The 53,976-nt window shown below is 71.8% G+C and carries 56 protein-coding genes (1 of these 56 only partly in view); 29 read left to right on the top strand and 27 right to left on the bottom strand.

What is annotated here, in order from left to right; all coding sequences use genetic code 11:
• On the top strand, positions 1 to 362 hold the final stretch of the coding sequence (locus MKK55_RS24855) for a molybdopterin-dependent oxidoreductase (protein ID WP_243938167.1). It extends 757 nt beyond the left edge of the window; the window shows 362 of its 1,119 coding nt (coding positions 758–1,119); its start codon lies off the left edge, out of view; it ends in the stop codon at positions 360 to 362.
• 233 nt (positions 363 to 595) lie between these two features.
• Here the strand turns inward: MKK55_RS24855 and MKK55_RS24850 are convergent, their stop codons facing one another.
• Together MKK55_RS24850 and MKK55_RS24845 are read right to left on the bottom strand one after the other, a co-directional pair.
• Entirely contained in the window at positions 596 to 1,327 is a 732-nt protein-coding gene (locus MKK55_RS24850; protein WP_243938165.1) for a Crp/Fnr family transcriptional regulator, read from the bottom strand.
• 231 nt (positions 1,328 to 1,558) lie between these two features.
• Positions 1,559 to 1,768, bottom strand: a complete 210-nt coding sequence (locus MKK55_RS24845) for a hypothetical protein (protein ID WP_243937249.1) — start codon at positions 1,766 to 1,768, stop codon at positions 1,559 to 1,561.
• Positions 1,769 to 1,994: 226 nt separating this feature from the next.
• On the opposite strand from MKK55_RS24845, the gene MKK55_RS24840 reads away from it, so the two are divergent.
• Both MKK55_RS24840 and MKK55_RS24835 read left to right on the top strand, forming a co-directional pair.
• Entirely contained in the window at positions 1,995 to 2,144 is a 150-nt protein-coding gene (locus MKK55_RS24840) for a hypothetical protein (RefSeq protein ID WP_187275514.1), read from the top strand.
• Positions 2,145 to 2,355: 211 nt separating this feature from the next.
• Positions 2,356 to 3,639, top strand: a complete 1,284-nt coding sequence (locus MKK55_RS24835) for an ArgE/DapE family deacylase (RefSeq protein ID WP_243938162.1) — start codon at positions 2,356 to 2,358, stop codon at positions 3,637 to 3,639.
• 10 nt (positions 3,640 to 3,649) lie between these two features.
• Here MKK55_RS24835 and MKK55_RS24830 read toward each other — a convergent pair whose 3' ends face one another.
• From MKK55_RS24830 to MKK55_RS24815, 4 genes are all read right to left on the bottom strand, one after another.
• On the bottom strand, positions 3,650 to 5,329 hold the full coding sequence (locus tag MKK55_RS24830; RefSeq protein ID WP_243938159.1) for a methyl-accepting chemotaxis protein: 1,680 nt from the start codon (positions 5,327 to 5,329) through the stop codon (positions 3,650 to 3,652).
• 183 nt (positions 5,330 to 5,512) lie between these two features.
• The gene (locus tag MKK55_RS24825; protein WP_243938157.1) at positions 5,513 to 6,574 is read right to left on the bottom strand and encodes an SDR family oxidoreductase; all 1,062 of its coding nucleotides are present in this window, start codon (positions 6,572 to 6,574) and stop codon (positions 5,513 to 5,515) included.
• Positions 6,575 to 6,728: 154 nt separating this feature from the next.
• Entirely contained in the window at positions 6,729 to 8,066 is a 1,338-nt protein-coding gene (locus tag MKK55_RS24820; protein WP_409566124.1) for an aspartate aminotransferase family protein, read from the bottom strand.
• 181 nt (positions 8,067 to 8,247) lie between these two features.
• Complete coding sequence (locus MKK55_RS24815) at positions 8,248 to 8,760, bottom strand: hypothetical protein (protein ID WP_243938155.1); 513 nt, start codon at positions 8,758 to 8,760, stop codon at positions 8,248 to 8,250.
• Between the two features lie 307 nt (positions 8,761 to 9,067).
• On the opposite strand from MKK55_RS24815, the gene catC reads away from it, so the two are divergent.
• Positions 9,068 to 9,343 carry a muconolactone Delta-isomerase gene (catC, locus tag MKK55_RS24810; protein WP_243938153.1) on the top strand — a complete coding sequence of 92 codons (276 nt, stop codon included), beginning with the start codon at positions 9,068 to 9,070 and terminating at the stop codon, positions 9,341 to 9,343.
• Positions 9,344 to 9,391: 48 nt separating this feature from the next.
• Here the strand turns inward: catC and MKK55_RS24805 are convergent, their stop codons facing one another.
• Positions 9,392 to 10,621 carry an ABC transporter substrate-binding protein gene (locus MKK55_RS24805; protein ID WP_409566123.1) on the bottom strand — a complete coding sequence of 410 codons (1,230 nt, stop codon included), beginning with the start codon at positions 10,619 to 10,621 and terminating at the stop codon, positions 9,392 to 9,394.
• A gap of 298 nt (positions 10,622 to 10,919) precedes the next feature.
• Between MKK55_RS24805 and MKK55_RS24800 the strand changes: the two genes are divergently transcribed.
• Positions 10,920 to 11,228, top strand: a complete 309-nt coding sequence (locus MKK55_RS24800) for a YciI family protein (RefSeq protein WP_243938151.1) — start codon at positions 10,920 to 10,922, stop codon at positions 11,226 to 11,228.
• A gap of 13 nt (positions 11,229 to 11,241) precedes the next feature.
• Here the strand turns inward: MKK55_RS24800 and MKK55_RS24795 are convergent, their stop codons facing one another.
• From MKK55_RS24795 to msrA, 5 genes are all read right to left on the bottom strand, one after another.
• A complete protein-coding gene (locus MKK55_RS24795) occupies positions 11,242 to 12,111 on the bottom strand; it encodes an amidohydrolase family protein (protein WP_243938149.1) in 870 nt (289 codons plus the stop codon).
• A 181-nt stretch (positions 12,112 to 12,292) separates the two neighbouring features.
• Positions 12,293 to 13,600: an MFS transporter gene (locus MKK55_RS24790; protein ID WP_243938147.1), complete on the bottom strand. Its 1,308-nt coding sequence runs from the start codon at positions 13,598 to 13,600 to the stop codon at positions 12,293 to 12,295.
• A 142-nt stretch (positions 13,601 to 13,742) separates the two neighbouring features.
• A complete protein-coding gene (locus tag MKK55_RS24785; RefSeq protein ID WP_243938145.1) occupies positions 13,743 to 14,102 on the bottom strand; it encodes a helix-turn-helix domain-containing protein in 360 nt (119 codons plus the stop codon).
• Complete coding sequence (locus MKK55_RS24780; protein ID WP_147843770.1) at positions 14,099 to 14,380, bottom strand: DUF6516 family protein; 282 nt, start codon at positions 14,378 to 14,380, stop codon at positions 14,099 to 14,101. Before MKK55_RS24780 ends, MKK55_RS24785 begins: the two co-directional genes overlap by 4 nt.
• Positions 14,381 to 14,469: 89 nt before the next feature.
• Positions 14,470 to 15,210, bottom strand: coding sequence for a peptide-methionine (S)-S-oxide reductase MsrA (gene msrA / locus MKK55_RS24775; RefSeq protein WP_243938224.1), 741 nt, complete (start codon positions 15,208 to 15,210; stop codon positions 14,470 to 14,472).
• 292 nt (positions 15,211 to 15,502) lie between these two features.
• On the opposite strand from msrA, the gene MKK55_RS24770 reads away from it, so the two are divergent.
• From MKK55_RS24770 to MKK55_RS24760, 3 genes are all read left to right on the top strand, one after another.
• Positions 15,503 to 15,823: a helix-turn-helix transcriptional regulator gene (locus MKK55_RS24770; RefSeq protein WP_147729654.1), complete on the top strand. Its 321-nt coding sequence runs from the start codon at positions 15,503 to 15,505 to the stop codon at positions 15,821 to 15,823.
• On the top strand, positions 15,807 to 17,045 hold the full coding sequence (locus MKK55_RS24765) for a type II toxin-antitoxin system HipA family toxin (RefSeq protein WP_243938143.1): 1,239 nt from the start codon (positions 15,807 to 15,809) through the stop codon (positions 17,043 to 17,045). The genes MKK55_RS24770 and MKK55_RS24765 overlap by 17 nt, the downstream gene beginning before the upstream one ends.
• A 274-nt stretch (positions 17,046 to 17,319) precedes the next feature.
• Entirely contained in the window at positions 17,320 to 19,302 is a 1,983-nt protein-coding gene (locus MKK55_RS24760) for a potassium transporter Kup (protein WP_409566122.1), read from the top strand.
• Positions 19,303 to 19,318: 16 nt separating this feature from the next.
• Here MKK55_RS24760 and MKK55_RS24755 read toward each other — a convergent pair whose 3' ends face one another.
• Both MKK55_RS24755 and MKK55_RS24750 read right to left on the bottom strand, forming a co-directional pair.
• Entirely contained in the window at positions 19,319 to 20,032 is a 714-nt protein-coding gene (locus MKK55_RS24755) for a response regulator (protein ID WP_147729183.1), read from the bottom strand.
• Entirely contained in the window at positions 20,032 to 20,544 is a 513-nt protein-coding gene (locus tag MKK55_RS24750) for a MarR family winged helix-turn-helix transcriptional regulator (protein ID WP_147859478.1), read from the bottom strand. Before MKK55_RS24750 ends, MKK55_RS24755 begins: the two co-directional genes overlap by 1 nt.
• Before the next feature lie 250 nt (positions 20,545 to 20,794).
• On the opposite strand from MKK55_RS24750, the gene MKK55_RS24745 reads away from it, so the two are divergent.
• From MKK55_RS24745 to MKK55_RS24735, 3 genes are all read left to right on the top strand, one after another.
• Positions 20,795 to 21,682: a branched-chain amino acid aminotransferase gene (locus MKK55_RS24745; RefSeq protein ID WP_147728600.1), complete on the top strand. Its 888-nt coding sequence runs from the start codon at positions 20,795 to 20,797 to the stop codon at positions 21,680 to 21,682.
• A 110-nt stretch (positions 21,683 to 21,792) separates the two neighbouring features.
• Complete coding sequence (locus MKK55_RS24740) at positions 21,793 to 22,077, top strand: DUF3072 domain-containing protein (RefSeq protein ID WP_243931820.1); 285 nt, start codon at positions 21,793 to 21,795, stop codon at positions 22,075 to 22,077.
• Between the two features lie 221 nt (positions 22,078 to 22,298).
• Complete coding sequence (locus MKK55_RS24735; protein ID WP_243938141.1) at positions 22,299 to 22,508, top strand: Flp family type IVb pilin; 210 nt, start codon at positions 22,299 to 22,301, stop codon at positions 22,506 to 22,508.
• Positions 22,509 to 22,514: 6 nt separating this feature from the next.
• On the opposite strand, the gene MKK55_RS24730 is transcribed toward MKK55_RS24735, so the two are convergent.
• From MKK55_RS24730 to MKK55_RS24720, 3 genes are all read right to left on the bottom strand, one after another.
• A complete protein-coding gene (locus tag MKK55_RS24730; RefSeq protein ID WP_243938139.1) occupies positions 22,515 to 23,309 on the bottom strand; it encodes a DUF937 domain-containing protein in 795 nt (264 codons plus the stop codon).
• A gap of 201 nt (positions 23,310 to 23,510) precedes the next feature.
• Positions 23,511 to 24,857 (bottom strand): MATE family efflux transporter, encoded by a 1,347-nt coding sequence (locus tag MKK55_RS24725; protein ID WP_243931850.1) that lies wholly within the window; start codon positions 24,855 to 24,857, stop codon positions 23,511 to 23,513.
• A 214-nt stretch (positions 24,858 to 25,071) separates the two neighbouring features.
• The gene (locus MKK55_RS24720) at positions 25,072 to 27,084 is read right to left on the bottom strand and encodes a monovalent cation:proton antiporter-2 (CPA2) family protein (protein ID WP_147859476.1); all 2,013 of its coding nucleotides are present in this window, start codon (positions 27,082 to 27,084) and stop codon (positions 25,072 to 25,074) included.
• A 257-nt stretch (positions 27,085 to 27,341) separates the two neighbouring features.
• On the opposite strand from MKK55_RS24720, the gene MKK55_RS24715 reads away from it, so the two are divergent.
• The 6 genes from MKK55_RS24715 (at position 27,342) to rnhA (ending at position 32,638) form a co-directional block, all read left to right on the top strand.
• On the top strand, positions 27,342 to 29,030 hold the full coding sequence (locus MKK55_RS24715; RefSeq protein ID WP_243938137.1) for a methyl-accepting chemotaxis protein: 1,689 nt from the start codon (positions 27,342 to 27,344) through the stop codon (positions 29,028 to 29,030).
• A 211-nt stretch (positions 29,031 to 29,241) separates the two neighbouring features.
• A complete protein-coding gene (locus MKK55_RS24710) occupies positions 29,242 to 29,451 on the top strand; it encodes a type II toxin-antitoxin system HicA family toxin (RefSeq protein ID WP_243938135.1) in 210 nt (69 codons plus the stop codon).
• A 56-nt stretch (positions 29,452 to 29,507) separates the two neighbouring features.
• Positions 29,508 to 29,915 (top strand): type II toxin-antitoxin system HicB family antitoxin, encoded by a 408-nt coding sequence (locus MKK55_RS24705; RefSeq protein WP_243938133.1) that lies wholly within the window; start codon positions 29,508 to 29,510, stop codon positions 29,913 to 29,915.
• Between the two features lie 165 nt (positions 29,916 to 30,080).
• Complete coding sequence (gene ispH, locus MKK55_RS24700; protein WP_243931827.1) at positions 30,081 to 31,091, top strand: 4-hydroxy-3-methylbut-2-enyl diphosphate reductase; 1,011 nt, start codon at positions 30,081 to 30,083, stop codon at positions 31,089 to 31,091.
• 114 nt (positions 31,092 to 31,205) lie between these two features.
• A complete protein-coding gene (locus MKK55_RS24695) occupies positions 31,206 to 32,171 on the top strand; it encodes a homoserine kinase (RefSeq protein WP_243938131.1) in 966 nt (321 codons plus the stop codon).
• Entirely contained in the window at positions 32,168 to 32,638 is a 471-nt protein-coding gene (gene rnhA, locus MKK55_RS24690; RefSeq protein ID WP_147728442.1) for a ribonuclease HI, read from the top strand. Before MKK55_RS24695 ends, rnhA begins: the two co-directional genes overlap by 4 nt.
• A 20-nt stretch (positions 32,639 to 32,658) precedes the next feature.
• Here the strand turns inward: rnhA and MKK55_RS24685 are convergent, their stop codons facing one another.
• Positions 32,659 to 33,300 (bottom strand): DedA family protein, encoded by a 642-nt coding sequence (locus MKK55_RS24685; RefSeq protein WP_243938129.1) that lies wholly within the window; start codon positions 33,298 to 33,300, stop codon positions 32,659 to 32,661.
• A gap of 109 nt (positions 33,301 to 33,409) precedes the next feature.
• The gene (locus MKK55_RS24680) at positions 33,410 to 33,892 is read right to left on the bottom strand and encodes a peroxiredoxin (protein ID WP_147728447.1); all 483 of its coding nucleotides are present in this window, start codon (positions 33,890 to 33,892) and stop codon (positions 33,410 to 33,412) included.
• Positions 33,893 to 34,371: 479 nt separating this feature from the next.
• Between MKK55_RS24680 and MKK55_RS24675 the strand changes: the two genes are divergently transcribed.
• Both MKK55_RS24675 and MKK55_RS24670 read left to right on the top strand, forming a co-directional pair.
• On the top strand, positions 34,372 to 34,644 hold the full coding sequence (locus MKK55_RS24675; protein ID WP_243938127.1) for a hypothetical protein: 273 nt from the start codon (positions 34,372 to 34,374) through the stop codon (positions 34,642 to 34,644).
• 64 nt (positions 34,645 to 34,708) lie between these two features.
• Positions 34,709 to 35,326, top strand: coding sequence for a YqgE/AlgH family protein (locus MKK55_RS24670; protein WP_243938125.1), 618 nt, complete (start codon positions 34,709 to 34,711; stop codon positions 35,324 to 35,326).
• A 79-nt stretch (positions 35,327 to 35,405) separates the two neighbouring features.
• Here MKK55_RS24670 and MKK55_RS24665 read toward each other — a convergent pair whose 3' ends face one another.
• The 4 genes from MKK55_RS24665 to MKK55_RS24650 form a co-directional block, all read right to left on the bottom strand.
• Entirely contained in the window at positions 35,406 to 36,038 is a 633-nt protein-coding gene (locus tag MKK55_RS24665; RefSeq protein WP_243938123.1) for a TadE/TadG family type IV pilus assembly protein, read from the bottom strand.
• Positions 36,039 to 36,054: 16 nt separating this feature from the next.
• Positions 36,055 to 36,723 (bottom strand): TadE/TadG family type IV pilus assembly protein, encoded by a 669-nt coding sequence (locus MKK55_RS24660; RefSeq protein ID WP_243938121.1) that lies wholly within the window; start codon positions 36,721 to 36,723, stop codon positions 36,055 to 36,057.
• Between the two features lie 11 nt (positions 36,724 to 36,734).
• Complete coding sequence (locus tag MKK55_RS24655; protein ID WP_147729039.1) at positions 36,735 to 37,826, bottom strand: pilus assembly protein TadG-related protein; 1,092 nt, start codon at positions 37,824 to 37,826, stop codon at positions 36,735 to 36,737.
• Positions 37,827 to 38,134: 308 nt separating this feature from the next.
• Positions 38,135 to 38,839 (bottom strand): GntR family transcriptional regulator, encoded by a 705-nt coding sequence (locus tag MKK55_RS24650; RefSeq protein ID WP_243938119.1) that lies wholly within the window; start codon positions 38,837 to 38,839, stop codon positions 38,135 to 38,137.
• Between the two features lie 156 nt (positions 38,840 to 38,995).
• Between MKK55_RS24650 and MKK55_RS24645 the strand changes: the two genes are divergently transcribed.
• The 4 genes from MKK55_RS24645 (at position 38,996) to MKK55_RS24630 (ending at position 43,720) form a co-directional block, all read left to right on the top strand.
• A complete protein-coding gene (locus tag MKK55_RS24645) occupies positions 38,996 to 40,294 on the top strand; it encodes an MFS transporter (RefSeq protein WP_243938117.1) in 1,299 nt (432 codons plus the stop codon).
• A 42-nt stretch (positions 40,295 to 40,336) separates the two neighbouring features.
• Complete coding sequence (locus MKK55_RS24640; RefSeq protein WP_147727964.1) at positions 40,337 to 41,413, top strand: tartrate dehydrogenase; 1,077 nt, start codon at positions 40,337 to 40,339, stop codon at positions 41,411 to 41,413.
• 209 nt (positions 41,414 to 41,622) lie between these two features.
• Positions 41,623 to 42,900, top strand: a complete 1,278-nt coding sequence (locus MKK55_RS24635) for a polyhydroxyalkanoate depolymerase (RefSeq protein ID WP_243938219.1) — start codon at positions 41,623 to 41,625, stop codon at positions 42,898 to 42,900.
• Positions 42,901 to 42,985: 85 nt separating this feature from the next.
• The gene (locus tag MKK55_RS24630; protein ID WP_147727963.1) at positions 42,986 to 43,720 is read left to right on the top strand and encodes a M48 family metallopeptidase; all 735 of its coding nucleotides are present in this window, start codon (positions 42,986 to 42,988) and stop codon (positions 43,718 to 43,720) included.
• Positions 43,721 to 43,927: 207 nt separating this feature from the next.
• Here the strand turns inward: MKK55_RS24630 and MKK55_RS24625 are convergent, their stop codons facing one another.
• Positions 43,928 to 44,302, bottom strand: a complete 375-nt coding sequence (locus tag MKK55_RS24625) for a hypothetical protein (RefSeq protein ID WP_147727962.1) — start codon at positions 44,300 to 44,302, stop codon at positions 43,928 to 43,930.
• Between the two features lie 276 nt (positions 44,303 to 44,578).
• On the opposite strand from MKK55_RS24625, the gene MKK55_RS24620 reads away from it, so the two are divergent.
• The 4 genes from MKK55_RS24620 to MKK55_RS24605 all read left to right on the top strand — a co-directional run bounded on the left by MKK55_RS24620 (position 44,579) and on the right by MKK55_RS24605 (position 49,560).
• Positions 44,579 to 45,115, top strand: coding sequence for an invasion associated locus B family protein (locus tag MKK55_RS24620; protein WP_243938115.1), 537 nt, complete (start codon positions 44,579 to 44,581; stop codon positions 45,113 to 45,115).
• A gap of 17 nt (positions 45,116 to 45,132) precedes the next feature.
• Positions 45,133 to 45,786: a hypothetical protein gene (locus MKK55_RS24615; protein ID WP_147859469.1), complete on the top strand. Its 654-nt coding sequence runs from the start codon at positions 45,133 to 45,135 to the stop codon at positions 45,784 to 45,786.
• 190 nt (positions 45,787 to 45,976) lie between these two features.
• Positions 45,977 to 47,809 (top strand): glycosyltransferase family 2 protein, encoded by a 1,833-nt coding sequence (locus MKK55_RS24610; protein ID WP_243938217.1) that lies wholly within the window; start codon positions 45,977 to 45,979, stop codon positions 47,807 to 47,809.
• Between the two features lie 2 nt (positions 47,810 to 47,811).
• Entirely contained in the window at positions 47,812 to 49,560 is a 1,749-nt protein-coding gene (locus tag MKK55_RS24605; protein WP_243938114.1) for a glycosyltransferase family 2 protein, read from the top strand.
• Here MKK55_RS24605 and purC read toward each other — a convergent pair.
• Positions 49,508 to 50,302: a phosphoribosylaminoimidazolesuccinocarboxamide synthase gene (gene purC / locus MKK55_RS24600; RefSeq protein ID WP_147728905.1), complete on the bottom strand. Its 795-nt coding sequence runs from the start codon at positions 50,300 to 50,302 to the stop codon at positions 49,508 to 49,510. The genes MKK55_RS24605 and purC overlap by 53 nt on opposite strands.
• Before the next feature lie 329 nt (positions 50,303 to 50,631).
• Positions 50,632 to 51,360: an endonuclease III gene (gene nth, locus MKK55_RS24595; protein WP_147728906.1), complete on the bottom strand. Its 729-nt coding sequence runs from the start codon at positions 51,358 to 51,360 to the stop codon at positions 50,632 to 50,634.
• Between the two features lie 20 nt (positions 51,361 to 51,380).
• Between nth and MKK55_RS24590 the strand changes: the two genes are divergently transcribed.
• A complete protein-coding gene (locus MKK55_RS24590; RefSeq protein ID WP_147728907.1) occupies positions 51,381 to 51,902 on the top strand; it encodes a DUF2244 domain-containing protein in 522 nt (173 codons plus the stop codon).
• A gap of 75 nt (positions 51,903 to 51,977) precedes the next feature.
• Complete coding sequence (locus MKK55_RS24585) at positions 51,978 to 53,468, top strand: amidase (RefSeq protein ID WP_243938112.1); 1,491 nt, start codon at positions 51,978 to 51,980, stop codon at positions 53,466 to 53,468.
• A gap of 10 nt (positions 53,469 to 53,478) precedes the next feature.
• On the opposite strand, the gene MKK55_RS24580 is transcribed toward MKK55_RS24585, so the two are convergent.
• Complete coding sequence (locus MKK55_RS24580; RefSeq protein WP_147729926.1) at positions 53,479 to 53,721, bottom strand: hypothetical protein; 243 nt, start codon at positions 53,719 to 53,721, stop codon at positions 53,479 to 53,481.
• Positions 53,722 to 53,976 lie beyond the last annotated feature (255 nt).

Below are 53,976 nucleotides of genomic sequence, written 5' to 3'. Positions count from 1 at the left end.
CGAAGCGCGGCGCCGCCCTCCGCGCCGGTCGCACCAGGGTTCGCGGCTACGCGGTGAGCGGCGACCGGGCCATCGTGCGCGTCGACGTCTCCGGCAACGGCGGCCGGTCCTGGCGGCAGGCCGACCTGGAGCACGCGGCCGCCGCGCCGTTCGCCTGGACGTTCTGGGCGGTGGAGCTCGATCTGCCGCCGGGCGAGCACGAGCTCGCGGTCCGCGCCTGGGACGCCGCCGGCCAGACGCAGCCGGCGCTGCCGGACGACACCTGGAACCACAAGGGCTACCTCTGCGCCTGCTGGCACCGCGTGCGGGTGAGCGTCACCGCAGCGCGCATCGATGGCGCGATCCCCGCGGCGCACGATTGATACCGGGTCTCATGGGTCAGGACCCATGAGGTCCGGCGGACGACCGCCGCCCCGCAGTCGCGGGGGCCAAGGCTCGATGCGTCACGCTCGGCGAGGCTTGGCATGAGGCGGGTCGCGAGCCCGCGGGCGGGCGACGGCCGCTCCCGAGGCGTCCGCCCCGCGGGCATCCACCGGCGGCAAGTCCCCTCCGCGGCTCGGTGTCGGCCCGACCCGTGACGCGGTCGTGGCGCGGACTACCGCGCCTCCGGAGCGTCGCTTCCCTCGATCAGCCGGGCGTACTCGGTCTCGGCCAAGCCGTAGCCGTCCCCCGCCACATCGAGCAGACGCTCGCGGTCGATGATCTGGACGTGGCCCCGGCGCTTGCCGACGAGGCCGTCCTTCTCGAGAACCTTCATCGCCATCGTCACGCCGGGCCGTTCGACGCCCAGCATCAGCGACATGAACTCCTGCGTGACCGTGATGTCGTCGCCCTCGCCGCGATCGTGGCACATCAGCAGCCAACGGGCGAGGCGGGTCGGCGTACCGCCGCGGGCGTTCGCGAACGCGGTCTGCGCGGTCTGGATGGTTTGGGTCTGGATGTATCGGTGCAGGAGGCTCCGTAGGGCGGGGCGTCGCTCCACTTCGGCGCGCAGGTCGGGCACATCGACCGTCAAGACGTGCCCGGCCGCCTGCACGAAGTGGGTGAACGGGCTGCGGTCGTCGTCGAGCAGGACCGGGGCGGCCCCGACCAAGCCTTCGCGGCCGAGCAGCCCAATCTCGATGCGGCCGCTGGGCGCATCGGAGGTGACGGAGACAATGCCCGCCTCCACGAAGTGGACGCTCGTGATCTGCGTGTTGGCCGAGATGAGCACGCGCCGGAGCGGGATCGCCTCGGGATGCAGCGCAGGCGCCAGGGCGGCGAAGTCCTCCGGAGGCAACGCGCGCAGGAGGCGGTTGCGCAGGGCGGGCTGCTGGAGATCTGCCACGTGTGCTCTCGCGTTGCGGGCAAGAGCACACGCTGTCCCTCAATCGTCAGCGCCCTGAAACGAGCCGACCACCGAGAATACATGGTGCGCGATACATAGATCAGCAATCGCTCCGAGCCGTACCATGGACATCAATCAGGTGGAATTCCCGGATAAATCGTCATATTTTTACTTATCAAGCGTGATTTGATTCTCCATCCAAGGGAGGGGTGCCGAGCAATCCGCGTGATCTTACTGCTTCTCCGCCCGCAGCATTTCGCGGGCGAACGCGAACACCGCGTCGCGCCCTTTCGGCGATTTGATCGCCAGCCAAGTCTGGATGAGCAGCGAGGCATCCTTCGGGTAGCCGGCGTTGGACTGCTCGAAGAATGAGTCTGGGGAGCAGCCGAGCATCAGCGCGAGCTGAGCGAGCGTCTCGGAACCGCTGACTTCAGGGGCCATGTCGGTCCCCTTAGGTGTCGGCATATCCATCCTATTCCCTCGTGTATCCGTCTCTAGCTCGACAGGAATGCATCTTAGCATTGCAGAGGGGGTAGTAAAATCGTAAATAATGTACAAAAATAGAGACAGGCACAGCTCTGTAAAAATTTTACATTTTATCTTCCCGTGCAGGAAGGAAATGCTTGTGGATCACACGCCTGATCTGAATGCGGTCGCCGACGCGGTCATGGCCGCGCATGCCGTCATCGACGAGCACGGCACGCACGAGATGAAGACGATGAGTCGGACGCTCCTGTTCACGGTCGGCAAGGCGATCGCCCAGCGCAGCCGGCCTGCGCGCGAACCGCAAGATCTCCGAGGCGACGAGGTCGGGTGACCTCGGGGCGAATCGCGGCGTCGGAACGAGGCGATGTCCCGATCGCGTTCCGCATTCGATGGGGCGACGCGTGCGATCCGGCCCAGGGCTTCCGGTCGTCTCGCCGGCGACCGCTGCGCGAAGGCATGCCGCGCCGGCCTTCGCCTAGGCCGGCGCGCGCGGGCGCGGTAGGCTCGCGGCGTTCCGCCGTCGCGAGCCCTGAGGACCCCGCATGCGCCTCGATCCTGCCCTGGCCGCCCGCATCGCGGCTTCCGTCGCGGACGGGTTCGCCGACCAGGTCGCCCACACCCAGGCGCTGGTGCGGTTCGGCTCGACCCGCGGCGCCGAGCACGCGATCCAGGATTTCGTGTTCCGCGGCTTCCGCGCGCGCGGCTACGCCACCGAGCGGTTCGGCATCGACGCCGCCGCGGTCGAGGCCCATCCCGGCGGCGCCAAGGTCGCGGCCGGGCATTCCGAGGCGCCGGTGGTGGTCGGCATCCACCGGCCGCGGGACGAACGCGGGCGCTCGCTGATCCTCCAGGCCCATGTCGACGTGGTGCCCCCCGGGCCGCTCGATCTGTGGACGCACCCGCCCTTCGATCCGGTGATCGCCGGCGACTGGATGTACGGGCGCGGCGCCGCCGACATGAAGGCGGGGCACGCGGCCAACCTATTCGCCCTCGACGCCCTGCGCCGCATCGGCCTGCAGCCGGCCGCCACCGTGACGATCCAGTCGGTGGTCGAGGAGGAATCCACCGGCAACGGCGCGCTCGCGGCGCACCTGCGCGGCTACCGCGCCGACGCGGTGCTGATCCCCGAGCCGATGGACGAGGCCCTGGTGCGGGCCAACACCGGCGTGCTGTGGTTCACGGTCGAGGTGCGCGGGCGCCCGGTGCACGTGCGCGAGATGGGGGCCGGCGCCAACGCCATCGACGCGACCTACCGGGTGATCGGCGCCCTGCGCGCGGTCGAGGCGCGCTGGAACGCCGACCGGGCCGGCCGGCCGCACTTCGCCGAGGCCGAGCACCCGATCAACCTCAATATCGGCCGGATCGAGGGCGGCGACTGGATCTCCTCGGTGCCGGCCTGGTGCCGCATCGGCTGCCGGATCGCGCTCTATCCCGGCCTCCGCGCGGCCGACGCCGCCGCCGAGATCGAGGCGGCGGTCGGCGCCTTCGCCCGCACCGACCCGTTCCTGTCGGGCACGCCGCCGCGGGTGAGCTTCGACGGCTTCTTCGCCGAGGGCTACGTGCTGGAGCCGGGCTCGGACGCCGAGAACGTGCTCGCCGCCGCCCACTGCGCGGCGGTCGGGACGGCGCTCACGAGCGTCATGTCGCCCTGCTACCTCGATACCCGGGTGCACGCCCTCTACGAGCGGGTGCCGGCCTTGTGCTACGGCCCGCGGAGCGAGAACATCCACGGCTTCGACGAGCGCGTCAGCCTCGCCTCGGTCCGGCGCATCACCACGGCGATGGCGCTGTTCGTGGCCGAATGGTGCGGGACCGAGCCGGCCTGATCCCGCCCGGTCAGGCGGCGCGCACGGTGGCGAGGAAGCGCCCGACCTCGGCGGCGAGGTGCTCGGACTGGCGCGACAGCTCGGACGCCGCGCCGAGCACCTGGGTCGCGGCCGCCCCGGTCTCCTCGGCGGCGCCGGCGACGCCGGTGATGTTGCTGGTCACCTCGGCCGTGCCCATCGCCGCCTGGCCGACGTTGCGCACGATCTCCTGGGTCGCCGCGCCCTGCTCCTCGACCGCCGCCGCGATCGCGGTGGCCACCGCGTTGATCTCGCGGATGCGCCCGGTCATCCCGCCGATCGAGGCGACCGCCTGACCGGTCGAGGCCTGGATCTGCGCGATCTGGCCCGAGATCTCGCTCGTCGCCTTGGCGGTCTGCTCGGCCAGGGCCTTCACCTCGGAGGCGACCACGGCAAAACCCTTGCCGGCCGCGCCGGCGCGGGCCGCCTCGATGGTGGCGTTCAGGGCCAGCAGGTTGGTCTGGCCGGCGATGTCCGAGATCAGCCCGACCACGGCGCCGATCCGCGACACCGCCGCGCTCAGCTCCTGCACCCGGGCGCCGGTCTGGTCGGCCTCGCGCACGGCCAGATGCGCGAGCTCGGCCGAGCCGCCGACCTGCCGGCCGATCTCGGCCACCGAGGAGCCGAGCTCCTCGGCGGCCGCCGCCACCGTGTTGACGTTGGTGCCGGCCTCCTCGGCCGCGGCCGCGACCGTGGTGGACTGGCCGGCCGTCTCGGTCGCCGTCGCGGTCAGGGTCTGGGCGGTGGCCTGCAGCTCGGTCGCCGAGGACGACACCATGCCGATGATCCCGCCGACCGCCGCCTCGAAGTCGTCGGCCATCTGGCGCATGCCGGCCTTGCGCTGCGCCTCGGCCGCCAGCCGCGCCTGCGCCGTGTCGGCCTCGAGCTTGCGGGTGCGGATCTGGTTGTCCTTGAACACCTGCACCGCCGCCGCCATGGCGCCGATCTCGCTGCGCTCGCCGGTATGCGGCACGGCGATCGCGGTGTCGCCCGTCGCCACCGTGTCCATCACCCGGGCCATCCGCTGCACCGGCACGGAGATCGTGAACACCGACATCCATCCGACCGCCAACGCCGTCGCCGCGACGAGGCCGAGGCCGACGGCGATGGCGAAGCGCGCCTGCTCGCCGAGCGCCGTGGCGCTCTCGGCGCTCGCCCGGCCGGCGGCGTCGTTGAAGGCGAGGTCGGCCTTCAGCGCGGCGCGCGCGGCGTTGAGCGCGGGGAGCATGCCGTCGAGGAGGTGCGCGCTCGCGCCCTTCGCGTCGCCCGCCTGCAGCCGCCGCAGGAATTCCTCGCCCATCGCCGAGTAGGCCGGCACGGTTGCCTTCACCGCCTCCCACAGCGCCTCCTCGCCGGGGCTGACGAAGCCGGCATAGTCCTTCAGGTCCGCGTCCAGCTCGGCCATGCTGGCGCGCAGCCGCGGCAGCGATTGCGGCCGCCGCTCGTCGCTGGAGACGAGGTAGGCGAGCTGCCGGCTGCGCAGCGCCTCGAAGTTGGTGGCGAGCCGCCCGAGGATGCGGGTGGACGGCAGCGCATTGCCCGCGAGCGCGTCGGTCACGGTGCTGAGGGCGTGCAGGCGCGCATAGCAGAAGCCGCCGAGCCCGGCCGTCAGCAGGAACAGCACCAGCACCGCGCCGACCAGGCGCGCACGGATCGAGAAATGGGCCAGCATCGCGGAATCCTTCGTCGCAAGGCTCCGTGATTGTCGATCCCGGTTAAGATCACCCTATAAGGACCGGACGGTCCTCGGATGCGCAAGATTTCCCCTTGGCGCGACCTTGCCGGTCTACGCCGCCGGGGCGAGGCATCGGCCGGCTCGATGCGGGATCGCGCCGGCCGTCCCGTCAGGCGCGGCTCACGGGATCAGCCGGTCGGCCCGCAGGCGGGCGAACAGGTCGAAGAATGCGTCGTCGGTCGGCTGGTAGGCGAGGAACCCGAGCCGACGGCTCTTGCTCATGTCGGTGACCACCTCGATCGGCCGGCCGAGGTCGGCGTCGGTGTGCCAGGGCGAGGCGAGCTTGGCGAGGTCGGGCTCGGCGAGGCCGTGGCGCGAAGCGATCTCGGCCCAGACCGGGCCGTCCTCGGCCATCTGCGCCTCGAGCGGCCGCACCGTGCCGTCGAACGGCTCGGGCGTCAGCCCGAACCAGGCCGCGATCCGGCCCCACATCCAGCTCCAGCGGAAGACGTCGCCGTCGACGACGTTGAAGTCCTGGTTGGCCGCGTCGGCGCTGGTCGAGGCCCAGAGCAGGTGGCGGGCGAGCAGCCGCGCGTCGGTCATGTCGGTCAGCCCGCTCCACTGCATGCCGGAGCCTGGGAAGCGGAACGGCCGGCCGGTCTCGCGGCACAGGGTGGCGTAGGCGGCCAGCGTCGTGCCCATGTTCATGGCGTTGCCGACCGCCTTGCCGATGATCGTGTGCGGGCGGTGGACGCTCCAACGGAAGCCGTCGCGGGCGGCGGCCGAGAATACCGCATCCTCCTGGGCGTAGTAGAAGTTCTCGACGTCGAGCCGGCCCTGGTCCTCGCGGAACGGGGTCTGCGGCACCGAGCCCTTCCCGTAGGCCTCGAACGGGCCGAGATAGTGCTTCAGGCCGGTGACCAGGGCGACGTGCCGGAGCGAGGCAGCCGGCCGCAGCGCGTCGAGCAGGTTCTCCACCATCGCGCCGTTGACGCGGATCATCTCGGCCTCGGTGTCGCGGCGCATCCAGGTCGCGAGCACCACGTGGCTCGGCTTGAGGCCCGCAAGCGCCCGCCGGAGGGAGGCCGGATCCTGCAGGTCGGCGGCGACGGGCACGACGCCGTCCTGCGCCACGGGCTTGCGCGCCAGCCCCGCCACCGCCCAGCCCTCGGCGGAGAACCGCTCGGCGGCCGCGCTCCCGACGATGCCGCTGGCGCCCACGATCAGAACCGAACCCGTCATGCATGACCCTCGCTGCCGAAGGCGCGCGGCCTTCGTATGCGGGTTCAACCAGCGGGCGTGCGTTGCGTTGCAGCGAAGACGCCTCTTCCCTTCCCCCTCTGCGGGGGAGGGGAGGTGCCCGCATCGCCCGGATTGCGGAACCGGGCCCCCGGCCTCACGCCACCCGGTCGATCGCGTCGCCCAGCACCTGCGCGATCTCGCCGATCTGGCCGTGCTCCAGGATCAGCGGCGGCGAGAGCGCGACGATGTCGCCGGTGACGCGGATCAGCAGGCCGCGCGCGAAGCAGTCAACGAACACGTCGTAGGCCCGCTTGCCGGGTTCGCCGGGGCGCGGTTCCAACTCGATCCCGGCGATCAGGCCGATGGTGCGGATGTCGACGACGCGGGCGCGCCCGCGCAGGTCGTGCATCGCCGCGGCCCAGTCGTCGGCGAGGTCCGCCGCCCGGGTGAGCAGGCCCTCGTCGCGGTAGATGTCGAGGGTCGCCAGCCCGGCCGCGCAGGCGACCGGGTGCCCGGAATAGGTGTAGCCGTGGAACAGCTCGATGCCGTCCGGGCCGTTCATCAGCGCGTCGTGGACGTGGCGGCCGGCGAAGACCGCGCCCATCGGGATGGTGCCGTTGGTCAGCCCCTTGGCGGTGCAGACGAGGTCGGGCGTCACCCCGAAGAAGTCGGCGGCGAAGGGCGCGCCCAGCCGCCCGAAGCCGGAGATCACCTCGTCGAAGATCAGCAGGATGCCGTGCGCGTCGCAGATCGCGCGCAGGCGCTCGAGGTAGCCCTTCGGCGGCACCAGCACGCCGGTCGAGCCCGCCACCGGCTCGACGATGCAGGCGGCGATGGTCTCGGCGCCGTGCAGCGCCACGAGGCGCTCGAGGTCGTCGGCGAGCTCGGCCCCGTGCTCGGGCAGGCCCTTGGTGAAGGCGTTGCGGGCCGGGTCGTGGGTGTGGCGCAGGTGGTCGGTGCCCGGCAGCGTCGGGAAGGCCCGGCGGTTCGAGACGATGCCGCCGACCGAGATGCCGCCGAAGCCGACGCCGTGATAGCCGCGCTCGCGCCCGATCAGCCGGGTGCGGGTGCCCTGGCCGACCGCCCGCTGGTAGGCGAGCGCGATCTTGAGCGCGGTGTCGACCGATTCCGAGCCCGAGCCGGTGAAGAACACCCGGTCGAGCGCGGCGCCGGCCGGCCCAGGCGCGATCTCGGCCAGGCGCTCGGCGAATTCGAACGCGATCGGGTGGCCCATCTGGAAGGTCGGGGCGAAGTCCATCGTCGCGAGCTGGCGCTCGACCGCGCTCGCGATCCCGCGGCGGCCGTGCCCGGCGTTGCAGCACCACAGGCCCGCCGTCCCGTCGAGCACCTGGCGGCCGTCGTCGGTGGTGTAGTGCATCCCGTCGGCGGCCACGAACATCCGCGGCGCCGCCTTGAACTGGCGGTTGGCCGTGAACGGCATCCAGAACGCCTCCAGCGAGGGCGCGTTCTTCCGTGCGTTCAGGTCGGACATGAGGGCTCCTCGGCTCGCGATCGTGCCGGCAGGGGACCCGGTTTCGCGCGCCGCAACAACCCCCTTTCGCGCAAGCCGGGCGCCTCCGGCATGTGCCCGGCAACGGCCGCCCGGCGTGGGCGGCGGTCGAGGGCGCCGTGATCGTACCGGCTTCCGCGCCTTCGGGTGGGCGTGGTCTGCGTCAGACGCGGCGCCATCCCGGCTGGCTCGGATCGACGAGGCGATAGTTGACCGGAGCTTGGCCGCAGATCGCGATCACCGCCGGTTCCGTCCCGGGGCGGATCACGCCGTCGTAGTGCGGCGTGCCCGCGACCCGACGCACGAAGCTACCGGCCGGAACGGGAACGCAGGAGGCGGGATCGAAGTCGGGGCCGCTGTTGCACCACCAGATGCCGGACACCACCATGCAGAACCGGTCGGTCGTGTAGGTGTGCGGAGCGCTCATGTAGCCGGGCCACCACCGCACGAGCGTGTAGTAGAAGCCGGTTCCGTTGCTGTCGCCGGTGAGGGCGCAGCGGTCCGAGCAATGGTCGGGATAGGTCGGCGTCGGGGTCCAGACCAGCTGGTTCGGCAAGCGGATGATGGTCTGTTCCGGGTCGAGCGGTGAGGCGGCGGCCTGGCCGAACGCGAGGGGCAGAGCACCGAGCAGCGAGGCCGTCAGCACGTCGCGCCGGTTCGAGGTGGGAGCAGTCATGGGCGTCTTCCTCGCGGGTGATGGTGGCTGGGCGTCTCGATGGCGCCCATGTCCGCGGTCTTCATTCCATCGATTCGCGGCGCCGCAAAGCCGCGCCGGACGCTGGCGACAGCTCCGGCACGGCACGGGGCGCGGCCATCGCCGGGACTTGTGCGAAGGAAACCCGACGCAGGCTCCGATGCGAGGGACGCCGGCTCCACGGATGAGAATTCGACGGTGGCGAGACTCGCAGCGATCCTGGCCGGCACTGCATTCGGCGCTCGCGGCGGAAGGCCGCGTTCCCGAACAGGACATCGAGGAGGAAGCGATGCTGTATCACGTCAGGATGGACGTCCATCCGCCCACGCAGCTGCCGCCGGCCGAGTTCGACCGGTTGAAGGCCGAGGAGAAGGCGCAGGCGCGGGCGCTCCAGGAATCGGGCCGGTGGGTGCACCTCTGGCGCATCGCCGGGCAGTACGCCAACATCAGCGTGTTCGACGTGGCCGACCACGACGAGCTGCACGCGATCCTCTCCGGCCTGCCGCTGTACCCGTTCATGAGCGTGACGGTGACGCCGCTGGCCCGGCACCCGTCGGCCTTGTGAGCGGGGAGCCCCTTCCCTCTCCCCTCTGCGGGAGAGGGAAGGCTGGGGTCATGGGTTCGTCACCAGCCTGCAGGTGCTCTGCGCCAGCGGCTGGAAGGCCTCGTCGCCGGGGATGGTCTTGAGGATCGTGTAGAAGTCCCACGGGCCCTTCGACTCGGCCGGGGTCTTCACCCGCGCCAGGTACATGTCGTGGACCATGCGGCCGTCGGGGCGCAGCTTGGCGTTGCGCGCGAAGGCGTCCTCGATCGGCAGCGCACGCATCTTGGCCATCACCGCGAGGCCGTCGTCGGTGCCCGCCGCCTCGGCCGCCTTGAGGTAGTGCAGCACCGCCGAGTAGTCGCCGGCCTGGACCATGGTCGGCATCCGCCCGCCCATGCGTTCGCCGAAGCGCTTCGCGAAGGCGCGGGTGCGGTCGTCGAGGTCCCAGTAGAAGCCCGTCGTCAGGATCATGCCCTGTGCCGCCTTCAGGCCGACCGAGTTGACGTCGGTGAGGAAGATGTTGAGGCCGCCGAGCGACTGGCCGCCCTCGGCGATGCCGAACTCGGCGGCCTGCTTGATGGTGTTGATCGTGTCGGCGCCGGCATTGGCCATGCCGATGATCCGGGCGCCCGAGGCCTGCGCCTGGATCAGGTAGGACGAGAAGTCGGCGTTCGGGAACGGGTGCTTGACCGAGCCGAGCACCGTGCCGCCCTTGGCCCGCACCACGCGGGTGACCTGGGCCTCGAGGTCCTGCCCGAAGGTGTAGTCGGCGGTGATGAAGAACCAGGTGTTCTTCGGGTCGTCGGCCAGCGCCGCGGCGGTGCCGGCGGCGAGCGCGTGGGTGTCCCAGGACCAGTGGGCGCCGGTGGCCGAGCAGGCGGCGTTGGTCAGCGCCATCGAGCCGGCGCCGGAATTGATGTCGACCTTGCCCTTGGCGCGGGCGACCTCGCGCACGGCGAGCCCCGCCACCGACGAGTTCGTGTCGAAGATCGCGTCCACCCCCTCCGTGTCGAACCAGCGGCGGGCGATGGTCGAGGCGATGTCGGCCTTGTTCTGGTGGTCGGCGAAGATCAGCTCGACCTTGCGGCCGCCGATCGCCCTGCCGAAATCCTCGATCGCGAGCTGCGCCGCCGTCACCGAGCCCTTGCCGGCGAGGTCCGAGTAGCCGCCGGACATGTCGGTCAGCACGCCGATCCTGATGCCGCCGTCGGCGTATTGGGCGGAGGCCGGCGTGGCCGCGAGCAGCACGGCCGTGGACAGCGCTGCAGCGAGCGCGGATGCGGGAATGGTCCTTGCCACGATCGTCCTCCCGGGGGCTTGTGGTCGCGAACCCGATCCGCGTGCCCGCCCGCGGATTCGGCGATCCGGCCTCGCCCGGTTGGCGGTTTTTCCCCGCGTCCGGAGGCAGGCCGGCGCCGTGCGCGAGGCCTCGCGCGCGGCCGGCTTCACCTATAGAGGCGTCCCGGTGCGCGATCGCGCCCGGCCGGGGCGAACCGGTGAGAACCGCCCGCGGGTGTCAGGAAGCCCGGGCGCGCCATCGCCTGTGCCGCGCTACACAAATGATCGCCGCCATCCGCAGCCCGCCCCCGGAGCCGCCATGCCGTTCATCATCGAGACCTTCGACAAGCCCGGCCACGAGCACCTGCGCCGCGGGGCGAGGGCCGAGCACCTCGCCTTCCTGGAGGCCCAGGCCGCGCGGCTGCTCGCCTGCGGCGCGAAACTGTCCGACGACGGGTCGGATGCGGGCGGCGGCCTCTACCTCGTCGACGTGGAGACGCGGGCGGAGGCCGAGCGCTTCATCGCCGAGGACCCGTTCGCGAAGGCCGGCCTGTTCGAGCGGGTCGCGATCCAGCGCTGGCGCAAGGCCTATCTCGACGGTCGGAGCTACCTGAAGCCCCAGGCCTAGCCGAAGCCCAGGCCTAGCCGAAGCCGTAGAGCGCGCGCGGGTTCTCGACGAAGAGCCTTCGGCGCCTGGCCTCGTCCGGCACCCAGTCGGCGATCAGGTCGAGGAGCGTCGCGAGCTTCGGCGGCCCGTCCCTGGCGGCGACGTGCGGCCAGTCGGAGCCCCATAGGCAGCGCTCGGGTGCGGCGTCGTTCAGCGCCCGGGCGAAGGGGATGGTGTCGGCGAAGGGCGCGCCCGCCACCGAGGTGCGGAACGCGCCCGAGAGCTTCACCCAGGCGCCGTCGCGCACCAGCGCCACGAGGGTGGAAAAGCCCGGGTCCGAAAGGCCCGCCGCGGTCGGCATGTGGCCCATGTGGTCGACGACGAAGGGCACCGGCAGCCGCGAGAGGCGCTGGGCCAGCGGCGGCAGGCTGCGGGCGTCGATCAGGAATTGCAGGTGCCAGCCCATCTCGCGGGCGAGCGCGCCGTAGGCCTCGACCGCCGCGAAATCGATGCCGCCGCCGTAGAGCACGTTGAGGCGCAGGCCGACGATGCCGGCGTCCTTCATCGCGCGGAGGTCGCGCTCGGGCAGCCCGAGGGGGATCACGGCGATGCCGCGCAGGCGCTCGGCGTTCGCGGCCAGCGTCTCCAGCAGCAGCCGGTTGTCGGTGCCGTGGACGCTGACCTGGACCAGCACGCCGTGGGCCATGCCGGTGGCGTCGAGCATCGCCAGGTAGGCCTGCGCCGGCGCCGCCGGCGGGGTGTAGCTGCGATTCTCCACGAACGGATGGGCCGGCGGCCGGCCGATCACGTGGGCATGGCTGTCGACCGCCCCCGCCGGCACCGCGTAGCGCGTCGGGCCGGCGGGATGCGGATCGGGGGCGGGGCAATCGCGGATCGGGGTCATGGCGTCCTCTCCTCCGAACTCGACGCAGTCTTTCCCTCCCCCCTGAGCGGGGGAGGGTGGCTCGCGCAGCGGGTCGGGAGAGGGGAGCGCGTTGTCCGGAGAGGTCGCTCCCCTCTCCCGACCCTCGCTGACGCGAGGCCCACCCTCCCCCGCTTAAGGGGGGAGGGACAAACCCGTCCCCCTACCCGTCGGCGTGCAGCACCTTCCCCCGCGTCTCCGGCAGGGCGAAGGCGGCGAGAAAGAACACGCCGTAGGCGCCCGCGGCGAAGACCGCGATCGCCGAGGCGAGGCCGATCGATTTCGAGAGCTCGCCCACCAGGAACGGGAACAGCGCGCCGAGGCCCCGCCCGAAATTGTAGCAGAAGCCCTGGCCCGAGCCGCGCAGCCGCGTCGGGTAGAGCTCGGTGAGGAAGGCGCCCATCCCCGAGAAGTAGCCCGAGGCGAAGAAGCCGAGCGGGAAGCCCAGCACCCACAGCACCGCGTTCGAGAGCGGCAGCTGGGTGTAGGCGACGATGACCAGGATCGCGCCGATCGAGAAGATCAGGAACAGCGGGCGCCGCCCGAGCCGGTCGGCGAGCCAGGCGCCGACGAGGTAGCCGGCAAACGAGCCCACGATCAGCGCCGAGAGGTAGCCGGTGGAGGAGACGATCGACAGGCCGCGCTCGGTGGTGAGGTAGCGCGGCAGCCAGGTGGTGATGGCGTAGTAGCCGCCCTGGCAGCCGGCGGCGGCGAGCGAGGCCAGGATCGTGGTGCGCAGCAGCGGGCCGGCGAAGATCTCCCAGAGCTTGGGCTCCTCGCCGGCCGCGCGCGCCCTGGCGCGGGTCTCGGCGGCGACCTTCGGCTCCGCGACGTAGCGGCGGAGGTAGAACACCAGCAGCGCCGGCAGCGCGCCGATCGCGAACATCCAGCGCCACGCGCTCTCGGGCGGGAGATAGGAGAACAGCACCGCCTGCGACAGCACCGCCATCCCCCAGCCGATCGCCCAGCCGGACTGCACCGAGCCGACGGCCCGGCCGCGATACTGCGCCCGGATGGTCTCGCCCATCAGCACCGCGCCGGCCGCCCACTCGCCGCCGAAGCCGAGGCCGAGCAGCGCGCGGGCGACGAGCAGCTGCTCGAAGTTCTGCACGAAGGCGCAGACCAGCGAGAAGACCGAGAACCAGAGGATGGTGATCTGCAGCGTCAGCACGCGGCCGATGCGGTCGGCGACGAAGCCGGCGAGCCACCCGCCGAGCGCGGAGGCCAGCAGCGTGACGGTGGCGGCGAGGCCGGCCGTGCCCGGATCGACCCTCCACAGGCTGATGATCGTGCCGATCACCAGCGGGTAGATCATGAAGTCCATGCCGTCGAGCGCCCAGCCGGCGGCGCAGGCCCAGAAGGTGCGCCGCTCGGGGGTGGTCATGCTCCGGTAGAACGCCCCGAGGCTGGCATCCTCGATCGGCACGACGTCGAGGGGGTTTGGGGCTCCGGGTCCCGACGTCACAGCCATGATCCGGTCCCCTTTCGCCGACCCGGCGATCCTGGCGCGGATCGGAGCGGCAGGACAAGGGCGCCGGCGGCACGGGAGGGGGGAAGGGCGCAGGATTGTCGCGGTGCGCGGGGGCGGCCCTCAGGGACCGGCTCGCCCGCGCTCAGGCGGCGGCGCCGACGTCGAACTCGAAATGGATCCGGTCGTAGGGGAAGGTCACGCCCGCGTCCGACCGGTCGACGACGCCGGCCTCCGCCAGCGTCACCACGTCCCGATGCACCGCCTGGACGTCGCGACCGACCCGCCGGGCGACTTCGCGGATGGCGAGCGGTCCCTGGCCCGCCATCGCCTTGACGATCGCCAGGCGCGACGGCGCGAGGACGCGATGCAACGCATCGTAGCTGGCAAAGTAGATCGTCGGCGCAGCGGCTGCGGCGTGCCCGGCCATGGCATCGGCGGCCGCCTCGAGGAAGCGGGTCCTCGCATCCGCCACGGATCCGATGCCGACCGTCAGAATGCTCATCCCAGGATCCTTCTCATGTCGGCCTCGAAGGCGTCGAAGAGGGCTTCCAGGCTCGTGAAGGCGAACCGGTCCTCCCGCGATCCGATAGGGCGGTGATCGCCCTTGCCGCGCTCGTTGTCGTAGCGAAGCACGCACGCGCCGTTCACGACGAGGGCGAGCCGGTACTTGAAGGCATGCAGGCTGCCCGGGACCGGGGCTGGGACATGCCAGAGCGTCACCTCGAAGAAGGCGGTGTCGCTGAGGACGGTGCGGGATTTCTCGATCAGCACCGCCGTCATGGTGCCATCCCTAGCGGCCCGGCACGGGTGTTGTCAATGATGACAACACCCGTGCCGGGCCGGTGGCCGATTCGGCCCGTGAGACGTCCTCAGGCCGGCGGGCGGCCGCCGACCAGCACCGGCTCCGGCGCGGTGCGCTCGGGGAACAGCGCCTGCAGGTCGCGCAGCTTCGGCGCGTCGTTGGCGGCGATGTAGGGGTGGTTCGGGTGGCTCGCCATGAAGTCCTGGTGGTAGCCTTCCGCCGGGTAGAAGGTCGCGCCCGGCTCGATCCGCGTGGCGATCGGCTTCGCGTAGGCGTGCGCGGCGTCGAGCTGGGCGATGTAGGCCTCGGCGACCCGCGCCTGCTCCGCGTCGGCGGGGAAGATCGCCGAGCGGTATTGCGGGCCGGAATCCGGGCCCTGGCGGTTCACCTGCGTCGGGTCGAGCGCCACCGAGAAGAAGATCCGCAGCAGCTCGTCGTAGCGGATCACCTTGGGATCGTAGGTGATGCGCACCGCCTCGGCATGGCCGGTGCCACCGGTGCTGACCGCGCTGTAGCGTGCATCCGACGCGTCGCCGCCGGCATAGCCCGACACGGCCCGGCGGACGCCACGCACGTGCTGGAACACCCCCTGCACGCCCCAGAAGCAGCCGCCGGCGAGCGTCGCGGTGCCCAGGCCGGTCTCCTTCGCGGTCTCCCGGGCGGTCACGGCGGCCTCCGGCAGGCGCCGGCCGGGCTCCTCCGCATGGGCGAGGCCGCGCAGCGAGACCGCACCGGCCATCAGGGCGAGGCCCGCGACCGTCGCGAGCGCGACCCCGCGCAGGCCGGACGCTTTGGGTGTCAGGGACATGTTCGTGGACATGGCGGTCTCCGAGCGAGGGGGCGCGGCGCGCGCGGGGCGGGGGCCGATCCTCATGTACGCGCAGCCGAGGCCATCGGTTACGCGGCATCGTGGGCACCGGAGCGCACTGGGTGCGTCGCGGCGCCCAGCTCAGGCGGCCGGCGCGTCGGCGAGCCCACGGAGGCGACGCGAGCCCGTGTCCGGTCGGTTCGGCGGAGGGTTGCCGCCCGGCAGTCCGTGCTGGTCCTTCAGGCGATCAGAAGATATATCACAAACCGAGATAACGTATGGAGTTCTAGCCATGCGCACGACCACGGTCCTGTCGAGCGACGAACTGGCGAGCCTCGCGAGGCTCGGCCAGACCATCCGGCTCGCACGGCTGCGCCGAAACCTCACCCAGGCCGCGTTCGCCGAGCGCATGGGGGTCGGCCGCCCATCCGTGGTCGCGATCGAGAACGGGCGTCCGGGCGTGGCGGTCGGCATCCTGCTCAAGGCGCTGACCGTCCTCGGCTATACCGAACGCCTCGGGGAGATCGTCGCCGCCGATCCGATCGGCGACGACATGGACGCCGTGCTCGGCCGCCGGCGATCGAGGAGGTCTGCCCATGTGGCGGATTTCTGAATCCGGCCGCCTCGACGAGCTCGTCGTCTTCCGATGGGATGCGGCGCGCTACGTCCCCGTCGGCTCGCTCCGCTTCGAAGGGGGCGACAGGCGGATCGGCCGCTTCGTCTACGCCAAGTCCGTCCTTCGCTCCGGGACCCCGAGGCCGATCGATCCGATCGGGCTTCCGATCAGCGGCCGGTCGAGGTCGGCTCATCCCGACGAAGTCCACCTCGCCTTTCACGATGCCGGGCCCGACGGCTGGGGCAAGGGCATCCTCGATCGGGCCTTCCCGCATCGACGCCTCGGGATGGCCGAGTATCTTGCCCTGGGCGGAACCACGCGAACGGGGGACCTCGCCTTCGGCCCGACCCCGGACGGTCCCCGGACCTGGGTTCCGGACGAAGCCCCGCTCCTGCACCTGCCCGCCGCGGAGGACGACGTCGCGGCGCTGCTGGCGGCGGCCAAGGCGATCGAGGACGGCCGCAGCGCCTCGCATCACCTGCAGGTGCTCCTCCGCAACAGCGCCGACGTCGGGGGCGCCCGCCCCAAGGCGCGGCTGCGGCACCGCGGGCGCCAGTGGATCGCGAAGTTTCCCGCCTGGGGCGACAGGTTCGACGATCCGCGCGCGGAGGCGGTCTGCCTCGACGTCGCCGAGGCGGCCGGCCTGTCGGTCCCGGCTCGCGAGCTTCTCGATATCGGCGGTCGAAGCGCGCTTCTCGTCGAACGGTTCGACCGCACCTCGGAAGGCGAGCCGATCGCCTATCTGAGTGCGGCCACGCTGCTCAAGGAGCCGAGCTTCGGCTACGGCACCCGGAAGACCTACGTCGACATCGCGGCGGTCGCGGAGTCGATCGGCGTCGCGAACGCGTTTCCGGAGATGTTCCGGCGGCTCCTGGTGAACGCGTGCCTCCACATCACCGACGACCACCTGCGCACCCACGCGTTCCTCGGTGCGGGCGACGGGTGGCGGCTGTCGCCGGTCTTCGACATCGCACCGCATCCGGGCGTGATGCGGCATGTCTGCGCGCCGGCGCCGGGCCTTGGTCCCGAATGGGATGCCGAACGGGCGTTCGCGTCCCATCCGCGGTTCAAGCTGTCCCGCATCGCGGCCGACAGCATTCGCGAGGCGGTCCAGGCGGCGATGCGGCGCGTGCCGGAGTTCATGGCGGCGCGTGGGATGCCGGCCGGGGACCGGACGATGCTCGCCGCGAGTTTCGCCCCGGCCGCACGCGCGTCCTGAAATCGTGCCGGCCCCGGCCGCACGCGGGGCGCAGCCGAACCGGCTGGGAGCAGATCCCGTCGGTGCAGGTCACGTCGAGGCAGGCCACGTCGGGGCGGGTCACGTCGGGGCGGTCGACGGATCGGATCCCGTCTCTCCGCGATTCCGGGCCGTCCCGACTTGTGCAACCCGGACACATCGCCGTGTTCCCACAGCATTCGCCCGCACCGGCATCTTGAACGGCCGCGCGGATGCAGGCAGCCTCGCGCCGATCTTCGATCCGAGGGGCGTGTCCGTGAGCCGAGCCGTCAGCCCTTCGCAGGAGCGTGCGCTCCCGGTCGCCCCGGTGGCGCGAAAGCCCGGGGCGGTGCGGCACGCGGCCGGGCCGTCGCTGACGCTCGGGGCGCTCGGGGTCGTCTACGGCGACATCGGCACCAGCCCGCTCTACGCCTTCAAGGAGGCGGTGAAGGCCGGCATCTCCGGCGGGGCGCCGGTCGCGGCGGCGGCCACCGGCGCGGTCTCGCTGATCCTGTGGGCGCTGATCCTGATCGTCTCGCTGAAATACGCGGTGCTGATCCTGCGCGCCGACAACCGCGGCGAGGGCGGCATCGTCGCGATGCTGGCGCTGCTCGGCGCCCGCCACGCCAAGGCCGGCACCTGGCAGGCGCTGCTGCTGGTGGTCGGGCTCGTCGGCGCGGCGCTTCTCTACGGCGACGGCGCGATCACCCCGGCGATCTCGGTGCTGTCGGCGATCGAGGGGCTGAAGGTCGACGCGCCGGTGCTGAGCCCCTTCGTCGTCCCGCTGACGATCCTGATCCTGATCGGGCTGTTCCTGGTCCAGCGGCAGGGCGTGGCGGTGATCGGCCGGGTGTTCGGCCCGGTGATGCTGGTGTGGTTCTCCGTCCTGGTGCTGCTGGCGATCCCGAGCATCTGGCACGCGCCGCAGATCCTGGCGGCGGTCAACCCGTGGCGGGCGGTCGACTTCCTGGTCCATGCCGGCTGGCACGTCTCGTTCCTGATGCTCGGCGCGGCCTTCCTCGCGGTCACCGGCGGCGAGGCGATGTATGCCGATCTCGGGCATTTCGGGGCGCCGGCGATCCGCACCGCGTGGTTCGGCCTCGTGCTGCCGGCGCTGCTGATCCACTATTGCGGGCAGGGCGCGCTGCTCATCGCCGAGCCGGACGCGATCGAGAACCCGTTCTACCGGCTCGCGCCGGACTGGGCGCACTATCCCCTCGTGGCGCTCGCCACCATGGCCACCGTCATCGCCTCGCAGGCGGTGATCTCGGGGGTGTATTCCCTGACGCAGCAGGCGATCCAGCTCGGCTTCATGCCGGCGATGCGGGTGGTCCACACCGACAAGCACGAGCGCGGGCAGATCTACGTGCCGGCGGTGAACTGGCTCTTGGCGCTCGCCACCCTCGTCGCAGTGGTGCTGTTCGGCTCCTCCGATGCGCTGGCCGGCGCCTACGGCATCGCCGTCTCGGCGCTGATGGGCATCACCACGCTGCTCGCCGCGCTGATCGCGCTGCGCTGGGGCTACGGCCTCGCCGCGGTGCTCGCGGTCAACGGCTTCTTCCTCGCCATCGACCTGGTGTTCCTGGCGGCCAACAGCGCGAAGCTCCTCGAGGGCGGTTGGTTCCCGCTGGTGCTGGCCTTCTCGGTCGCCTTCCTGATGCTGACCTGGATGAAGGGCAACCGGGTACTGGAGGCGGTGCGCGAGCCGCTGCGGCAGAAGGAGGACGCCTTCCTCGCCCGCCTCGCCTCGCACCCGCCGGTGACGCTGCCCGGCACCGCCGCCTTCCTCTCGGCGGCGAGCGAGGGCATCCCGATGGCGCTCGGGCGCCTGGTCGAGCGCAGCCGCTGCCTGCACGAGCGCATCCTCCTGATCACCGTGATCTACGAGGAGGAGCCGATCGTGCCGGCGTCGCAGCGCGCGGAGGTGACGCTCGTGGCTTCGGGCATCCGCAAGGCGATCTCGAAATACACGCCCGGGATGGAGCGCGTGGTGCTGCATTACGGCTTCATGCAGACGGCCTCGATTCCCGAAGGGCTGCAATGCGCGGTGGCGAGCGGCCTGCTGCCGGCGGAGTTCGTGGAGGACATCACCTACTTCGTCGGCCACGAGGCCATCATCCCGTCGCCGACCAACCCCGGCATGCACAGCTGGCGCGAGGGCCTCTACGCCTTCATGAAGCGCAACGCCGAGCGCACCGGCGCCCATTTCGGGCTGCCGACGCGGCAGGTGGTGGAGGTGGGGACCGAGATCGAGATCTGAGGGGCGCCATCGCCCCTCAATCCACCGCGAGCCGGTACCCCACCCCGCGCACGGTCTGCAGGAAGGTCGGGTTGGCCGGGTCGACCTCGGTCTTGCGGCGCAGGCGGTTGATCTGCACGTCGATGGTGCGCTCGGCGGCGAGGCCCCCGCCTCCGGCCAGCACCTCGCGCTCGACGTTGGCGCCGTGGGCGCCGGCCAGGATCGTCAGGATCTCGCGCTCGCGCTCGGTGATGCGGATCATCTCGTCCTCGCGGCGCAGCTCCCCGCGCTCGATCCGGTAGGAGAACGGCCCGAAGGTCACCACGTCGCCGGTGCCGGTGTCGCGGCGCGGGCCCGACGCCCGGTTGATGATGTTGGTGAGCCGGAGCGTCAGCTCGCGCGGCTCGAACGGCTTCGGCAGGTAGTCGTCGGCGCCGATCTCGAGGCCCATCACCCGGTCGTTCGGGTTGGAGCGGGCGGTGAGCATCAGGATCGGCACGCGCGAGGTCTCGCGCACGCTGCGCGCATAGGCGAAGCCGTCCTCGCCCGGCATCATCACGTCGAGCACCATCGCGTCGAAGACCAGGCTCTGCGCCTTGGCCCGCGCCTCGGCCGCGCTCGCGGCGGCGGTGACGCGGAACCCCTGCTCGGCGAGGTAGCGGGCGAGCAGCTCGCGCAGGCGCCGGTCGTCGTCGACCACGAGGACGTGCGGCGCCCCGTCGGAGAGCTCGGTGCGGGCATGGGCGGCCATCAGGCGGCCCCGCCGCCGCGGCGGGCCATCAGGCGGCGCACCACCGCGCGCTCGTCGGGCTCGATCATCGCCATCAGGAAGCTCTCGGGGGCGGCCGCATCCTCCGGCGAGGCCAGCGCGCGGGCCAGCCGCCGCGCCTGCACGCGGGTGAGGTCGGCGGCCAGCGCCGCGCCGCTCGGCGTGCAGGTGAGCAGGCGCTGGCGCCGGTCCTGGGTGCCGGGCCGCTGGGCGATGTAGCCCTGGCCGATCAGGTCCTTCAGCACCCGGTTGAGGCTCTGCTTGGTGATGCGCAGGATGTCGAGCAATTCGGCGATGGTCAGGCCGGGATAGCGGTCGACGAAGTGCAGCACCCGGTGGTGCGCCCGGCCGAAGCCGTACTCGGCCAGGATCCGGTCCGGATCGCCGACGAAGTCGCGATAGGCGAAGAACAGGAGCTCGATCAGGTCGTCGCTGCTGCAGGCGGCGGCCGGCTCGGCGGCGTCCTTGCGTTCGCGGAGGGCGGGAGATGTCACGTGCGGCCCGGGTCCGGTTGCGGCGCGAAGGGCGGGAGAGGAGACGAACGTCGGCGCGAAGGACGTCGGAGCGGAGAGGATGGGAAGGAGGAGCGCGCGCGCGATATACGTCAGTGTCGTTGACATATTCCAGGCCGGTTGGTACCCGTCAACCCCGCCGGCGCCGCCCGCATGCGCGCCCATCGACATCGTCCCCGCCGAAGGGCCCGCAGGTTGCGCGGGCCGCGACGATTTCCAGGAAGACGTTCCCATGTCCGTGATCCCGTTCGACGAGCGCGAGGGCACCATCTGGTTCGACGGCGCCATGGTGCCGTGGCGGGACGCCAAGATCCACGTGCTGAGCCACGGGCTGCATTACGGCTCGTCGGTGTTCGAGGGCGAGCGCGCCTATGGCGGGGTGATCTTCAAGAGCCTCGCCCATGCCGAGCGCCTGCGCCGCTCCGCCGAGCTGCTCGACTTCGCGGTGCCGTATTCGGCCGCCGAGATCGTCGCGGCCAAGGAGGCCGTGCTCAAGGTCAGCGGCCTGCAGGACGCGTATCTCCGCCCGGTCGCCTGGCGCGGCTCGGAGATGATGGGCGTCTCGGCCCAGGGCAACACCATCCACCTGGCGATCGCCGCCTGGGAATGGCCGAGCTACTTCGACGCCGCCACCAAGATGAAGGGCATCCGCCTCGACATCGCCGAGTATCGCCGGCCCGATCCCCGCACCGCCCCCTGCGCCTCGAAGGCGGCGGGCCTGTACATGATCTGCACGATCTCCAAGCACCGGGCCGAGAACAAGGGCTATGCCGACGCGCTGATGCTCGACTTCGAGGACAACGTCGCCGAGTGCACCGGCGCCAACGTGTTCTTCATCCGCGACGGGGCGATCCACACCCCCACCGCCGACCGCTTCCTCAACGGCATCACCCGGCAGACGGTGATCGAGCTGGCCCGCCGCCGCGGCCTCGCGGTCACCGAGCGCCGCATCCGCCCCGAGGAGATGGCCGACTTCTCGGAATGCTTCATCACCGGCTCGGCCGCCGAGGTCACCCCGGTCTCCGAGATCGGGCCCTACCGGTTCGCGCCGGGCGCGATCACCCGCACGCTGATGGACGACTACCTCGCCGAGGTGCAGCCGCAGGCGCGCGCAGCCTGAAGGTTCGCGCGGCCTGGGGCGTCTTATCCCCCGCCGGTTCCGGCCGGCGGGGAACCTCGGGGATGCGGGCCGCGTTCTGACGGAACATTCCATGAACGCGTGAGTGCCCGATGACCAAGGCCGCTGCCAAGACCACGGCGAAGTCCGATTCGAAGTCCGACACGAAGTCCGCTTCGAACGAGAACCCGAAGACCGACCCGAAGGACGTGTCGAACCAGATCAAGGATCCCGACCAGTGGACCACGGGCGGCGAGCCGATGACCGGTGCGCAGGCCTCCTATCTCAAGACCCTGTCGGAGGAGACCAAGGAGCCCGAGGCGTTCGATCCCGACATCGACAAGGCCGAGGCCTCCAAGCGCATCGACGCCCTGCGCAAGGAAGCCGGCCACGGCTGAGCGGAGCGAAGGCGCCCGCGGGGCCCGCTCCCGACGGGTCGCCCGAGCGCCCATCCCCTCTCGCCGCAAGCGGGGGAGGGGACCCGCAAAACGGCCGGTCGCACGGATCCTGCTTCGGCGGATGCCGCGACGGTCGCCCGTCGCCGATCGAGTTAAAACATCCTCAAGGTCGCGCGGGTAGGGTCGCCGTGTGCCGGTTCGGCCGAGGAAGGCGATCATCGATGTCGAGGACGGTCGTCGAACTGTCGAAAGGGGCCGGAGCCGTGCCGCCGAAGCGCCGCTTCGCCGCCGACGCGCGCGGCGCGACGAGCATCGAGTACGCCCTGATCTCGGGGCTGGTCTTCCTGGCCATCGTCGGCAGCCTGCGCCTCTACGCGTCCAAGGTCAGCACCGTCTACCAGACCATCGGAAACGCGGTCAGCCAGAACTGACCAACCTCAGCGCGTCCCCGGCCGACCCTTGCGCGACCGGTGCGACGCGTCCGGCTCCGAGGCGGGGTCGGCGTTCGGCGTCGTGCCCGAGGGCTTGGCCGCGGCCGCCTTGGCGGGGTCGGCCTCGGCCCAGAACGCCTCGAACAGGCCCTGCATCGCCTTGACGTTCTGTTCCTGAACCTCGGCGCCGGTCTTCAGCATCTGCTGGAACATGCCGCCGGCGGCATCGGGTTCCGGCTTCGGTGCGGGCTTCGAGACCTGGGGCTTCGAGACCGGGGGCCTGGCGGCCTGCTTCTGCGCCTCCGGCGCGGCCTGCGCCGGGACGAACGCCTTCATCATCTCGGCCCAGCCCGGCGCGACCGCGAACGGCGAGGGCGCCGGGGCGGGCGCCGGCTTGGCCTCCGGAGCCTGCTGGTTCAGCAGCATGTGGACGATGCTCGCGACCACCGCGCCGGCCATCATCGGCAGCATCTGGCGCAGCACCTGCGAGCCGACGCCGCTGGCCGAGGAGGCCTGCTGCAGGATCGCCTGGGTGAGGGCCGGCGAGCCGAAAATCTGCCCGAGCATGGTCTCGGCCGGGCTGGGTGCCGGGCTCGCGGCGGGGCGGGCGCCGGCCAGCCCGAACATCTGCGACAGGCCGGTCGGGTCGGGGACGGCGCTGCGCTGCAGCCCGAGCGCGAAGGCCGGCATCAGGGCCTCCATCGCCCGGCGCGTCTGCTCGGGGGTGAGGCCGAACTGCTGGGCCACACTCTGCATCCCGGCGCCGTTCTGGGCCTGAAGCATGTCGAGCGGGTTGAACATCACGCGGCCTTGGTCTGTTCGCCGCGCGGAAAACCGCATCGCGGGCCGCGCGTTCCAAGTCTAGACCCTTATCGACGCCGCTGGCCAGTTGCCGGCCAACGTTCGGGCGCGTCCCGGCGCGATCGGTGCCGCGCATCCACCGGGGATCGCGTCCCGGCCGGGATGCCGGGGACGTCGCGCCTGCCGACGCGACGCGGCGCGCTACACCAGCGCGCCGCCATGGGCCGGGCCGGCGGCGACGCTCGCCTCGGGATCGGGCGCGCGCGCCGGCACCACGACGTCGCGCTCGAGCAGCGTGACCGTGCGGGCGGCCATCAGGATGCCGGCCAGCCCGAAGGCGAGCGAGCCGATGCCGACGCCGGCGAGAACCCCGCGCGGCCCGTACAGGGCGGCGCCCGCGAGCGCCGGCGGCATCGTGCCCAGCGTCGCCCGGCCCCAGTTGAGCAGGGTCGAGCGGAACGGGAAGCCGAGGTTGTTGAACGCGGCGTTGGCCAGGAACAGCAGGCCGTTGAAGAACCACACCCCGCCGCTGACGAGGCAGAAGAAGCCGAACAGGTCGGCGGCGACCCCGTCGAGCGCGAACAGCCGCATCAGCGGGCCGCGGGCAAGCACCAGGGCGGCCCACACCACCGCCACGTAGAGGAAGGTCACGAGCGCGCCGTCGCGGAGCACGCCGCGCATCCGGTCGAAGCGGCGGGCGCCCCAGTTCTGGCCGAGGATCGGGCCGATCGAGCCCGACAGGGCGAACAGCCCGCCGAAGGCCACCGGGGTGAGCCGGTCGATCACCACGTTGGCCGCCACCGCCACCGCGCCGTAGCGGGCCAGCACGTGGGCGAGGAAGGCGCTCGCCACCGACGGCGCGAGGTTGGTGAGCACCGCCGGCAGCGCGATCCGGAACACCAGCGGCGCGTCGGCGACCGTCGCCGCGAGGCTCGCGGGCGCCAGCATCCGGTGCTGGCGCACCCCGTGCCAGCCGATCAGCGCGAAGGTGGCGCGCGCCACGCAGGTGGTGATCGCCGCCCCGTCGACCCCGAGCCCGGCCCCGAAGATCAGCAGCGGATCGAGCCCCACCGTCACCAGCGCGCCGCCGAGCGTCACGAACATCGCCTGGCGCGCGGCGCCGACCGCGCGCAGCAGCCCGGAGAACATCATCCCCGGACCCATCAGCACGTTCGAGGGCAGGGCGATCCAGAGGAAGCGCTCGGCCACGGTCAGCGTCTCGCCCTCCGCGCCGATCGCCCGCAGCAGCGGGTCGGACAGCGGCAGCAGCAGCGCCACGAGGAGGGCGGAGGCGGCGAGCCCGAGCAGCGTCGACGAGGTCGCGATCCGCCGCGCGCCGTCCCGGTCGCCGGCGCCGATCGCGCGGCTGACTAGGGCGCCGGCGGCGATCATCAGGCCGATGTTGATGGCGATGGCGAAGAACTGGACGATCGCGGCGAAGCCGACCGCGGCGGTGAGGTCGGTGTCGCCGAGCTTCGACACGTAGAGCAGCGACAGCAGGTCGACGACGAACACCGCCATCAGGCCGATCGAGCCGGTGGCGCTCATCACCACCACGTGGCGCAGGATCGAGCCGGTGACGAAGCGGCCGGCATCGGGTGGCACGGTCTTCCCTCCCCCCGAAGCGGGGGAGGGAGGGTCTCGCGTCGGCGAGGGCCGTGAGAGGGGAGCGCCGTCTCCGGACGACGCGCTCCGCTCTCTCCCCCTGCTGCGGGGGGGACCCTTCCCCGCTTCAGGGGGAGGGGGAAGGGCGGCGTCCGCCTCACCGCTCACCGCTCTGGACCTCCATCGCCGGCGTGCGGATCGCGCGCGCAGCCTGGGCGTCCGCCTCCGCCTGCGCCGCGGCCTCGGCCTCGCGCTCGGCCTCGCGCTCGGCGGTGTCGACCGGCGGCCGGTCGAGCATGCGGCCGGCGGCCTCGCGGCGGTCGTTGCCGATGATGTCGCGGGTCTCGGCCGAGAGCGCGCGGGCCGGGCGCTGCGGGGCGGTGAGCGGCTCCGGCTTCATCTCGGGCACGCCGATGCCGCGCAGCCAGCCGCCGCCCTCGGGGAGCGCCCCGGCCTGCTGCAGCACGAGGCGGGCGACGTCGCGCTTGCGCACGTCCTCGACCCGCGCGGCGGCGGCGTCGGCGGACAGCCCGAGGCCCTCCAGCGTCGCACGGCCGAACACCAGGGCGGATTCGGCGGTCTCGCGGATGTGGAAGTCGACGTCGCGGTTCATCAGCTCGACGGCGTGCATCCGGTCGTAGGCCCGGACGTAGGTGCGGACCGACTCGAACTCCTCGTGGACGATGTCGACGATCTTCAGCGCCGCCTCGGCGTCGTCGATGCACAGGCACACCAGGTCGACCCGGCCGATGCCGGCGGCGCGCAGCACGTCGAGGCGGGTGCCGTCGCCGTAGTAGATCCGGAAGCCGAAGCGCGAGGCCGAGCGGATCTGCTCGACGTCCTTGTCGATCACCGTGACGCCGATGCCCTCGGCGAGCAGCACCTGCGTCAGGATCTGCCCGAACCGGCCGAAGCCGATCACCAGGACGCGGGCCTCGGCGCTCTCGACCACGTCGGTGGCCGGCAGCGCCTCGCCGCCGCGGCGGGCGCGGGCGAGGTCGAGCGCCTTGTCGAGGCCCTTGGCCGCCACCGGGCCGATCAGCATGGTGAGGGCGGCGAGCGCCACCGCGAAGCGCGTGGCGGTGGCGTCGGTCAAGCCCAGCGAGCCGGCGAGCGGCAGCAGCACGAAGGCGAACTCGCCGGCCGGCGCCAGGATCGCGGCGCCGCGCACCGCGTCGAGCCAGGTCGAGCCGAACAGGCGGAACAGCCCGGCCACCAGCGCGACCTTGACCAGGATCGCCGCGAAGGTCGCCCCGAACAGCAGCGGCCAGACCGCGCGCACCAGCCCGCCGTCGATCGACATGCCGACGCTCATGAAGAACAGGCCGAGCAGCATGCCGCGGAACGGCTCGATGTCGGCCTCGAGCTGGTGGCGGAAGTTCGATTCCGACAGCAGGATGCCGGCCAGGAACGCGCCCATCGCCATCGACAGGCCGACCTCGGCCATCAGCAGCGCGGTGCCGAGCACCACCAGGAGGGCCGCCGCCGTCATCACCTCGCGGGCGCCGCTCGCGGCGAGCAGGCGGAAGAAGCGGTTCAGGCCGTAGCGGCCGACGAGCACCACGGCGACGATCGCCGCCAGCGCCTTGCCGGTGGAGAGCGCCGCGTCCCCGAGCCAGGGCGCGCCGCTGCCGCCGCCGGCCGATGCCAGGAGCGGCATCAGCGCCAGGATGCCGACGACGGCGATGTCCTGGAACAGCAGCACCGCGAAGGCGCGGCTGCCGTAGGCGGTGCCGAGGTCGCCGCGCTCCTCCAGGAGCTGCAGCGCCACCGCGGTGGCCGAGAGCGCCAGCGTGATGCCGATGATGCCGCTGGCGCTGGGCGCCGCGCCGAGCAGCACGCCGAGGCCCCCGAGCACGATCGCGCAGACGACGAGCTGCGCCGTGCCGAGCCCGAAGATGTCGCGGCGCATCGAGACGAGCTGCGACAGGTGCAATTCGAGCCCGACGATGAACAGCAGCAGCACCACGCCGATCTCGGCGACGCTCGCCGCCGTCTCGGGCTCGGCGATCAGCGACAGGCCGGACGGGCCGATCAGCACCCCGGCGACGAGGTAGCCCAGCACCGCGCTCTGCCCGAGCAGCCGGAAGATCGGCACGCCGATCACCGCCGCCGACAGGAACGTCAGCACCGGCGGCAGGAAGCTCGCATGTTCGGCCGGGCTCGCCATGAAGCGCCTGATCGCGAGGACGGGACGTCCTGCCCTTACCGCGGACGGCGCGGAGGCGCGAGGGCCTTGCGGGTGCCGTTCGTCACCCGGCCGGCGCGCGGGCCCGCCGGAACGGCCGGCGCGGAACGCCGTCCCCCGGGCGTCGGGCACGGATCGGGGTTGCGCTTTTGTATTCCTTAACGCGGGCCACCTATACTTTATTGCGAGCAAATGTTCGGGCGCCGAAGCCCATGATGACTTTATTCCCGGAGTCGCGCGTGTCCCTGAGAAATGTTTCGATCCGCACGCGGCTCGTCGCCGCCTTCGCGACGCTGACCCTGTTCGTGCTCGGGCTCGGGCTCGCCGGCCTGTCCGGCATCGCGACGGTCGAGGAACGGCTGGTCGACGTGCAGACGCGGTGGCTGCCGAACGTCCGCGACGCCGGCGCCCTCGACGCGCTGACCGGGCGGTACACCACCAGCCTGCTGCGGCACATGCTCACCACCGAGCCGAAGGCGCTGGCCGCCATCGAGGGCGACATCGCCCAGCGCGGCCAGGCGATCGAGACCGGGATGGCCGCCTACGCGCGCGGCATCGCGCAGCCCGAGGAGCGGGCGCTGTACGAGAGCTTCCTGCGCGAGTGGGGCGCCTTCACCGCCACCGAGGCGCCGATCCTCGCCCATTCCCGCGCCGGCGAGAAGGCCGAGGCGCTGCTCGCCTACCAGAGCAAGGGGATCGGCGCGCGCCGCAACGCCTCGATCGCCCTGGAGAGGATCATCGCCCTCAACACGGAGGGCGCCGCGCGCGCGGAAGCGTCCGCCGCGGCATCCGTCGCGCGCACCCGGTTCTGGATGGTCGCGGCCCTCGGGACGGCCCTGGCCCTGGCGGTCGCGATGGCCGTGCTGCTGATCGCCGGCATCGGCCGCGGGATCGACCGCGTCGTCCGGCCGATGCAGGCCCTGGCCGAGGGCGACCTCGAGACCGCGATCCCGCTCCAGGGCACGCGCACCGAGATGGGCCGCATCGCCGACGCGGTGCAGGTGTTCAAGGCTGCGCTGCTGCGCATGCGGGCGCTGGAGAGCGAGACCGCCCTGGCGCGGGCCGGCGCGGAGGCGCAGCGCAAGGCCGCGATGCGGCAGATGGCCGACACCTTCGAGCGCTCGGTCGGCGGCATTGTCGCGACGGTGACCGCGGCGGCGACCGAGCTGCAGGCGACGGCGCAGAGCATGACGGCGACCGCGACGCAGACGGCATCGCAGTCGACGACGGTGGCGATGGCCGCCGAGGAGGCGGCCTCGAACGTCAGCACGGTGGCGGCGGCGGCCGAGGAGCTCGGCTCGTCGGTGCTGGAGATCGGGCGGCAGGTCGGCGGCTCCTCGGCGCTGGCGCAGGGGGCGGTGGCCGAGGCGGCGCAGACGGCGGCCGTGGTGCAGGACCTGAGCGAGGCGGCGGCCCGGATCGGCGACGTGGTGGCGATGATCTCGTCGATCGCCGGGCAGACCAACCTGCTCGCCCTGAACGCCACGATCGAGGCGGCGCGCGCCGGCGAGGCCGGACGCGGCTTCGCGGTGGTGGCGGCCGAGGTGAAGGAGCTCGCCGCGCAGACGGCGCGGGCCACCGGCGAGATCGGCAGCCAGATCGGGCGGATCCAGGACTCGACCCGCCAGGCGGTCGCGGCGATCGACGCGATCGCGGGACGGATCCGGGAGATCTCCGGGGTGTCGGCCTCGATCGCGGCGGCGGTGGAGGAGCAGGGCGCGGCGACCCAGGAGATCGTGCGCAACGTCGGCGAGGCGGCCTCCGGGACGGGGGCGGTGACGGCCAACATCGGCGGGCTCGCGGCGGCGGCCGACGAGACCGGCGCCGCGGCCTCGCAGGTGCTGACCTCCGCCACCGAGCTGTCGCGCCAGTCCGAGCACCTCAACGCCGAGATGAGCCGCATGCTGGCTTCGCTCCGCGCCGCCTGAGGCGGGGCCGGAGGGGGCGGCGGTCGCGTCCCGGTTGCGGGACGCGCGGTCACGAAGGTCGGACGGCAGGCGCGCGCTGCCGATCGCGCCGTCCGCACGCGCGCTTGCCATACACAAGCTTGCGCAACGACGGGCGACGCTTATAATCCGGCTTGCAGGCCCGCGGATCGACCGCGCTGCGGCCGCAGCGAGCGACCCGGACGGGATCGCCATGCCGCCTCGCGTCCGCCTCTCCAAGACCCGCGACCTGCTGGCCGCCCTCGAAGCCGACGGATGGGGGATCGCGCGGAAGGGCCCGGGCGATCATGTCCAGCTCAAGCATCCGACCAGGCCGGGACGGGTGACGGTGGATGCCGGTCGGCGCGAGCAGGCGATCGGCCCGCTGCGAAGCGTGTATCGGCAAGCCGGGTGGGCGTGGTGACGCCTCCGCCCTTCGAGGATGAGGCCGGATCGTCGGTCCGACGGGAAGCACCGCCCATGGCCCGTGTCGTCATGCTGATCCACGGCGAGGCCGGAAACTACGGCGCCTCGTTCCCCGATTTCCCCGGCGCCACCACCGGCGCGGACGACCTCGACACGCTCTACGTGAAGGCGGCCGAGATGCTGGCCTTCCATGTCGGCGGCCTGGTCGAGGATGGCGAGCCGATCCCCGGCATCCGCTCGCTCGACGCGCTGCGCCGCGATCGCGTGTTCCGCGAGGACAGCGCCGATGCGATCGTCGCCCTCATCGACGTCGACCTCCCCGGGCGCGCCGTGCGGGTGAACATCTCGGTCGAGGAGAATCTGCTGAAGCGGATCGATCGCGCGGCCGCCTCGGCCGGCGAGACCCGATCCGGCTTTCTCGCCTCGGCCGCCAAGGCGCGGCTCGTCGGCGCCGGGACCTGAACCCCGACGCGAACCGCGCAGCGCCCCCGAATCCCCCCCCTTCGACGAACGCCGGCTCCGGGGGTCACCCGCGCCGGCAAACGTGCTATAGCGCGTGCCCACGCGGCGGGTTTGCCGCGGCCGCCCGGTTGACAGGGCGGGCCCCTCCTCGCCACATCCCGGATCATGAGCGCCATCACGAATCTCGACACCGCCTCGGACGGGGCCACCGCAACGGCCGCAAAGCCGCCGCTGGAGATCCTGCTCGCGGCCCCCCGCGGCTTCTGCGCCGGCGTGGTGCGGGCGATCGACGTGGTCGAGCGCGCGCTCGCGATCTACGGGCCGCCGGTCTACGTCCGCCACGAGATCGTGCACAACAAGTACGTGGTCGAGAGCCTGAAGCGCAAAGGCGCGGTGTTCGTGCGCGAGCTCGACGAGGTCCCTGACGGCGAGGCGCCGGTGATCTTCTCCGCCCACGGCGTGGCCAAGACCGTGCCGGCCAACGCCGACACCCGCGGCCTGATCACCATCGACGCCACCTGCCCGCTGGTGACCAAGGTCCACCGCGAGGCCGAGATCCACCACAAGCGCGGCCGCCACGTGCTCCTCGTCGGCCATTCCGGCCACCCGGAGGTCGTCGGCACCATGGGCCAGCTGCCCAAGGGCTCGATCACCCTGGTCGAGGACCTCGAGCAGATCGCCGCGCTCGAGCCCGAGAACCCGAACAACCTCGCCTGGGTCACCCAGACGACGCTGTCGGTCGACGACACCCTGCACATCGTCGCCGCCCTGAAGGCGAAGTTCCCGACCATCACCGGGCCGCACAAGGACGACATCTGCTACGCCACCACCAACCGCCAGGAGGCGGTGAAGCAGATCGCGCCGCTGGTCGACGCGCTGATCGTCGTCGGCTCCTCGAACTCCTCGAACTCGCAGCGCCTGCGCGAGGTCGCCGAGCGCGTCGGCTGCCCGATCACCCGCCTCGTGCTCCGCGCCGAGGAGATCGACTGGCCCGCCTTCGAGGGCATCACCAAGCTCGGCCTCACCGCCGGCGCCTCGGCCCCCGAGGTGCTGGTCGAGGAGATCATCGACGCCTTCGCCGCCCGCTACACGGTGACGGTCGACACGGTGCAGACCGTGGTCGAGGACATGGTCTTCCCGCTGCCGCGCGAGCTGCGCAGCGAAGCCGCCGAGTAGGTTCTCTGCGACTTTGGGCGGCGGGTGCCATCGCCCGCCCGTCTCGCCGGCTCGGGCCGGCGGGGAACATCGTCGCGTGCCGATTGATCTGAAGATCCGTAGAAAAGAAGCGCCGTGGCCGTCTACACCGAGGTATCCGACGCGGCGCTGACCGACTTCCTCGCCGATTACGAGATCGGCGGGCTGCTCTCCTACAAGGGCATCGCGGAAGGGGTCGAGAACACCAACTTCTTCCTGCACACCACCGGCGGCGCCTACATCCTCACCCTGTACGAGAAGCGGGTGCGGGCCGGCGACCTGCCGTTCTTCATCGGCCTGATGGAGCACCTGGCGAGCCGCGGGCTGGCCTGCCCGCAGCCGATCCGCAACCGCGACGGCACGGCGCTCGGCACCCTGTGCGACCGCCCGGCGGCGATCGTCAGCTTCCTCGACGGGGTCTCGGTGAAGGCGCCGACCGCGCATCACTGTGCCGAGCTCGGACGCGCCCTGGCCCGGCTCCATGCGGCGGGCGCCGATTTCGGCATGCGTCGCGACAACAGCCTCTCGGTCGGCGCCTGGCGGGGGCTGTTCGACCAAGCCGAGCGCCAGGCCGACGACGTCGCGCCCGGGCTCGCCGCGCGCACCCGCGACGACCTCGCCCTGCTCGAGGCGCGCTGGCCGGCGAACCTGCCCGGCGGGGTGATCCACGCGGATCTCTTCACCGACAACGTGTTCTTCATCGGCGACGGGTTGTCGGGGCTGATCGACTTCTACTTCGCCTGCACCGACGCCTTCGCCTACGACCTCGCGATCTGCCTCAACGCGTGGTGCTTCTCTCCTGAGGGCACCTACCACCGCGACATGGGCGCGGCGCTGATCGCCGGCTACGAGGCGGTGCGCCCGCTGGAGGCCGCCGAGATCGAGGCCCTGCCGATCCTGTGCCGCGGCGCGGCGCTGCGGTTCATGCTGACGCGGCTGGTCGACTGGCTGAACGTGCCGCCCGGCGCCCTGGTGCAGCCGAAGGACCCGCGCGAGTACGACCGCCGCCTGAGCTTCCACCGGCAGGCCGCGGACGCCTCGGCCTACGGATGGTCGCGATGAGCGAGGCGGCGACCGACGCGGCCCCCACCCGGGTCAAGATCTACACGGACGGGGCCTGCTCGGGGAATCCCGGCCCCGGCGGCTGGGGCGCGATCCTGATCTACGGCGACACGCGCCGCGAGATCTCGGGGGGCGAGGCGCACACCACCAACAACCGCATGGAGCTGCTCGCCGCGATCGAGGCGCTGGAGACGCTCAAGCGTCCCTGCCGCGTCGACGTGTTCACCGATTCGCAGTACCTGCGCCAGGGCGTCACCAGCTGGATCCACGGCTGGAAGGCGCGGGGCTGGCGCACCGCCGACAAGAAGCCGGTGAAGAACGAGGACCTGTGGCGCCGCATCGACGCGGCGCGCACCCGCCACACGGTCGAGTGGCACTGGGTCAAGGGCCACGCCAGCGACCCGCTGAACAACCGCGTCGACGCGCTGGCGGTGGCCGCGATGGCGCCGTTCAAGACCCGCCGCTGAGGGGGGAGGACCCGCGCCCCTCAGGCGAGCGGGCCGGGGATCGCGCGCTCGGCTTCGGCGAGCAGCCGCGTCTCGTGGCGGCGCACGAACAGCCACAGGGCCAGGCCGCCGAAGATCACCAGGGCCAGCAGCGCCAGCCCGACGGGGCCGGCGATCTGCTCGATTGAGCGGCCGCAATAGTAGGAGCCCAGCCCCATGCTGGTCGCCCAGGCGAGGCCGCCGAGCCCGTTGAACAGCATGAAGCGGCGGGCATCGAGCCGGTTCACCCCGGCGAGCAGCGCCGCGTAGGCGCGCAGCATCGCGGTGAAGCGACCGAAGAACACGATCTTCCCGCCGTGCTCGCGGAACAGGTACTGCCCGAGCTTGAGCCGGCCGTGGTCGAGGGCGATCACGCGGCCGTAGCGCAGCAGCAGCGGCATGCCCCAGCGCCGGCCGACCCAGTAGCCGAGGTTGTCGCCGATGATCGCGGCGGCGGCCGCGGCGGCGATGATCAGCGCGATGTTGAGGTTGCCGGTGCTGCCGGCATAGACGGCCGAGGAGATCAGCACGGTCTCGCCCGGCATCGGCACGCCGGCGCTCTCCAGGGTGATGATGACGAAGATCGCGACGTAGCCGTAGGACGCGATCAGGTCGGCGATCGGCAGTTCGTGCAGGAAGGACATGCGGCCCCTGGGGTTGATCGGGCCGCAATTCGCAACGGGAAGGTGGCCATTCGAGGGCGCATGTCCGGCCTTGGGCCGGCGCGCCCTCCCAGGGGCGTCCCCGCCGGGCTCAGATCACCTTGAGCAGCGCCTCGGCGCTCGAGGTCTCGGCCTTCGAGGGCGATTCCTCGACGTTGAGGACGCGCACCACGCCGTCCTCGACCAGCATCGCGTAGCGCTTGGAGCGGATGCCGAGGCCGAAGCCGCTGCCGTCCATCTCCAGGCCGAGACCCTTGGCGAAGTCGCCGTTGCCGTCGGCGAGGAACTCGAGGCCTTCCGCGCCGCTGGCCTTCGACCACGCGTCGAGCACAAACACGTCGTTGACCGAGGTGACCGCGATGGCGTCGACGCCGCGCGCGAGGATCGCGTCCTTGTTGTTGACGAAGCCCGGCAGGTGGTTGCGGTGGCAGCTCGGGGTGAAGGCGCCCGGCACGCCGATCAGCACGACGCGGCGGCCCTTGAACACGTCGTCCGTGGTCTTGGCGAGGGGGCCCTCGGGGCCGGTGATGCGGAAGGTGGCCTGGGGCAGGTGATCGCCGACCTGAATCGTCATGTTGGACCGTTCCTCGCGCATCGCGGCATCGCGCCGCTTCGGATCGGCGGTGACGTAGCGCGGCCCGCGGGGGCTGTCGAGCGAGGCGGCGCGCGCAAGGGCGATCGCCAGGGTGATCGCAGGGATGGCGCCGCGGGGTCGGGATGCGGTCGCCGGTTCGGGCCGCGCGCCTCGGCGCACCGCCTTCGCCCGCGCGCGCTCCAGGCGCGCCAGCTCCCGGCCGGGCCGGAACAGGAGGATGCGGACGAGGGTCCGCGTCCCCGCCGCCCCGATCGCCGCCTGCGCCGCGATGCAGGCATCGACCGTCGTCGCGACATCGCGATGCGAATTCATCCCTCCTCGATACGGGTTTGACGCGCGGCCCGGAACCATCGAGCTGTCGTGCCATCATCCGATAGTTTTTGTCGGACGTAGATCGGTTACGCTGACCGCAAGGCCGACTGTAAAACTGATTTCTGATCATCCGATCGGTGATGCGCATGGGTTCCGAATCCGTCGCAGGTTCCGGCCGAGCGGCCGCCAGGCTGGCGGAGATCGCCCGGTCCCTCGCGATCCCGGTCTCCGCCTTCGACGACCCGCGCGCCTGCCCGCTCGGCGACACGGCGGAGCTGCTTCGCCTGTGGCAGGGGATCGACGACCCGCTGCTGCGCGCGCGCGTGCTCGCTCATGTGCTCGCTTCGGCGCCGGCGACCGCCGAAGGAAGGGGAGCGCGGCCGGACCGGGCGACGCCGGAGCGCGACCCGCCCGCGTGACCGGCGACACCCGCACGGCGTTTTGTCCGCTGGACATCGGGGGGGCGGAGCGTAGCATGCGCGGATGCCCAGGCCTTCGATACCGATGCCCGATTCCGGCGATCCCACCTACCTCGACGGCCAGTTCCTCGTGGCGATGCCGGGGATGACGGATGCGCGCTTCGCCCGCTCCGTCATCTACGTCTGCGCGCACTCCGCCGACGGCGCGATGGGCATCATCGTCAACAAGCCGGTCACCGACCTGTCGATGCCTGACCTCCTGGTGCAGCTCGACGTGGCGGGCGAGGCCGACGCAATCCGCCTGCGCGAGCGCGTCGGCCACATGCCGGTGCTGATGGGCGGCCCGGTCGAGGGCAAGCGCGGCTTCGTGCTCCACACCGACGACTTCCACATCGACCAGTCGACGCTGATCATCGACGACGGAATCTGCCTCACCGCCACCGTCGAGATCCTGCGCGCGATCGCGGCGGGGGACGGGCCGGCCAGCGCCGTGCTGGCGCTCGGCTATGCTGGCTGGCAGGCGGGCCAGCTCGAGAGCGAGATCATGGCCAACGGCTGGCTCAACTGCCCGGCCGACCCGGACCTGATCTTCCACGCCGACCTCGCCGGAAAGTACGACCGGGCGCTGCGCGGCAACGGCATCGACCCGGCGATGCTCTCGGTCAGCATGGGCCGGGCCTGACCGCGCGGTCCCGCCCGCGCGAAGGACCGGCTTTCGCGCGCCTTGCAGATCGGCGAGGCGCGCCCAGGTGCAAGCCTCGTCAGGTGCAGGCTTTGCCGCCGGGCATGACGACCTCGTTGTAGGTCGACTTGGCGGGCTGGCCGCCGCGGACCGGCCAGGGCACGTTGGCCTTGAACGTGAACTGGTTGTTGGCCCCGCCGATGAAGCGGATCAGGTTGCTGCCGAGCAGCGGCGCGTAGGGAACGCTCACCTCGGCCAGCACGTAGCGCATGCCGCCGATCTGGAAGCCGTCGGGAACGGTGAGGTCGGCCGCCGTCCCGAGCCCGCGGGCCGTGCCGTTGCTCGTGGCGTAGCTGGAGCAGACCTTGGGACGCTGGCCGCCGCCGTCGGCGTACACGCCGAGCGCGCTGACCACGATGCTGGCCGAGCCGCTGGCATAGGGCGTGAGGACGAGCTTGGCCGAGGCCAGGATGTCGGTCATCGTGGCGGTCGCCATCGGTGTCGCGGCGTCGCCCTGCGCGGTGAGATCCGCGACCGTCCGCGCCAGGAGCGTGACCTTCCGGTAATGGTCGATCGCACGCGCGAATTCCGAGATGCCGAGCGAGATCGTCAGCAGGATCGGAAGGACGAGCGCGAACTCGATCGCCGAGACGCCGCGGGCATCGGATCCGAAGCCGGACGACGATGCCGGCCGATCGGCCGTCCGCAGCATCGCCCGGTTCCTCGGCCTAGCAGCTCTTGCTGGAAGACGTGTCATAGGGTTCGGTTCGAAACACCGCCGTGGATTGAAGCAGGCGCGAGCCGTCGCCGAAGCTCGGCAGGCTCGCGTAGAGGAAGCCGAACGCGACGCGTTGCTTGACGGCCGCGGTGACGACGACGATCGATCCGGGCTGCGCGCACGCATAGTTCGAGCCGAAGCCTTTGGACCAGTCGCGCGTCTTTGTGTCCAACGGGGTCGGGATCGTGCTGCCGGCGAACGAGCTGCCCAGGGCCACGTCGAGCTTCAGGGTGTCGCAATCGAACACGGTGACGACGCGCGATGCGGTGGTGCCGCAGATCGCGGTCTTCATGGCGGCGAGCAGGGTGCCGGCGTCGCTCTGGCCCGCGTTCGAGGTCTGGAATTCTCCCGTGTAGATCGTCCGCCCGGCGCGTTGCAGCGCATCGTCGAGATCGCGCGAGGCCCAGATCAGCAGGGCCGTTTGCAGGACCATGGCCAGCAGGGCGATGAACGGCATCGCGACCAGCGCGAACTCGACGGCGCTGGCTCCGTCGCGCGCCGCCGGGAAGCGACGCAGGGCCGGGCCGGCCTTCCGCTGCCGATGACGAGGATGGCGGATCGCATCGACGACCATTCCCGGGCTCAGGGCAGGGGGTTCACGGGTCGGGCGGGCGTTCATGAAAACAACGCCTATTCCACGATCCGGAGCTTCTTGTCGGAGACTTTCGTCGTGGTCGGGCAGGAGACGACGATGCGGATGTCATCGTAGTCGCGATCGCTTCCCGCGCTCGGCGGCCGATCCTCCCACCCGTAATACATGTACTTCCCTTCGCTGCAGCTCGCGGTGGAGGTCGCCGGCGTATGGGTGGTGTTGTTGTTCGGCAGGATGCCGCCGTTGGACTTGTTCCGGCATTGGCTCAGGTTGTCGCAGACGATCGTCTCGAGGATCGGGTTCGAGACCATGTTGACCGTGGTCATGCTGCCGTTGGAATTGACGCGATAGCCCTTCATGCCCATCGTCTGAACGCGCAGGCCGGTGTCGATCATCGTATCGGTGTAGTATTGATACACCTCTTGATTGGGGTCGTCCCAGGCGGACTTGTTGCTGCGCCCGTTCCGGACGTTCCGCAGCATGTAGGACGGCGCCTCGTTGGCGCCGCAGGTCGGGGCCTTGTACTTGGAATAGTCCGACGGCGGCGTCGCGTTGTCGGCGATCGGCACCGGGATCGTGCGGCCCTTGTCGGCGGAGGCCTGCCGGGCCGGGTCGGACGAATAGCAGTAGATGTAGATCCGATTGTAGTCGGCGGCATCGGGAGACAGCTGGCTCACCGTCGGCGGAGCCGTCTCGTAGACGGGGGCGACGCGGTTGACCGTGGTCGCGGTCGCGACGGTGATCTGGCGCGGCATGCCGGGCAGCAGGTGCAGCAGGCTCGTCCGAAGCGTCGTCGAGATGGTCACGCGATAGTTCGCGCCGTCGATCCAGGTGCCGTTGATCTGGTAGCCGTTCGCCGCATTGGCCGTGCCGAGGCGGGACGTGAGCTGGGCGTTGGCGAGGCGGAAACCCTCGGCCGCCGCCGCGACCGTATCGGCGTTGGCGACGAGGAGCGCGGTCGCGTCCGCGACGCTGGCCGCGACGGCGCGGATGCGGACGGCATTGCCGTAGTCGATCGCGAGCCCGCCGGCGCCGAGCAGCAACGGCAGGCTCAGGGCGAAGATCACGACGACGTTGCCGCTCTGGTTTCGAGCCAGCGCTGGTCTCGCGCGCGACACGGCCCGACGCATCCGACATCTCCACACGCAACCCAGGCCCGAGATCACCGAGCCTGCAATCCACGGTGCATGTATAGAACCGCAATATTTAACGTGAAGTTGTTCCGCGCGAACGACCGTCCATGAGGCGTCATTGCTCGGTTCGATTTTCCGAAGACCGTAAAAAAGCGCTTAACGCACAGCAATGCGTCCCGATCTCATCGTTTCCGCGCCGAAACGAGGGGCCGGCGGTGGCGCGAAGGACGGCGTGAGACCGGGCGTCCACCGCCGCCTTCGTCCCCGGCGGGACCGAACGGCGCCGGGACACGGCCGCATTCGGGTCAGAGGTGCTTCAGCCCGAAGCTCTCGAGCAGCGGAAGCAGCTCGTCGCGGGCGCGCAGGCGGTGGCTCTGCGCGCGCTCCTGGGCCGCGGCGGCGTCGCCGAGGCGGATCGCCGCGACGATCCGCTCGTGCTCGGCGACCGAGGCTCCGAGCTCCCGGCGCAGCTTGAGCGTCAGCATGCGGGCGCGGTGCGACTGGTCGTTGATCGTCTGGTTGATCCGGATCATGCGGCCGTTGCCGGCGCGCTCGACCAGGGTGCGGTGGAAATCCTCGTCGGCATGGCCCCAGGCCGCGAGGTCGCCCGCCGCCCGGGCCTCGGCCATCGCGGTGGTGGCGGCGGCGAGCCGCGCCGCCGCCGCCTCGCGCTCCGCTTCCGGCAGGCCCGCGATCAGCGCCGCCGCCCGCCCCTCGACCGCGATCACCACGTCGTAGATCTCGCGCATGTCGGCCGGCGCCAGCGCGCAGATGACGATGCCCTTGCGCGACAGGATCCGGACGAGGCCGTCCTCCTGCAGGCGGATGGCGGCCTCGTGGACCGGCGTCCGGCTCATGCCGAGGCGCAGCGCGATCTCCTGCTCGGAGGCCTGGTACCCGGGCGGAAACCGCGATTCGCGGATCTCCTCCTTCATCGCCGCATAGGCGTCGTCGACGAGGGAGGGGCGCCTGTCGCCCTCCTCGGCCTTCTCCGCACGCACCCGAACCATCACGACCTCCCACCGCGGCGCAGGCCTATCAGCTTCCATGGAGGCTGCAATGCAGGCTTGACGCGCCCGCCTGCAATATCTTACCACATGCCATCTTGCATGGAAGTTGGCACTGAAGACCGACACGATCGCCGGAGCCCATCCGAGGAGGACACGATGGACCGCTCGCTCGAGCAGGCAACCATGCGCCGGGTCGCGTGGCGCCTGGTGCCGTTTATCTGCCTGCTGTACTTCGTCGCCTTCATCGACCGGGTGAACATCGGCTTCGCCGCCCTGACGATGAACAAGGACCTCGGCTTCACCTCGGCGGTGTTCGGCTTCGGCGCCGGGGTGTTCTTCTTCGGATACTTCCTGTTCGAGGTGCCCTCGAACTACATCCTCGACAAGGTCGGCGCGCGCCTGTGGATCGCCCGGGTGATGATCACCTGGGGGATGCTGTCGGGGGCCTTCGCCTTCATCCAAGGCGAGACCAGCTTCTACGTGCTGCGCTTCCTGCTCGGCGCGGCGGAAGCCGGGTTCTTTCCCGGCATCATCCTCTACCTGACCTACTGGTTCCCGGCCCGCTACCGCGCGGCGGTGGTCTCGCTGTTCATGGCGGCGGCGCCGATCTCGGTGCTGCTCGGCTCGCCGCTCTCCAGCGCGCTCCTGGAGATGGAGGGCCTCCTCGGCCTGCACGGCTGGCAGTGGATGTTCATCGTCGAGGCGGTGCCGGCCGTGATCCTCGGGGTCGTCGTGCTGTTCTACCTCACCGACCGGCCCGAGAAGGCGACGTGGCTCGCCGACGACCAGCGCGCCTGGCTCGTCGCGGAGATGGACGCCGAGCGCGCCGGCAAGCGGGTGCACGCCAAGCACGGCCTCATGGCCGGGATCACCGACATCCGCGTGCTGGCGCTCGCGCTGATCTACTTCGGCACCTCCGCCGGCCTCTACACGCTCGGCATCTGGGCGCCGCAGATCATCAGGAGCTTCGGCCTGTCGACGCTGGCGGTCGGCTTCCTCAATGCCGTGCCGCCGACGATCGCGGTGGTCGCGATGATTCTGTGGGCGCGCCATTCCGACCGGACCGGCGAGCGCACCTGGCACGTGGTCGTCGCCTGCCTCGTCGCGGCGGCCGGCCTGATGCTGGCCGGCGGCGCCGCCTCGACGCTGGCGGTCGTCGCGGCCCTGAGCCTCGTCAACGTCGGCATCAGCTCGGCCAAGCCCCCGCTCTGGGCGATGCCGACGATGTTCCTGTCCGGCTCGGCCGCGGCGGTGGGCATCGCCACGATCAACGCGATCGGCAACCTCGGCGGCTTCGTCGGCCCCTGGGCGATCGGCTGGATCAAGGACCGCACCGGCAGCTTCACCGGCGGCCTGGTCTTCGTGGCGGCGCTCCTCGTCCTCTCGGCCGTCCTCACGCTCGTCGTCGCCCGTTCCGGGCGGCGGGCCGAGCCGGCCGGCGCCACCGCGCGCTAGAACCCCGCTCGATCCGCGCACCGCATCCCACGGAGACCCGTCATGACCACCTACAGAATCGCCGCCATTCCCGCCGACGGCATCGGCATCGAAGTCATCGCCGCCGGCATCGAGGTGCTCGACGCGCTCGCCGAGAAGGCCGGCAGCTTCGATTTCCGGTTCGACCACTTCGACTGGGGCTCGGACTACTACAAGCGCCACGGCGTGATGATGCCCGCCGACGGGCGCGACCAGATCCGCCACCACGACGCGATCTTCTTCGGCGCCGTCGGCGCGCCCGACGTGCCCGACCACATCACGCTCTGGGGCCTCAGGCTCGCGATCTGCCAGCCCTTCGACCAGTACGCCAACGTCCGCCCGACCCGGATCCTGCCCGGCATCACCTCGCCGCTGCGCCACGTGTCGGGGCCGGAGCTCGACTGGGTGATCGTGCGCGAGAACTCGGAAGGCGAGTATGCGGGCGTCGGCGGGCGCGTGCACCAGGGCCATCCGAACGAGGTCGCCACCGACGTCTCGATGATGACCCGCTCCGGGGTCGACCGGATCATCCGCTACGCCTTCAAGCTCGCGCAGTCGCGCCCGCGCAAGCTCCTGACCGTGGTGACGAAGTCGAACGCCCAGCGCCACGCCATGGTGATGTGGGACGAGATCGCAGCGGAGGTCGCCCGGGACTTTCCCGACGTGACCTGGGACAAGATGCTGGTCGACGCCATGACCATGCGCATGACGATGAAGCCGCAGACGCTCGACACCATCGTCGCGACCAACCTCCACGCCGACATCCTCTCGGACCTCGCCGCGGCGCTCGCCGGCTCGCTCGGCATCGCGCCGACCGCCAACATCAACCCGGAGCGCACCTACCCGTCGATGTTCGAGCCGATCCACGGCTCGGCCTTCGACATCACGGGCAAGGGCATCGCCAACCCGATCGCCACCTTCTGGACCGCGTGCCAGATGCTGGAGCATCTCGGCGAGGCGCCGGCGGCCGACCGGCTGATGCGCGCGGTCGAGCGCGTCACCGCCGACCCGAGCCTGCACACGCCGGACCTCGGCGGCACCGCCACCACGCGCCAGGTCACCGACGCGGTCATCGCCGCGATCCGCGGCGACAACGCGTAGGTCGTTCGGGGGGGCGGGAAGCACCGCCCCGCCCCTCTCCCGTCCGGGAGAGGGGACCCGCGCCTCGACCACGCCGTGTCGCGTAACGAGCCGAGGACCATCGCATCACGTCCGCGCGACGGGCCTTCACCGGAACCATCGCCCGGGTAAGGTGGTTGCCTGCAACGCCCGACGGCCGCGTCCGGGCGAAGGAGCGTTCGATGGCCCGGATGGATCTCGCCTACACCGCCTTCGAGGGCATGCGGTTCCTGATGGCGCCGGCGCGCATGGCCGCCGACATGGCGCGGTTCGGCCTGCAGAACCCGGCCAACCCGCTCGCCTACTCGCCCTACGCCCGCTCGATGGCGGCCGGCTGCGAGATGTTCGAGCGGGCCACCCGCCGCTACGGCAAGCCGGCCTTCGGGCTGTCCGAGACCGTCGTCGACGGCGTCGCCGTGCCGGTGACCGAGCGGATCGTGTGGGAGCGGCCGTTCTGCCGGGTGATCGCGTTCGAGCGTGCCTTCGCGACCCCGCCGGCCAGCCCGCAGCCGAAGCTCCTCGTGGTCGCGCCGATGTCGGGCCACTACGCGACGCTGCTGCGCGGCACCGTCGAGGCGATGCTGCCGAACCACGACGTCTTCGTCACCGACTGGTCGGATGCGCGCATGGTGCCGCTGCTCGCCGGCCGGTTCGATCTCGACAGCTACATCGACTATTGCAAGGCGATCTTCGCCGCGCTCGGGCCGGACCTGCACGTGATGGCCGTGTGCCAGCCCGCGGTGCCGGTGCTGGCGGCGATCGCGGTGATGGAGGCCGCGGGCGATCCCGGCGTGCCGGTCTCGATGACCCTGATGGGCGGGCCGATCGACACCCGCCGCTCGCCCACCGCCGTGAACTGCATGGCGCAGGAGCGCGGGCAGGCCTGGTTCGAGACCAACACGATCTCCTACGTGCCGCCGATCCATCCGGGCGCGTGGCGGGCGGTCTATCCGGGCTTCCTGCAGCTCTCGGGATTCATGGCGATGAACCTCGACCGGCACGTGACGGCCCATTCCGACATGTTCGACCATCTCGTGAAGGGCGACGGCGATTCGGCGGAGAAGCACCGCGAGTTCTACGACGAGTACCTGGCGGTGATGGACCTGACGGCCGAGTTCTACCTCCAGACCGTCGAGACGGTGTTCGTGAACCACGACCTGCCCAAGGGCACGATGCGCCACCGCGGCGTGCCGGTCGACCTGACGGCGATCCGCCGCTGCGCGATCCTCGCGGTCGAGGGCGAGAACGACGACATCTCCGGCGTCGGCCAGACGCTCGCCGCCCTCGACCTGACGCCGAACCTGCCCCAGGAGCGCAAGGCCTACCACCTGCAGCCGGGCGTCGGGCATTACGGCGTGTTCAACGGCTCGCGCTACCGCACGATCATCGCCCCGCGGATCGCCGCCTTCGTGCGCGCGATGCAGGGGCTTCCGGCCGACGCCGCGGCGCCGATTCAGCTCGCGAGCTGAGCGGCGCTTCCGACGGGGCGAAAACGCGCCGGAATCTGGCGTCGCCGCCCTGGAGGGGCGGCGGCCACGCAGCTAGACTGGCACCATGCCCTTCGCGCTGCTGCGACGCCCCGATCCCGACCATCTCGATATCGTGCATGACGGCGAGACCTACCGCGTCGCGGTGCGTCGGCGCCCGACCGCGCGGCGCCTGACGCTGCGGGTCTCGGCCGCCACCGGCGAGGTGGTGATCACCCTGCCGGCCCGCAGCGCGATCAGCACCGCCCAGCGCTTCGCCGTGAGCCACGGCGGCTGGATCGCCGCGCGCCTCGCCCGCGTGCCCGAGCGGGTGCCGTTCGCGGAGGGCGCGATGGTGCCCCTGCGCGGCGTGCCGCACCGGATCGTGCGGCGGGGCTCGCGCAGCGGCATCACCCGGATCGAGGCCGACGCGGCCGAGCCGGTGCTGTCGGTCTCCTGCGGGCCCGAGCACGTCGCCCGCCGGGTGCAGGCCTTCCTCGACGGGGAGGTGCGCCGCGACCTCGCGCGTGCGGTGGCGCACTACACGGCCAAGCTCGGCCAGGGCCCGGTGCGGATCACGGTGCGCGACACGCGCAGCCGCTGGGGCTCGTGCACCGCCGGCGGCGCCTTGAACTTCTCCTGGCGCCTGATCCTCGCGCCGCCCGTCGTGCTCGACTACCTCGTCGCCCACGAGATGGCGCACCTGCGCGAGATGAACCATTCGGCCCGGTTCTGGACGCTGCTCGGCCAGCTCTGCCCCGAGGTCGACGCGGCCGAGGCCTGGCTCAAGCGCAACGGCACGGCGCTGCATCGCTACGGGTGAGGGTGCGGATCGCGGACCGAGGACGCGCCATTCCACCGGTCCCTCCCCGTCATCCCGGGGCCGCGCAGCGGAGCCCGGAATCCAGAGCCGCGACGGCGCATACGGGAACACGACCTGCGGTTCTGGATCCCGGGCTCGCCTTCGGCGCCCCGGAATGACGGGAAGGAGCGAGAAACCGCGTGGGCGAACGGTGCGGCTTCGCGAATCTCACCCCTTCGCGCGCAGCACCCGCTCGCGCGAGACCCGTTCCGCCGGCCAGGCCGGGCGGGGGTCGACCTCGCCGGGATCGAGGGTGCGCGGGGCGACGCTGTCGCAGAGCTCGCGCTGGCGCACGACGATCGGGTTGCCGAATTCGTCGCGGCGACGGATCAGCCCGCCCTCGCGGCAGAAGCCGGCGATGGCGGCGTTGCCGTTGCGGCGGCCGTAGGGGTTCACCTCCACCGGCGGATGCTCGACCGTGAGCAGGCCGCTGCGGTTGAGCGAGCGCTCGACGTAGGTCGTCTCGCCGATCGGAAGCGGCTCGGCCGTCGCCGCGACGCCGGTGGCGCCGAGCAGCAGGACCGTCAGGGCGAGGACACGCATGGCGCCGGCTCTCGTGTGATGATGCATCGCTGCGATATCTAGGTCGCGGCGCGTCCCGGCGATAGCGCATTGTGGCAACATTCGGTCCGCACGGTGTCCGGCCGCCGCGTTTCGGGCCCGGGCGGGACGAGGCGGCGCTGAGGCCCGCGCGTTTGCCGCGGGCGCCGGCGCGGCTCGCTTGACAGCGCCGGGCCCCGCATGGTCGGAACACCCGGGTTTTCGGCAAGGCCTCCCGCCCGCAACGGGCCCGGGGGGGCGCTCGTGAAGGGATCGTCGGTGCGGCTGCACAGGAGTTTCGACCGTGTCAGGCGCCTGTCGTCGGCGCTGGCAACCGTGGCCCTCGCCGGCGGCCTGCTGGGCGGCCTCGGCGGCGCGGCGCAGGCGCAGGGCATGGTGCGCAAGACCTTCGAGGACTGGCAGCTGCGCTGCGAGACCCCGGCCGGCGCCAAGGCCGAGCAATGCGCCATGGTGCAGTACCTCGCCGCCGAGGACCGCCCGAACCTCACCTTGGTGGTCATCGTGCTGAAGACCGCCGACAACCGCGGCTACCTGCTGCGGGTGGTCGCGCCGCTCGGCGTGCTGCTGCCGTCGGGCCTCGGGCTGAAGATCGACCAGACCGACGTCGGCCGCGCCGGCTTCGTGCGCTGCCTCACCACCGGCTGCGTCGCCGAGGTGGTGATGGACGAGGGCCTCGTGCGCCAGTTCAAGGCCGGCACGCAGGCGACCTTCATCGTGTTCCAGACGCCGGAAGAGGGCGTCGGCATCCCGCTGTCGATGAAGGGCTTCGCGGCCGGGTTCGACAGCCTGAAGTGAGCATCGGGAGGCGCGGCATGATCGGGGCTTTGGGGATCGGGCGAACGGCCCTCTGCGGGCTCGCCCTCGCGCTCGGCGCGGCGCCCGCGGGTGCCGAGGAGGGCAACATCTTCTCCAACCTGCTCAAGTACGGCGGCACCACCGTGCCGCCGTCGCAGCCCAAGGAGCTCGAGGCGCCCAACTGCCCGACCGTCGACGTGCCGGACGGCGGCGCCGCGCTCACCAACCCGGCCGGCGCCACCGGCGCCGGCATCCGCAGCCAGGTCTCCCTCGGGCGCATCGCCCGCGAGTGCACCCGGCGCGCGGACGGGTCGATCACGGTCAAGGTCGGCATCGAGGCCCGCGTCCTGCTCGGCCCCTCCGGCGCGCCCGGCCGGTTCGACGTGCCCTTCACCATCGCGATCAAGCACGACGACAAGACCGTCAGCACCCGCACCCGCCGCGTCGCGGTCTCGGTCGGGTCGGGCGAGGCCCAGGGCTTCGCCACGGTGGTGGAGGACGACATCCCCGTGCCGGCCGCCGTGAGCGCCGACTACGAGATCGTCGTCGGCCTGGGCGGCGCCCCGAAGGCGGCGGCGGCGAAGCCGAAACCCCGCCGCCGCGCGCCGGTGGCCCAGGCCCCGTCCGAGGCGCCCTCCGAAGCTCCGGCCGAGGCGGGCGCCGCGCAGTGAAGCCCAAGCCGGGAGACGGCCCGTTCCGCGCCTGACCGCCCGGCTCGACCTCGGGCGCGCGACCGCGTTCCACTGCGTGCCGGCGGCCGACCCGGTCTTCGACCGCCGCCTCGTGCTGCCGGAGATCGGCCGCGGCGGCTGGGTCGTCCTGACCTATCGCGAGCCGCCGACCGCCCGGCCGCGCCGGCCGATGCTGCGCCTGATCCGCGCCGAGGGCGCGCAGGACGTGGTGCTGCCCGGCGTCGCGCAGCCCTGCGCCCACTGGCTCGGCCTGCTCCCGGACGACCTCCGCGAGATCCGCCTCGCCGCCGGACCCGGCTTCGTGCTGGAGCGCGTCGGCCGCCGCACCGAGGCGAGCCTGTTCCTGCAAGCGCTCGCGACCCGGCCGCTCCGCGCCGTCTCCGCCCTCTACGAACGCCTGCGCGGCGACGAGCGCCGCTATCGCGACACCCTCCGCGGGACCTGCGCGGTGACGCCGCGCGCGCGGTTCTCGGATTGGGCGGCGGACCGCGCCCTCCCTCCGCCCTCCCCCGAAGGCGGGGGAGGGAAGGGGGCGTTCGGCATGATCTGCGTGCTCGTCCTGGCCGACGCGGATGCCGAAAGCCTCGCCGCGACGCTCGCGAGCCTGCGCGCGCAGACCCATCCCGACTGGCGCGCGATCGTCCTGCACGCCGCCGCCTTGCAGGCCACGCCCGACGACCCTCGCATCGCGCACGAGGCCTGGCGCGACGATCGCGGCCTCGGGGATGTCCTCGGAATCGCGCCCCTCTGCCTGCTCCGCGCCGGCGACCGGCTGAGGCCCGAGGCGCTCGCTCAGCTCTTCGCGGAGATCGGCACCGCCGACCTGATCTACGCCGACGAGCTGCGCGACGGCGCGCCCCGGCTGAAACCGGATTGGAGCCCGGATCTCGCCCGCACCACCGGCTACCAGGGCCGGCCGTGGCTCGCCGCGCCGGCCCTGCTCCCGCGCCTTCCCGAAGACCCGGCCGGGGCGATCGCGGCGTTTCCGCTCGCCCTCGACCTGTGGCTCGGCGCGCGCGCGACCCGTGTGGCGCACCTCCCGCGCATCCTCGCCGAGACCACCGGGGCCGCGCCGGATGCCGCGCCGCGCGCCGCCGCGCTCGCCCGGCATCGCACCGACGCCGCCGAGCCGGCGATCCGCGACGGCGTCGTCGACCTGCTTTGGCCGCTGCCCGAGCCGGCGCCGCGCGTCAGCATCGTGATCCCGTCGCGCGACAGGCTCGACCTGATCGAGCGGGTCTGCCGCGGCGTGCTGCACGAGACCGCCTACCCTGCGATCGAGTGCGTGATCGTCGACAACGGCTCGACCGATCCGGCGGTGCTCGCTCACTACGACGCGCTCCGGCGCGATCGGCGGGTGCGGATCGTCGCGTTCGATGCGCCCTTCAACTTCTCGGCGATGGTCAATGCCGGGGTGGCGGCCGCGACCGGCGCCGTCGTCGTGCTGCTCAACAACGACGTGGCGGTGCTGCACCCGGATTGGCTCGACGCGATGGTCCGGCAGGCGCTGCGGCCGGAGGTCGGCGCGGTCGGCGCCAAGCTGCTCTACGCGAACGGCACGTTGCAGCATGCCGGCGTCGTCGTCGGGCTCGGCGGGCGGGCCGGGCACATCCTGCGCAAGCGCCCCGCGGGCAGCCCCGGCCGTCTCGGGCAGATGCGGGTCGCGCACGAGGTCTCGGCCGTCACCGCCGCGTGCCTCGCTGTTTCACGGGAAAACTATCGGGCGGTCGGCGGCTTCGACGCGGAGGCGTTCCCGGTCGATTTCAACGACGTGGATTTCTGCCTCCGCCTCGGGGCGGCCGGTTGCAAGACGGTGTGGACGCCGGCCGCCACCCTGGCCCACCTCGAATCGGTGAGCCGCGGCCCGTCGGTGGGCGCCAAGCGCATCCGGTTCGAGGCGGAGGCCGCCCGCTTCACCGAGCGCTGGCGCGACGTGATCCGGCACGATCCGTTCTATCATCCCGCCCTGTCGCTCACGACCTTTGGCGAGGACCTGGAATAGCCATGGCTGGCTCGGGCACGCGCGCCGTCGCCGCCACCCTGGCGCGTCATCCGCGGCGGACCTTCGCGATCCTCTGGGCCCGCCTCACCGGCCGGCGCCTGCGCGCGCGCCAGCAATGCGCGGCCCTCGTCGGCATCGATCACCGCCTGGCGCTGCCGCCCGGGATCCTGGACCGGTTTCCGACCGAGCCCGTCCCGTCCGACGATCCCGACCTCCGCCTGCTCACGGCACCGGGTCACGCGCTCGTCGCGGGCGCCCGCCGGGCCTTCGCCGCCGCCTTCGCCGCCGATCCGAGCCTGCACGCGCTCTACGGTGACGCGCTGGTCCAGGCTTCGCCCGGCGGCCCGGTGTTCCCGCTGCTGCGCCCGGCCTTCGATCCAGACTACCTGATGGCCGTCGATTGGCTCGGCCCGGTGCTCGCCGTGCGCCGGACGAGCCTTTGCGCGATCGCCGGCGGGGACGCGGAGATCTCGGCCCTCGACGCCGCCTTGCGCATCGTCGAGCGCTTCGGCCCGGACGCGATCGGGCACCTGCCGGGGATCGTGTCGGTTCGGATCGGGCCGGACCTCGCTTCCGACCGCGCGTCTTCCCTCCCCCCTCTGCGGGGGAGGGGACCCTCCGAAGGCGGGCGGGAGAGGGGAGCGACCGATCCGGCTACGGCGCTCCCCGCTCCCGACCCTCGCTCGCGCGAGGCCCACCCTCTCCCGCTTCAGGGCGAGGGAAGGCGGGGGCCGCGAGACGCCCATCTCGAAACCCGGCTCGCCAGCCTACGCCGCCACCTCGACCGCACTGGTCGGGCCGCGACCGGGCTGGCGCGCGAACCCGACGGCGTCGTCTCGGCCCTGCATCCGCTGCCCGATCCGCTTCCCCTGGTCAGCGTCATCGTCCCGACCCGCGACCGGGTCGATCTGCTGCGCGCGTGCCTCGACGGCCTGCGCACCCGCACCGACTGGCCGACCCTCGAGATCCTGATCGCCGACAACGACAGCCGCGCGCCCGAGACCCTGGCCTACTTCCGCGCCCTCGAAGGCGAGGGGGTGCGCGTCGTCGCCTGCCCGGGGCCGTTCGACTTCGCCGGCATGAACAACGCGGCCGCCGCGCTGGCGCGGGGCGCGCTGCTCGCCTTCGTCAACAACGACGTCGAGGCCTTCAGGCCGGATTGGCTCGGGCGGATGGTGCGCGAGGCGCTGCGGCCCGAGATCGGCGCGGTCGGCGCCAAGCTGCTCGACGGGGAGGGCCGGATCCAGCACGCCGGCATCGTGCTCGGCACCGGAGGCCTCGCCACCCACGCGCATCGGCACTTCCCCGGGGACGCCCCCGGCGACGGCATGCGCCTGCGGGCGACGCATGCGGTCTCGGCCGTCACCGCCGCCTGCCTCGTGGTCGAGGCGGCCAAGTTCCGCGCGGTCGGCGGCTTCGACGCCGCGCATTTCGCGGTCGACTTCAACGACGTCGACCTGTGCCTGCGCCTGAACGCGGCCGGCCACCGCACGCTGATGGTGCCAAGCGCGGTGCTGCATCACCGCGAGGGCGCGAGCCGTAGGCGCTCGCCGGAGGCCGAAAGCCGCCACGCCCGCGAGGTCGCGGCATTCAAAATGCGATGGGGGCCGCTGCTGGCGCAGGACCCCCATTATCATCCGGGCTTCGATCCCGATCTCTCGACCCACGCGCGGCTGCGCGCGGGCGCCGTCGACGGCCCTACTGGACCAGGCGCGGTCCGCCGGTCTGGACCTTCTCGTTCTCCGACATGATCCCGAGCCGCTTGGCGACCTCGGTATAGGCCTCGATCAGGCCGCCGAGATCCTTGCGGAAGCGGTCCTTGTCGAGCTTGTCGGCGGACTTGATGTCCCACAGCCGGCACGAATCCGGGGAGATCTCGTCGGCGACGACGATGCGCATCATGTCGCCCTCCCACAGGCGGCCGGTCTCGATCTTGAAGTCCACCAGGCGGATGCCGACGCCGAGGAACAGGCCCGACAGGAAGTCGTTGACGCGGATCGCCAGCGCCATGATGTCGTCGATCTCCTGGGGCGTCGCCCAGCCGAACGCGGTGATGTGCTCCTCCGACACCATCGGGTCGTTGAGCGCGTCGTTCTTGTAGTAGAACTCGATGATCGAGCGCGGCAGCTGGGTGCCCTCCTCGAGCCCGAGCCGCGTCGCCAGCGAGCCGGCGGCGACGTTGCGCACCACCACCTCGAGCGGGATGATCTCGACTTCGCGGATCAGCTGCTCGCGCATGTTGAGCCGGCGAATGAAATGGGTCGGCACGCCGATGTCGTTGAGGTGCTGGAAGACGAACTCCGAGATCCGGTTGTTCAGCACGCCCTTGCCGTCGATGATCTCGTGCTTCTTCGCGTTGAAGGCGGTCGCGTCGTCCTTGAAGTGCTGGATGAGCGTTCCCGGCTCCGGACCCTCGTAGAGGACCTTCGCCTTGCCCTCGTAGATGCGACGGCGGCGGTTCATAGGCGTGTACCGTGGTTTGAGGAAGTCCATCGGGCCGTGGCTCCTTGGCGACGAGACGTGCGCGGATTCCGCGGCGTTCAGACCTCGGGAGAGGTCGGGCCGCGGGCACATGTCATGGCTGGGAACCCCGGCGACCGTGCCGCAAACTACCCGAAGCGCGCTGGCAGCACAACGCGTTAGCCGGGTGGGGGATACGCGCGGCGCGCCTTCCTCGGCCTTGGTCGACGCCGGCGTTCGTCCGTCGCGCGCACGCTTCCCGCCCCCGCCTCGTCATCCCGGGCTCGCCTTCGGCGCCCCGGGATGGCGGGCGGGATGACGGGATGCCTTCCCCCTTGCAGGCCTCGCACCGGGGCGCCCCCTCACGCCGTCTTGTCCGGGTAGCGGCACAGGTCGGCGATCGGGCAGTTCGGGCAGTCGGGCTTGCGCGCCTTGCAGACGTAGCGGCCGAACAGGATCAGCCAGTGGTGGGCATTGAGGCGGAAGGGCTCGGGCACCAGCGCCTCCAGCCCGGCCTGGACCTTGTCGGTGGTGGCGGCGACCACCAGCGGGATGCGGTTGGCGACGCGGAAGATGTGGGTGTCGACCGCGATGCGGGCCTCGCCGAAGGCGACGTTGAGCACCACGCTCGCGGTCTTGGCGCCGACGCCGGGCAGCACCTGCAGCTCCGCTTGGCTGCGCGGAACCACCCCGCCGTGCTGCTCGACCAGGATGCGCGAGAGCGCGATCACGTTCTTCGCCTTGGTGTTGAACAGCCCGATCGTGCGGATGAAGTCGCGCACCCGGTCCTCGCCGAGCGCCAGCATCGCCTCCGGGGTGTCGGCGATCGCGAAGAGCGGCCCGGTCGCCCGGTTCACGCCGACGTCGGTCGCCTGGGCCGACAGCACCACCGCGACGAGCAGCGTGTAGGGGTTGAGGAACGTGAGCTCGGCCCGCGGCTCGGGATTGGCCGCCCGCAGGCGCGAGAAGATCGCGACGACGGCCTCGGGGCCGACCGGATCGGGCGCGCGGGTGGCGCGTGCGACGATCGGTCGGGCGAGCGTGCCCCCGATCGCGGCTTTCTTCACGGCGGGCGGCTTCCTGGCTGGCATCGTCGGGTTATATTGGTCCCATGGCGAGCGGCAACCTCCACGTCCACCCGGACGGCCTCGATCCCGATACCATCGACCGGCCGGTGTTCTCGGCCACCATCCGGCCGGCCCAGTCCCTGAGCCGTGCCGGCTTCAAGGTGGTGATGACGGGCTGCTGCCTGGTCTCGCTGGTGATCTCGGTGTGGTGCTGGCGCATGGGCTTCTGGCCGGTCGCCGGCTTCTTCGGCCTCGACATGCTGGCGATCTACGCCGCGCTCAAGGTCAGCTTCCGCCGCGGCCGCTCCTTCGAGGAGGTGATGATCTCCCAGCTCGAGATCCTGCTCACCCGCGTCAGCCACCGCGGCGAGCGCCACCAATGGCGCTTCAACCCGCTCTGGACCAAGCTCACCCAGGTCGAGGACGAGGAGTTCGGGTTGCAGCGCCTGACCCTGGTCTCGCGCCGGGAATACGTCGTCGTCGCCCGCGACGCCTCGCCCGACGAGCGCGCCCGCATCGCCCGCGGCCTCACCGGCGCGCTGGCGCAGGTGAAGAAGGGGTACTGACCGGGGCGCCGCGTGTCTCCCGGCCTCGCCGGCACGGAAGATGCCTCGTCCCCCACACCCCAGCGGATGACGCCCGTGCACGACACCTCCACCATCGACCGACGCGCCCTGCTCGGCGGGATCGCGACGGCTGCGGCCCTCGCGGCATCGCCCGCCCGGGCGGGCGGCACGAACGCGCTCACCGCCGCCTCCGCGAGCGCGCTGGCCGAGGCGATCCGCACCCGGCGGGTCACCGCCGCGGAGGTGGTCGAGGCGCATCTGGCCCGCATCGCTGCGGTCAACCCGCAGCTCAACGCCGTCGTGCAGCTCACCGCCGACTCCGCGCGGCGCGAGGCGGCGGCTGCCGACGCCGCCCTGGCGCGGGGCGAGGCGCCGAAACCGCTGCACGGCGTCCCGGTGACGATCAAGGACACGCTGGAGACCGCGGGCGTGGTCTGCACCGGCGGCACGCTGGGCCGGGCCGCCTACGTGCCGAAGGCCGACGCGACTGCGGTGGCCCGCCTTCGCGCGGCCGGCGCGATCGTGCTCGGCAAGACCAACGTGCCGGAGCTCGCCGGCGCGCTGGAGACCGACAACCTCGTCTACGGCCGCACCAACAACCCCTACGACCTCGCCCGCACGCCGGGCGGCAGCAGCGGCGGTGAGGCGGCGATCGTCGCGGCCGGCGGCTCGCCCCTCGGCCTCGGCACCGATGCCGGCGGCAGCATCCGCGTCCCGGCGCATTATTGCGGGCTGGCCGCGCTCAAGCCGACCTCGGGCCGCATCCCGCGCACCGGGCAGTTTCCCCGGCCGATGGGTGCCCGCAACAGCGTGTTCCACGTCAGCCTGATCGCCCGCCGCGTCGACGACCTCGCCCTCGCGCTGCCCATCGTCGCCGGGCCGGATTTTCGCGACTACACCATCGTCGACATGCCGTTGCGCGATCCGGACGCCGTTGGCCTGCGCGGGCTGAAGCTCGCCTTCTTCGACGACGACGGCGCCTCGGCCCCGACGCCGGAGATCGCGGCGGCCGTGCGCGCGGCGGCGAGGGCGTTCGCGGAGGCCGGCCTGACGGTCGAGGAGCGCCGCCTGCCGGAGTCCGAGACGGCGGCGGCGGTCTACTACGACATGACCCGCGGCGACGGGGGGGCCGGCACCCGGGCCTTCCTGCGCTCGATCGGGACCGAGCGGATCTCGCCGCTGTTCGAGCAGTCGCTCGGCACGCGCGCGGCGCCGGCCATGGCCGGCATCACCGAGGCGCTGGCGGCGTTCGCCCGCTGGGACGCGTTCCGCAACGCGCAGCTCGCCTTCCTGCAGGGCTACGACGCGGTGCTGTCGCCGGTGGCGCCCTACGTCGCGCCGGCGCACGGCACCAGCTTCGATCCGGCGCTGCAGCGCGGGGTCGGCTACGCCCAGAACCACAACCTCACCGGCTGGCCGGCGGTGGCGGTCCGCGTCGGCACCTCGCCCGAGGGGATGCCGATCGGGGTGCAGGTGGCGGCCCACCCGTGGCGCGAGGACGTAGCCCTCGCCCTCGGCCGTCATCTCGAGGCGAGCTTCGGGGGCTTCGCCCCGCCCGCGATCTGACCGGTCGTCCCTACGCGCCCGGCGCCCAGTCGATCGTCGGGCGCTGCGCCAGGATGCGGTCGAAGTAGTTGGCCACCGCCTGCGCCCCGTCCGCATGCATCATCGCCACCGGGTGGGCGAGATAGGCGCGGGCCAGCTCCAGCGGCATCTCGCCGGCCTTCAGCGCGTTGAGCACCGCATCGATGAAGGCGTCGTTGGCCTCGTTGAAATCGCTCGACAGCTTCTTGCGGTCGTTCAGGGCCTGGATCGCCATCGCGCATGCTCCGTGCCGCCCCCGCGGCGACGCGGTTCTACGGATGGAGGGGCCGATCGTTCCCGGAGAGGGCGCACCCGTCTCGGGATCGCTGGAGGGCCGTCCGGGCGGCCCGTCGTGGTTCTGTCGTCGAAATCGGAGAAAGTTCCGTTTTGGCTGTTGACGGGTGTCTGAGCGGTCCGTATACCCCTGTTCATCGAGACGGGGCGGCGGCGACGCGGTTCTGGACTTGGTCCACCGACATGACGAGCGATG

Source organism: Methylobacterium sp. J-059 (genome assembly GCF_022829485.1).
Classification (GTDB): Bacteria; Pseudomonadota; Alphaproteobacteria; order Rhizobiales; family Beijerinckiaceae; genus Methylobacterium.
Note: the sequence above shows the minus strand (reverse complement) of the source record. Positions and strands in the feature narration are given on the sequence as shown.

Excerpts from the sequence above, each read along its gene's own strand:
- MKK55_RS24610 (WP_243938217.1), top strand. The coding sequence starts at position 45,977 with ATGCTGCGCCTGATCCGCGCCGAGGGCGCGCAGGACGTGGTGCTGCCC.
- MKK55_RS24800 (WP_243938151.1), top strand. The coding sequence starts at position 10,920 with ATGCCGTTCATCATCGAGACCTTCGACAAGCCCGGCCACGAGCACCTG.
- MKK55_RS24685 (WP_243938129.1), bottom strand. The coding sequence starts at position 33,300 with ATGTCCTTCCTGCACGAACTGCCGATCGCCGACCTGATCGCGTCCTAC.
- MKK55_RS24795 (WP_243938149.1), bottom strand. The coding sequence starts at position 12,111 with ATGACCCCGATCCGCGATTGCCCCGCCCCCGATCCGCATCCCGCCGGC.
- MKK55_RS24820 (WP_409566124.1), bottom strand. The coding sequence starts at position 8,066 with ATGTCCGACCTGAACGCACGGAAGAACGCGCCCTCGCTGGAGGCGTTC.
- MKK55_RS24780 (WP_147843770.1), bottom strand. The coding sequence starts at position 14,380 with ATGACGGCGGTGCTGATCGAGAAATCCCGCACCGTCCTCAGCGACACC.
- nth (WP_147728906.1), bottom strand. The coding sequence starts at position 51,360 with ATGCCAGCCAGGAAGCCGCCCGCCGTGAAGAAAGCCGCGATCGGGGGC.
- MKK55_RS24660 (WP_243938121.1), bottom strand. The coding sequence starts at position 36,723 with ATGAACGCCCGCCCGACCCGTGAACCCCCTGCCCTGAGCCCGGGAATG.
- MKK55_RS24640 (WP_147727964.1), top strand. The coding sequence starts at position 40,337 with ATGACCACCTACAGAATCGCCGCCATTCCCGCCGACGGCATCGGCATC.
- MKK55_RS24580 (WP_147729926.1), bottom strand. The coding sequence starts at position 53,721 with ATGGCGATCCAGGCCCTGAACGACCGCAAGAAGCTGTCGAGCGATTTC.
- MKK55_RS24755 (WP_147729183.1), bottom strand. The coding sequence starts at position 20,032 with ATGGCCGCCCATGCCCGCACCGAGCTCTCCGACGGGGCGCCGCACGTC.
- MKK55_RS24710 (WP_243938135.1), top strand. The coding sequence starts at position 29,242 with ATGCCGCCTCGCGTCCGCCTCTCCAAGACCCGCGACCTGCTGGCCGCC.
- MKK55_RS24645 (WP_243938117.1), top strand. The coding sequence starts at position 38,996 with ATGGACCGCTCGCTCGAGCAGGCAACCATGCGCCGGGTCGCGTGGCGC.
- rnhA (WP_147728442.1), top strand. The coding sequence starts at position 32,168 with ATGAGCGAGGCGGCGACCGACGCGGCCCCCACCCGGGTCAAGATCTAC.
- ispH (WP_243931827.1), top strand. The coding sequence starts at position 30,081 with ATGAGCGCCATCACGAATCTCGACACCGCCTCGGACGGGGCCACCGCA.
- MKK55_RS24845 (WP_243937249.1), bottom strand. The coding sequence starts at position 1,768 with ATGGCCCCTGAAGTCAGCGGTTCCGAGACGCTCGCTCAGCTCGCGCTG.
- MKK55_RS24680 (WP_147728447.1), bottom strand. The coding sequence starts at position 33,892 with ATGACGATTCAGGTCGGCGATCACCTGCCCCAGGCCACCTTCCGCATC.
- MKK55_RS24655 (WP_147729039.1), bottom strand. The coding sequence starts at position 37,826 with ATGCGTCGGGCCGTGTCGCGCGCGAGACCAGCGCTGGCTCGAAACCAG.
- catC (WP_243938153.1), top strand. The coding sequence starts at position 9,068 with ATGCTGTATCACGTCAGGATGGACGTCCATCCGCCCACGCAGCTGCCG.
- MKK55_RS24670 (WP_243938125.1), top strand. The coding sequence starts at position 34,709 with ATGCCCAGGCCTTCGATACCGATGCCCGATTCCGGCGATCCCACCTAC.
- MKK55_RS24825 (WP_243938157.1), bottom strand. The coding sequence starts at position 6,574 with ATGACGGGTTCGGTTCTGATCGTGGGCGCCAGCGGCATCGTCGGGAGC.
- MKK55_RS24745 (WP_147728600.1), top strand. The coding sequence starts at position 20,795 with ATGTCCGTGATCCCGTTCGACGAGCGCGAGGGCACCATCTGGTTCGAC.
- MKK55_RS24605 (WP_243938114.1), top strand. The coding sequence starts at position 47,812 with ATGGCTGGCTCGGGCACGCGCGCCGTCGCCGCCACCCTGGCGCGTCAT.
- MKK55_RS24720 (WP_147859476.1), bottom strand. The coding sequence starts at position 27,084 with ATGGCGAGCCCGGCCGAACATGCGAGCTTCCTGCCGCCGGTGCTGACG.
- MKK55_RS24770 (WP_147729654.1), top strand. The coding sequence starts at position 15,503 with ATGCGCACGACCACGGTCCTGTCGAGCGACGAACTGGCGAGCCTCGCG.
- MKK55_RS24615 (WP_147859469.1), top strand. The coding sequence starts at position 45,133 with ATGATCGGGGCTTTGGGGATCGGGCGAACGGCCCTCTGCGGGCTCGCC.
- MKK55_RS24815 (WP_243938155.1), bottom strand. The coding sequence starts at position 8,760 with ATGACTGCTCCCACCTCGAACCGGCGCGACGTGCTGACGGCCTCGCTG.
- MKK55_RS24705 (WP_243938133.1), top strand. The coding sequence starts at position 29,508 with ATGGCCCGTGTCGTCATGCTGATCCACGGCGAGGCCGGAAACTACGGC.
- msrA (WP_243938224.1), bottom strand. The coding sequence starts at position 15,210 with ATGTCCCTGACACCCAAAGCGTCCGGCCTGCGCGGGGTCGCGCTCGCG.
- purC (WP_147728905.1), bottom strand. The coding sequence starts at position 50,302 with ATGGACTTCCTCAAACCACGGTACACGCCTATGAACCGCCGCCGTCGC.
- MKK55_RS24590 (WP_147728907.1), top strand. The coding sequence starts at position 51,381 with ATGGCGAGCGGCAACCTCCACGTCCACCCGGACGGCCTCGATCCCGAT.
- MKK55_RS24835 (WP_243938162.1), top strand. The coding sequence starts at position 2,356 with ATGCGCCTCGATCCTGCCCTGGCCGCCCGCATCGCGGCTTCCGTCGCG.
- MKK55_RS24730 (WP_243938139.1), bottom strand. The coding sequence starts at position 23,309 with ATGTTCAACCCGCTCGACATGCTTCAGGCCCAGAACGGCGCCGGGATG.
- MKK55_RS24725 (WP_243931850.1), bottom strand. The coding sequence starts at position 24,857 with ATGAGCGCCACCGGCTCGATCGGCCTGATGGCGGTGTTCGTCGTCGAC.
- MKK55_RS24675 (WP_243938127.1), top strand. The coding sequence starts at position 34,372 with ATGGGTTCCGAATCCGTCGCAGGTTCCGGCCGAGCGGCCGCCAGGCTG.
- MKK55_RS24735 (WP_243938141.1), top strand. The coding sequence starts at position 22,299 with ATGTCGAGGACGGTCGTCGAACTGTCGAAAGGGGCCGGAGCCGTGCCG.
- MKK55_RS24830 (WP_243938159.1), bottom strand. The coding sequence starts at position 5,329 with ATGCTGGCCCATTTCTCGATCCGTGCGCGCCTGGTCGGCGCGGTGCTG.
- MKK55_RS24840 (WP_187275514.1), top strand. The coding sequence starts at position 1,995 with ATGGCCGCGCATGCCGTCATCGACGAGCACGGCACGCACGAGATGAAG.
- MKK55_RS24790 (WP_243938147.1), bottom strand. The coding sequence starts at position 13,600 with ATGGCTGTGACGTCGGGACCCGGAGCCCCAAACCCCCTCGACGTCGTG.
- MKK55_RS24785 (WP_243938145.1), bottom strand. The coding sequence starts at position 14,102 with ATGAGCATTCTGACGGTCGGCATCGGATCCGTGGCGGATGCGAGGACC.
- MKK55_RS24650 (WP_243938119.1), bottom strand. The coding sequence starts at position 38,839 with ATGGTTCGGGTGCGTGCGGAGAAGGCCGAGGAGGGCGACAGGCGCCCC.
- MKK55_RS24765 (WP_243938143.1), top strand. The coding sequence starts at position 15,807 with ATGTGGCGGATTTCTGAATCCGGCCGCCTCGACGAGCTCGTCGTCTTC.
- MKK55_RS24630 (WP_147727963.1), top strand. The coding sequence starts at position 42,986 with ATGCCCTTCGCGCTGCTGCGACGCCCCGATCCCGACCATCTCGATATC.
- MKK55_RS24635 (WP_243938219.1), top strand. The coding sequence starts at position 41,623 with ATGGATCTCGCCTACACCGCCTTCGAGGGCATGCGGTTCCTGATGGCG.
- MKK55_RS24625 (WP_147727962.1), bottom strand. The coding sequence starts at position 44,302 with ATGCGTGTCCTCGCCCTGACGGTCCTGCTGCTCGGCGCCACCGGCGTC.
- MKK55_RS24740 (WP_243931820.1), top strand. The coding sequence starts at position 21,793 with ATGACCAAGGCCGCTGCCAAGACCACGGCGAAGTCCGATTCGAAGTCC.
- MKK55_RS24665 (WP_243938123.1), bottom strand. The coding sequence starts at position 36,038 with ATGCTGCGGACGGCCGATCGGCCGGCATCGTCGTCCGGCTTCGGATCC.